The sequence below is a fragment of the Sphingomonas sp. PAMC 26617 genome (assembly GCF_000242835.1).
Lineage (GTDB): Bacteria > Pseudomonadota > Alphaproteobacteria > Sphingomonadales > Sphingomonadaceae > Sphingomonas.
The window spans coordinates 1,528,520-1,583,340 of the sequence record NZ_JH594425.1; the positions used below are offsets into that span (position 1 = coordinate 1,528,520).

Genomic DNA, 54,821 nt, shown 5'->3' on the forward strand with positions numbered 1-54,821 from the left:
CAGCGTCGCCGCCGGGCCTCAAAAGTTACGGGATCAGTTACAACACAAATCGCCGGGTGGTGTGAAGGGGGCGAGACGCTCTCGATCGACCATTAGTTTCCCGCCAAAGCGTCACGCTCCGCACTGAGCCAACTTTTCCTCGCCCATCCTTCAATTCCGACAAGCCGGAAGTCGAGCCTGCAGAAACACCGTCAACCCCGGCTGTCATTTTCAGCGCTAGCCTCATGCTAGTGCATGACGCCTATCACCCGATCGTTGATAGATCGACCTTGTAGAATTTTTCGTCTTTTCCTAAAAAGGCGGTAGTTTTTTCACCTAAATAACGACTTCTTGTTTGGGCCCTTGCTTGGGTTCAACGCCCTTATCAAATCCTCTGTCCGATCAATGGTACCCGTAGCTTCATGCGTCTTCTGGATGAGGTGCGAGAGGTCATGTCGAAGTATGTTTATCTTGTGATCTATACTTTCGAGCACCTGACGTTGACTATTCTCAGGGTTTATCGGAGATGTCTTCAGTGCTACCGGTGTGAAAGCAGGCTCAGCAATCTTCTCGAGAATGGCAAGAAACTCGCCTTCATCACTAATAACATCTACCAAACTAACGCCAATGATACCACTGTCTTCTACTTTCTTGAATACGCGAGCAAAAGAATCTGATGTCCAGACGGTACAATGAACATCTATGTACGGCCGATCATTATACAGCGCCGTCCCCGTATTTATCATGTCAGCAAAAGAATAATGTAAAGGCAAGCTCGCCGTATGCTCGGGGTCATTCCATTTAACAATCGTATCATGCGTCAAGGAAAGACCATGGCTCATGAAGTCGAGGACTTGCCCTATGGTCGGTGAACTGGGCTGCTCGATCCACCACTGTATGAGTTGTCCGAAACTGCTTTCGTTCCTCAAATAATCTGAAGTGAATCTTCGGTCCGGTAGAAAGAGAGCTATCCTGCCGCCAATATTAAGGGCTGATAACAATTCTCGTAACCATCCGAGCGGATTGGCGACGTGTTCCATTACATGTGATGCAACGATGTATTCGAACTTCTGGTCGGAGTGCATGCACTGCAACAGACGTCTTTCGGGTTCCCAAACAAAGTCGACAAGCGGTACAATCTTGCCGTTAAGTTCCGGATTTTCCAGCGCCTTTGCTTGAATTGCATCATTGCCGAGATAGTCGGTATAGACAACATTATGCGATGATTTAGAAATGCAGGGCTCATAATATGGGGATACCTCAAGACCATATCCGCTCATATCGATAATATCATTAAGGCTTTTCAAAATGCCTTGGCTATGTTGAACCATTTATTATCCTCGCTGGATTTACTACATACGTAGAGACACGTTACATTTTGCCAAGCTATTTTGTGTAAATCCTACCCCACGGTCCTTGGCGTAGCCGTTGGTATCAGGTCTTTTTTGACCGGTACGCTGGCGGCAAAAATGCTTTTTCCGATGGCAAAACGATTAACGGTTGCTGGTGTGCCGTAACGATGGTTCGCAAGAAGATTTACGTAGTCGCCAAAGCAACATGCGGTGCAACTTGGCCCTGCATGTTTGATGACCTACCCCGGCAATTTACGTCATTTATACGATAGCGTGGAGATCAAGTCGAGCGATGCGGCAATGCCGAATGCCCGGAGCGCAGAGCATTAAAGTGTCTCAACCGCGTTGCCGCCAACGATTGGTGCATTTGAAAACATGCTACGCACGTTGAGTCCACGGGCATGCGGGTAAGGTATATGAGTTCGATTGTCGTTAACGCGTCCGTATCCCGCGTGCAGAAGGTGTGGAGAGCAGCAGACTCGTCGCTTCAATTTTCGCGACGATTCCGCTGGTCAGCTTATCCAGCGCTTCCTCGGAAAAGAATCCGCCCGGGACGAGGCACCGTTCGATCAACACGCGCCGAAACGCGTCGAACGTCGCGGCGTCGGGCTTGCCGGGGTTCGCCCAGAAATCGTTCAGGCGGCCCTGGAAAGTGATGTCCTCGATATCGTAGACCGCCTGTCCGAGCGCGATCACCGGAATGCCCTGCGCCAGCGCGAGCGTGCCGCTGGTGCTGTTGATCGTCACCATCCCGCGAGAGCGGAGCGATATCGGCACGATATCCCCGCCCTCCAGATAATCGATCCGGTCGGTCACGCCGTGGAGCGCTGCCAGCGTCATCGTTTCCAGTCGCCAGTCGCGCACGCCATTGTCGAGCGGATGTTCCTTGATCACTAGCCGAAGCTCGGGCGGGGCGTGCGCGGCGAAGGAGGTGATCACCATCCGCAACGCGTCCGCGATCCCCGCGAAAGAGGAGTGAAGCCGGATCTGCGCGTCCGAATCGAGCTGGAGGGGGAACAGCACGTACGGGTCGTCGCGGTGCGCGAGCGTCGCCTGGACCGCCTCGGCGCGCGCGGCCGCGGCCTTGCGCCGGTTGAGCCGCCGCACCCACCCCATGCCCTCGACCAGCGGATGCCACGGCCGGTGGTTTTCCCAATGCGGATAGTGCGAGCGGGTCAGCACGTCGGCCGTGTTATAGATCAGCGCCTCGATCGCGCGGCGGCGAAAGGAGGATGGGACCGGCAGATGTTCCGGTGCCGGCGGCAGCACCGCCGCCTGCGCGCGGTACCACGCGGGGTCGCGCGGCAAGGTCGAATGGCCGTTGACCCCGCCAAGCTCGAGCGTCACCCAGTCGGGCCGGATATAGCCTTCCTCGAACACATGGACCGGAACGTGCAGGTCGCGGCACACCGCGATCGCGGCCATGTGGATCGGCCGGCAATCGCCGAACAGCAGCACGTCGGTGATCGCACGCTCTGCGATCAGTTTGCGGAGCGTGGCGGGCCAGTCCTCGAGCCTGCCGCGATAATCGATCCCGTTGGGCAATCGCCAGAACAGCCGGTCACCGCCATTGAAATTGACCTTGTGCACGCCGTAGCCGTCGCGCCGCAGCACCTGTCCGAGCCGCCGGAACAACGGGCCCATCAGCCCTTGCAACAACAGGATGTTGCGGGTTGCGAGCGGTTGCGGGACTTCGGGCACTGCGATTGTCGATAGCGGGACGGATTTCTCGGAACGCTGATCCGACATCCGTTGAGTTCCTTCTGATTTCCTGAAAGCGCCTGACAAAAGACACCATGGATTGTCTTTACCATAGAGCCGGCGCGGCAGTTTTCCAAGGGGTTGCGCGGGGTGGCCGGGCCGTGACAGCCTGTCGACGCGCCGCTATAGACGGTCGCGCTTCTCTCTTGCGGTGCCAAATGCAGCGCTCCGGCGCGGCAGGGACGCGACCTCTTCTGTGGCGGATGGTGTGATCCCTTTTCTGACAATGCTGTTCCTTTCGCTGTTGCTCGACGCGATCGCCCGACCGCGCCCGACGCGACTGCGGCACTGGCGCGGGATGCTGTTGCACGGGCTGATGATGACTGCGCTGTTCGGGGTGTTGCTTGCCGGATCGGGCAATGTCGTGGTCTCCGCCGTCGTCGGCGTTGCGCTGGTCGGGCTGTTCGTGGTCGCCTCCAACGCGAAGAACCGGATGCTTGGCGAGCCCATCGTGTTCTCGGATCTGGCGCTGCTGGCGGGAATCGTGCGGCACCCGCGGTTCTATTTCACGGCGATCACGCTGGGCCAGCGGTGGATGCTCGGGATCGGCGCGGGGGGCGCGGTGATCGCGCTTGCGCTGTTGTTCTCGGGGCAGGCGCAGCCCCATCTCATCGGAGCCGCCGTGGCACTGGCGGCGGGCGGGGTGCTGGCCCTCTTGCTTCGCGGGCTGGCGTATGACGGGGTCGCGACACGGCCGGATCTCGCGGGGGATTTCGCGCGGTACGGCATGCTGGCGACGTTGCTGCTGTACTGGTGGCGCTGGCGTGGGTCGACGGATCCCGCCGGGTGCGCGCCGATCGAGATCCGGCCGAATCCGACGGGCGCGCCGTTGCCCGAACTGATCGTCGTGGTGCAGTGCGAATCCTTTTGCGATCCGCTCGACATCACCGACGACCCGGCCAATGCTTTGCCCGGGCTTGCCGCGGCGCGGGCGGCGGCATGGCAATGGGGTACGCTCGATGTCAGCGGCTTCGGCGCCTATACGATGCGGACCGAATATGGCGTCCTGTTCGGCCGGGCCGAAAGTGCGCTGGGGTTCCGGCGCTACGATCCGTTCCTGACCGCGGCGGGCGAGGCATCCTATGCGCTGTCCGCGCGGCTGAAGCTGGCCGGCTATCGCAGCCTGTTCGTCCATCCGCATGATTTGCGATTTTACAACCGCGACCGGCTGATGCCGGCGGTCGGTTTCGATGCGATGATCGGAGAGGATGCGCTGGCACCGCGGGCCGGACCCGGCACGGGCGGGCGCTATGTCGACGATCGCGCGCTCGGCGGGTCGCTGATCGACCTGATCGACCGCAATGGCGGCCCGACGCTGCTGTACACCGTCACCATGGAGAATCACGGGCCGTGGGACAGCGACACCGCGCGCGATGCGGCGGGGCGGCGCGAGGCGTATCTCCGGCACCTTCGCAACAGTGACGCGATGCTGCGGGATTTGACCGACCATCTCGCGCGCAGCGGCCGTCCGGCGCTGCTGGTCTTCTTCGGCGATCATCGCCCCAGTATCCCGGGCGTGACCGCACCGGGTGGCGCGCGCCATACGCCCTACGTCATGCTCCGGTTCGATTCGGCCGGAGCGATCCTTCCGGGGGCAGCGGACCCGGTCGATCTCTCCCCCGCAGCGTTGCACCACCGCATCCTCGACTGCCTTGCGCCGCAGCGCGAATCGGCCAGGGTCACCCCGACGGCGGTGTAAGCGCCCGCAGCAGTCGATCGCGCAGGGGCGCGGGCAGAAGCCGGTCGACCCAGCGCAATACCGCGAACGGCCAGGGGAAGATGACATGCCCCCGTCCCCCTGTCGCTGCCCGGGCGATTCGCGCGGCGGCGTCGTCCGGCTGCAGCAGGAACGGGCGCGGGCCGGCGTTGGCGCGGGCTGCGGCGGTATCGATGAAACCCGGCGAAACGACGGTGACCTGCACGCCATGCTGCGCGACTCCCAGCCGGAGGGCCTCGGCGAAGCGCAGCAGCCCCGCCTTCGACCCGGCATAGCCTGCTGCAAAGGGCAGCGCATGGAACGCCGCGGCGGACCCGACCAGCACGATTCCGCCTCGCCCCCGCGCCGCCATCCGTGCCGCCAGCGCCGCCGCCATCGCGCTGGGTGCGACAAAGTTGACGAGGCCCAGCCGCGCGATCTGCGCGGCATCCTCGACCTGATCCCCCGATGCGCGAATGTCGCCCGATCCCGCGACCAGCAGCGCAAGGGTGATCGCCCCCGCCGCATCGTCCGCCTCCACCGCCGCGATCGCTGCCGCGCTGTCGGACAGGTCGAGCGACCGTATCGTGACGGTGGCACCGGCACGGCGGCACTCGTCCGCAACCGCTTCCAGCCGGTCGTGATTCCGACCCCACAACAGGATCGAACGGTTGTGCGCGGCATAATATCGTGCGAGGGCGGCCCCTAAGCCTCCGGAAGCGCCCGTGATAAGAATACGGTTGGTTGATGAAACATTCATATATGCGGTTCTATCGGAACTTGGGTGAATTACGACGCCTCCCTGCATCAGCCCTCAGGGCGACGCCACTCTGCCGCTTTGCGGGTTGACAGAGGGTGCCTCGTTCTGACCATACCGACAGCCATGATTACGCATCGGACCGAGAATTGCGAGGCCTGCCTATGAAGAATGACAGGTCGACCGCGCCGCGTATCCGGCTCTTCCGCAGTGATTTACTTGAGCGTTTCACGTTGATTTCGCCTGCTGCCTTCGCTGTGACATGGACGGTCTTCCTGTCCTGCGCGGTGTATGCAAGCTGGGGTGCGACCAGCCTTGGCCTGTCGATCGCGCTGGTCGCGGCGGGGCTGCTGATCTGGACGCTGTTCGAATATGCGATGCATCGCTTCATCTTCCATCTCAAGATGGACTCCGTGTGGTGGAAGCGCCTGATCTTCGTGACCCATGGCAATCACCACGCGATGCCGGGGGATCGCTATCGCAATATCATGCCGCCGATCGTCAGCGTGGTGATTTCCGGGATGATCTGGATCGCCTTCTACCTGATGTTCGGTGCGCCCGGCTCGGTACTCTTCCTGGGATTCGGGATCGGCTATGTCGTCTACGACGTGATCCACTATGCGTGTCATCAGCTGCCGATGCGCGGGCCGCTGCTGCGCAAGCTGCGGCAGCATCACAACCGGCATCATTACGCCAAGCAGGAAGGCAATTTCGCGATCACCGCGATCGTCTGGGACCGCGTGTTCGGGACCTATATTCCGCACAAGAAGCGCTAAGCGACCGGGGCCGGATGGTCCCGGTTTCGCGCATCCCGGTCATCGCTGCAGGGCGGCGATGGCGTCCATCACGATATCGATATGCGCTGCCCATGTCGGCGCGCGGTAGGCCGGGATCCGGGCCAGCTGCGCCGCCCGCATCGGGCCATCCGCGAAATGATCGAGGATCCCCGCCCGCCAGCCCGGCCCGTCGAGCGGATCGATGAAATCGGGGCCATCGCTCCCCGCCTCGCGCAGCGCGGGCAGATCGCTGCACAGCACCGGAGTCCCGACCGCGAGCGCCTCGGCCACCGGCATGCCATAGCCTTCCGCGAACGACGGCAGCAGCAGCGCGCGCGCGCCGCGCAGCAGCGCGTCGAGATGCTGGTCCGAACAGCCGTTGCGCTCCTCGACATGCCCGCGCAGCGCCGGGCAGCGTTCGAGCATGTCGATGACCTGTTCGTTTTCCCAGCCGCGCCGACCGACGATGATCAGCCGCGGGATCGCGTCCTGCGGCAGCGTCTCGGCGAAGCTGCGCCACAGGTTGAGCAGCAGGAGATGATTCTTGCGCGGCTCGATCGTCCCCACGCAAAGGAAATACGGCACGTCCGGCAGCGCGACGGGGCTGGCGCTGGGCGGCATCACTTGCGTGCCGAGCAACGCGACATGTGTTGCGACGCACCGCCCGGTACGGTCGATCCACGGTCGCATCGAATCGCCGGTCGCAGCGGAATTGACGATCACGCCATCCGCCAGCGCGGCGATCGTCTCGATCCTGCGCTGGTGGAGCGCGGCGCCATCGGGGCGCGCATATTCGGGATATTCGATCGGGATCAGGTCGTGGACCAGACACAGGAACCGCGCCTGCTCGCGCGCCAGGATCCGGCGCACCAGCGCGGGGCGCGTGAGGTGATGCGGCGAGGCCTGGACATATACCGCTCCGGGCAGCGCGGGCGCGCGCGTCGGCCGCAGCGTCATCAGCAACGGCACCGTTTGTGCAAGCGAACGCTGCTCCTGCCCGCCGCCTTCCGCTTCCCAGCGACGCTCGAGCAGGTCGAGATAGCGCACTGCGGTCGCCTTCGACAGGCGGCCATAGCCGAAGACGGGATGGACCGCGGTGAAGTGCAGCCGGTCGCCCAGCCGGTCGGCGAGCCCGCGCGCATAGGCCATCTCGACCCGGTCGACGCCCGATGGGGTATGATGCCGCGCGCGCGACACCAGCCGCGAGAGATCGAGCAGGACGGCATTGGTCACGCGGTTCTGGCTCCGATGAGGCGACCCTGGAGCTGACGCAACCGTGTCACCCACCCGAGGCGGTTGTGCGCGGCACCTTCGCCCATTCGCGCGATCAGCACTTCGGGTGCGCACGGAAGCGCGGTGACGGGGTCGAGATAGCGCGGATATTGGATCAGTACGCCCGCCAGCAGTTGCAGGACCGTGAGCTGCCGCCCGCGCCGGTCGGGTACGCTGCCGAGATCGCGCGTGACCCCCCAGCCCGCGTAGAACGGCGTGCCGTGGCACGTCACGTCACGCCCGCGCAGCAACGCCTCGAACCCGGTAAGCGACGTCAGCACATGGACGCCGTCGACGAGATCGAGCAGCGGTGCCATCCCGCCGCCGGTGACGACCCGGTCGGCATGGCGCAGCGCCTCCGCCTCCGCCACCGCGCCCTTGCGATGCCCGGCGGTGACGTCGGGATGCGGGCGGAACCAGAGTTCGGCATCGGGCTCGAGCGCGCGCGCCCGGCGCAGCAGTTCGAGGTTGCTCGCGAGGCCACCGCCACCGAGCTTGACCGACATGTCGTCCTCGACCTGTCCGGGGACGAGTACGAGCCGCCGCCCGGTTTCGCGCTTTGGGAAGGTATGCGCGGTGTCGCTGCCGTATTTGCTGATCCCGCCCTTGAGGATCGTATCGCGCAGCCGCGCCGCGCGGGCGAGCAGCGCAGGCGGGAAATCCGCGGTGGCGAGCAGCACCTCGAGATCGCTCGGGCGGGTCGGATCATAGTGGATCCCGCGCCAGTCGACCGCGACCGACGAGGGCGGCACGAGATTGCTGCCCAGACCGACCGAGCGGACGAACCCGTCCTCGACCCGGACGAGCGGGATATTGCGTTCGGCCGCCTGCGCGACCAGCCGCGCCGACACGCGCGACGGCCAGATCGCGATCGCGCCACCCCGTCGCGCGGCCAGCGCGAGCGCGCGGCGTTCGGCGCGGAAGAAGCGGAGCGGGTGCGCGGGTGTGTACAGGAACCGGGCGATCTCGCGGCGTTTCCACCAGCTGAACCCGCATCCGGCGACGATGTCGTGGTTGCCCGCGAACACGCGCCGCCAGTCGCCGAGCACCGCGATCGTCGCGTCGAGATCGGTGGGTCCGCCGGTGAACGGGTCGCGATAGCGCGTCCGTGCCAGATCGCGCGCGACCGTCTCGCGCAGCGTCGCGGCATCGTCCCCCGGCGCGCCGAACCGGCCCGGCGTCAGAAGGTGGACGCGAACACCCGCGATCACGCCGAGCGCGACCCATTCGTCCTCGCCATGCGCGACCAGCGTCGTCAGGTCAGGGAGCAGCGACCAGGGATCGACCGGCGCTTTCGCCGAGGGGGCGATCCATTGCGCGGCCGTGCGGTCCGCCTCCGGCAGCAATGCCAACGCGGCGCTGGCTTCGGTGCGTGTTCGGGCGCGATGGATCACCCGCGGCGTTGGCGCAGGCATGGCACGGCCCCAGAAACAGCCGCCGACCTGGGTCCCCCGGATCGCCTCGAACAGCTGGTCGACTGCGGCAGGGGTGGGAGTAACCCCGGTTCCGGGACCCGAGGCGGTGATCGAAACATCGCCCCCCGGAAAAGGTGGAGCGCGCAGGATGGGGAGATGGCTGGTCACGGTCGCCGGTCCCATGCGGCGAGCCGCAGGCCATCCGTGCCGCGCTCGATCACCGCATAGGCACCGGTCCGCAGCTTGAGCGAGGGCAACGCCGAAGCCTGCTCTTGCAGGGCAGGGACCGCGAGCAGCGCAAAGCGCGCCGCGCCGTTGCTCGTTACGATCAGGATGCGCCCTTGAGCGGTGCCGAACAGGCCGCGCCACCCTGCGATCCGGCGCTCCGGATCGACGACCCAGCCTTCGGGGGCGAGCGCTTCCGTGTCCCACCGCGCGAGTGCGTCCGCGCCGATCCGGTCGACCACCGCGCTTTCGATCTGCGCCTCGTCCGGACCGTGATCGATCTCGGTCAGCCAGTCGGCGGGTTCGACCGGAGGCGCGTCGGTCTGGTGTGCGAGAATCCCCGCGATCGTCGTGCGGGTCCGCAGCAGCGGTGCCGCCAGCGCGCGGTCGAACCGCCACCCGTCTCGCGCGAACGCGACGCCAAGTGCCTCGGCCTGCGCGACTCCGCTGTCGACCAAGGGGAGGTCGGTCCGCGCGCCGATCCGGCGGGCGGGCTCGCCCGCGGCAAAGGTGTTGCCGTGGCGCACGATGACGACGCTCAGCGCCATGTCGTGTTCGGTTCGCCATGTTCGGCGATCAGCCGCTCGGCCATCGCGACATCCGCCTGCGTGTCGATTCCCGACATGGTGTGCGGGGAGGCGGCGGTCTCCACGGTCAGAATGTCCTCGCCGGTTTCGAGGAAGCGCAGTTGCTCGAGCCCCTCGAGCGTCTCGTACGGCGTCGGGGCAGTGGCTTCGAACCGCTGCAACGCGGCGAACCGATAGGCGTAGAGCCCGATATGCCGGAACACCGGCGACAGCGCGTCGGCCTCGCGCAACCGCGCCTCGTCGCGGATCGCTGGGATCACCGCCTTGGAGAACCACAGGGCGCGTCCGTCCGCGCGCCGCGCGCAGGTCGTCCCGCTGAACGGCGATGTCGCCTTGTGCGCGCGCAAGGCATCGAGCGCGGGCCATGGCAGCGGGACGACCGGAGTCGCCACCGCGCAGCGCGATTCGCGGAGCGCCGCCAGCAGCGTCGCGATCAGCCCGGGCTGAACGAACGGTGCGTCCCCCTGCAGATTGACGACGATCGACGGCGCGACGGCACGGTCGCGCGCGACCGCCCAGGCGCGGCCAGAGCCGGAGGAGATTGCCGGATCGGTCATCACCGCGTCACAGCCGAGGCTGCGCGCATGGTCGAATATCCGCTGGTCGTCGGTCGCGACGACCACCGCGACATTCCCTGCGCGTCGCGCGCCCTCGGTGGCGATGGCGACGACGCGCGCGAGCAGCGTCTGTCCCGCAATCGCGATCAGCGGCTTGCCGGGCAGACGACTTGACCCGTAACGGGCCGGAACCACGATCAGGTCGGGCGCGTCGATCTCAGGCAACGCCCGCCCGCAGGATGTCGTGCAGGTGGATGACACCGACGAGCCGGGTGTTCTCGCACACGAACAATACCGACACCGCATTTTCGTTGAGGATGCGCAGCGCATCCGAGGTCAGCGTGTCGGGGCTCACCGTGATCGGGGTCGCGTTCATATAGTCGCTGATCCGGTCGCCGAGCCGTTCGCTGGCGAAGCTGCGACGCAGATCGCCATCGGTGAAGACGCCGACCAGCGTATCGTGATCGTCGACCACCGCGGTGCAGCCATAGCGCTTGCGGCTCATCTCGACCGTCGCGTCGAGCAGCGTCGCGCCGGTCCGCACCATCGGGACGTCGGCTTCGCTCGCCATTAGTTCGGCGATCGTGGTGAGCTGCGCGCCGAGCCGTCCGCCCGGATGGAAGGTGAAGAAATCCTGCCGCGAGAAGCCGCGCTGTTCGGTCAACGCCACCGCGATCGCATCGCCGAGGACCGCCTGGACCGTGCTCGACGAGGTCGGGGCGAGCTCGTTGGGGCAGGCTTCGCGGACTTGCGGGAGCGCGAGGCAGATGTCGGCGGCGCGGCCGGCAGTGCTTTGCGGGTTCGCGGTCGCGACGATCAGGCGGACGCCGAAGCGGCGGCAATAGGCGATGATCGCCCCGAGTTCGGTCGTCTCACCCGACCAGCTCAGCGCGAACACGATGTCGCCGGTGCTGATCATGCCGAGGTCGCCGTGGCTCGCCTCGCTCGAATGCAGGAACAGCGCGGGTGTGCCGGTCGACGACAGCGTCGCCGCGATCTTGCGCCCGACCAGCCCGCTCTTGCCCATCCCGGTCACGATCAGCCGACCCGTCAGTGCCCGGATTTCGGCCACGGTCTGGAGAAAACTCTGGCGCAGCGATGTCGTGCGCAGCGCGTCGGACAGCGCGTGGAGCGCATCGATTTCGGTCCGCGTCGTCCGCAGCGCGGAAAGCAACCCAGCTTCGTCTGATACTTTCGCGGCGATTGCCTGCATAAATTCTCTCGAGGTTGCTTTGAACGACCGGTTGGCCTGCACCTAAAGTGTTATCGCGTTGACTTCCAGCAAAACGGCGGCACAGGTCGGCGCTCGACCGGGCCGGGCGTTTATCCCGATCCGGGCGCAAGCACGATGAGGGAAATACGATAATGCGTCTGTGTGGGCGAGACATCGGTCCAGCCGAGCCGATCTTCTTCATCGTCGGTCCGTGCGTCATCGAAAGCGAAGCGTTCGCGCTCTCCACCGCGACGCAGTTGCGCGCGATCGCCGACCGGCTCGGCGTGCTGCTGATCTACAAGAGCTCGTTCGACAAGGCGAACCGCAGCTCGGGCGCGTCGTTCCGCGGTCCCGGGATCGACGAGGGGCTGCGCATCCTCGAAAAGGTCCGCGCCGAAACCGGCCTGCCGATCCTGACCGACATTCACAGCGAGGATCAGGTCAAGGCGGTCGCCGAAGTGGTCGACGTGTTGCAGACCCCGGCGTTCCTTGCACGACAGACCGATTTCATCGCGGCGGTCGCGGCATCGGGCAAGCCCGTGAACATCAAGAAGGGCCAGTTCCTCGCGCCGGGCGACATGCGGCATGTCGCGGACAAGGCGCGCGCGGCGGCGGCGGCGGCGGGGGTGCCGACCGACAATTTCATGATGTGCGAACGCGGCGCGAGCTTCGGGTACAACAATCTCGTGTCCGACATGCGCAGTCTTGCGATCATGCGCGATACCGGGTGCCCGGTGGTGTATGACGCGACGCATTCGGTCCAGTTGCCCGGCGGGCAGGGCGACCGCTCGGGCGGGCAGCGCGAGTTCGTCCCCGTGCTGGCGCGTGCGGCAGTCGCGGCGGGAGTGTCGGGGCTGTTCATCGAATCGCATCCCGACCCCGAGCAGGCACTGTCGGATGGTCCCAACAGCTGGCCGCTCGACCAGCTCGAAGCCTTGCTCGAGCAGCTGATCGGGATCGATTCGCTGGTCAAGCGCGCGGGGCTCGAACCGTTCGGCTGACGCAACCGCGCAAACGCGACAGGCGTTGAGACGAGATGTTTGCGCATGTTCCCGTATCGATCGGCGTTCAGCTGGCGTGCTGGGCGATCGGTCGCGCGCTTGGCGCACCGACTCGCGCGTCGGTGTGGATCGGCGCTTTCGCCGGGAGTGCGGTGTGCGTCATGCGCGAGATTACGCAGCGCGAATATCAGTGGATCGAGCAGTTCGGTGCCGGGCGGCGCGCGAACATGCCGGGCTATGCCGGGCTCGAGGTGTGGCAGTGGAACACCCATTCGCTCGCCGAGACCGCAGTCGCGATTGCGGCGTCGGTCGTGCTGGCGGCGGCGGTGACGGTTCGACCGAAGCCGTAAGACCACCGCCGTTCATCTCCCCGCAAGGTAGCGGTCGCCACGCAGGCAAGCGCGTGGCGGGAGCGTCAGGGCCGAATCGTCCCGGGAGACGATGACTCGGCCTTGATACTTTATCTCATCACATGTACGGGGCCGCCATCGCACCCGACCAAGCTGTTCTAAAAAGGCCGTCTCCCGCATGATCCGATCCTTTCTGCTGTCCAGCGTTGCTGCGTCCTTCGCCTTGCCCGTCGCTGCTTTCGCCGCCGAGCCCGCGCAGCAGGTCGATCCCGCCCCCGCGACGACGACCGCCGCGTTGCCCGCCGCCTCGCCCACCGACGCCGCCGCCAGCAAGGGCGCGGGCCCCGACATCGTCGTCACCGGCCGCCTCGATGCGGCGCGCGCGTCGATCCAGCCGAGCCTCGGTGCGACGACCTATTCGATCACCGCGACGCAGATCAAGGCGCTCCCCGGCGGCGACAATCTCCAGCTCAATCAAATCCTTCTGCAATTGCCCGGCGTGGTGCAGGACGGCGGCGGCCAGTTCCACGTGCGCGACGACCACAACAACCTGCAATATCGCATCAACGGGACGATCCTGCCCGAAGGCGTCTCGGTATTCGGCCAGACGCTCAGCCCGCGGATCGTCGAGCGGTTCGACCTGCGCACCGGCGCGCTCCCCGCGCAATATGGCCTGCGCACGGCGGGCATCATCGACATCACCACCAAGAGCCATTTCGACAATAGCGGCACCGCGCAGATCTATGGCGGGACCAACGACACGATCCAGCCGAGCATCGAATATGGCGGCTCGACCGGGCAGACGAACTACTTCGTCACCGGCAGCTACAAGCACAGCAACAACGGGATCGACCCGGTCGATTCGGGGCGCACCCCGCTCCACGACAGGACCGACCAGTATCAGGGCTTCGTCTATCTCGACCACACGCTGGATGCGAACAACCGCGTCTCGCTGATCGGCGGCTATGCCGACCAGCGCTACCAGATCCCCAACCCGCGCGGGCTGCGCCCCGACAGCGGCTACAGCGTCGGCGGCGTCAGCGATGTCCTGAGCGACGACCTCGACGAGCGGCAGCACGAGCAGACCGCCTTCGCGCTGGCCAGCCTGTTGCACGACGCGGGCCCGCTGACGTTGCAGGCGTCGCTGTTCGCCCGCTATTCGGCGTTGCGCTACACCCCCGACGTGCTCGGCGAACTGCTGTTCAACGGGCTGGCGCAGAATGCGTACAAGCGCGACTTCACCTTCGGCGGGCAGATCGAGGGCGCGTATCGGCTGGGCGCGGCGCACACGCTGCGCGGTGGCGTGATCATCTCGCGCGACCGCAACAACAGCCGCACCTCGACCCAGGTGTTCCAGGTCGACGATGCGGGCGCGCAGCTTGGCGAGCCGGTAACGGTGATCGACAATGGCGCCCGGACCGAGATGACCTACAGCGTCTATCTCCAGGACGAATGGAAGATCGCCGAGCCGCTGATCGTCAATTTCGGCGGCCGGTTCGATCACTATAACGGCTATCGCGCCGAGAGCGCCTTCTCGCCGCGCGTCAACGCGGTGCTGACCCCGCTCGAGGGGCTCGCGCTCCACGCCGGTTACTCGCGCTATTTCTCGCCGCCGCCGTTCAGTAACGTGGCGACCACCAGCGTGCTCAAGTTCCGCGGCACCAGCGCGCAGGCACCCGGCGACGACGGCGTCACCACCCCGCTCGCGGACACGCCCTATGCCGAGAAGCAGGACTATTTCGACGTCGGCGGGCAGTGGAAGCTGTCGCCCACGGTGACGGTCGGGCTCGATGGCTATTATCGCAAGTCGTACAACCTGCTCGACGAAGGCCAGTTCGGCGCGCCGATCATCCTGACGCCGTTCAACTATGCGCGCGGGACGATCAAGGGCGTCGAGGGCAACATCAGCTACGCCGCGAACGGCCTGTCGCTGTACGGCAACCTTGCCTATGCCAAGGCGCAGGGGACCAACATCGTCTCCTCGCAGTTCAATTTCGCGCCCGCCGACCTCGCGACGATCGCGCGCCAGTCGATCTATCTCGACCATGACCAGACGTGGACCGCCTCGGCGGGCGCGTCCTACCGGATCGAGCAGGGCTTCCTGCGCGATACGCGGGTCGGCGCGTCGATGCTGTACGGCTCCGGGCTGCGCCGCGACGGCGACGTTCCGAACGGTGGCAAGCTCCCGCCCTATGCGGTGGTCAACCTGACCGCGAGCCACAATTTCGCCGGGCCGGGGATCGAGATCCGCGCGGACATCATCAACGTCGGCGACCATGTCTACGAGATCCGCGACGGCTCGGGCGTCGGGGTCGGCGCGCCGCAGTTCGGCGCGCGGCGCGGGTTCCTGTTCGGGATCAGCAAGACGATCTGAGGGGCGTCTTTCTCTTCCGCTTCCCCGGCGAAGGCCGGGGTCCAGGAGCGATGGCCGACGTCATCGGGCGCGACACCCGCCATCAACCGCTTGCTGCCAGGCCCCGGTTTTCGCGAGACCTTTGCGGAAAGGCAATCGTAGGTTTTATCGTCACCCCCGGCCCCAAAAGCTGCCGTCATGCTGAACTTGTTTCAGCATCCACCGCGCAGCAGGCATCGTCCGGACTCGCGGGGGGCTGGATCCTGAAACAAGTTCAGGATGACGGATGGTTTCGCAGAGGCCATGTCTTCGACGGGGGAGAGGCAGCCAAGGACGCGGTAACGCTGCCTACTCCCGCTCGCCCAACTTGCGCTCCCACGCCAGCGCGTCGCGCACGATCAGGTCGAGGTCGGCGCGCTGCGGCGTCCAGTCGAGCGTTTCGAGGATCGCGCGATTGTCCGCGACCAGTTCCCCCGCATCGCCCGCGCGGCGTCCCTCGATCACGCGTTCGAGCTTGCGATTGGTCACGCGGTCGACTGCGTCGAGCACTTCGAGCACCGAGAATCCCTTGCCGTACCCCGCGTTGAGCGTGTGGCTGCGGGTCGGCTCGGCGATCAGCACGTCGAGTGCTGCGACATGCGCCGCCGCCAGATCGCTGACATGGATATAGTCGCGCACGCCCGTGCCATCGGGGGTCGCATAATCGGTGCCATAGACGCGGACGGTCGCGCGCTTGCCCAGCGCCGCCTCGACCGCGATCTTGATGAGATGCGTCGCACCGATCGTCGACTGCCCGCTGCGCCCGGCCGGATCAGCGCCCGCGACGTTGAAATAGCGCAGCGCCGCATAATTCATCGGATGCGCCGCCGCGACGTCGCGCAGCATCGCCTCGGTCATCAGCTTGGAGGTGCCGTACGGGTTGATCGGCACGGTCGGGTCGCCCTCCGCGACCGGGACCTTTTCGGGCGTGCCATAGGTCGCGGCGGTGGACGAGAAGATGAAGTGTCTCACCCCCGACACTACCGCACTCTCGATCAGCGCGCGGCTCGCAGCGGTGTTGTTGCGATAATATTTGAGCGGGTTGCTCACCGATTCGGGGACGATGATCGACCCGGCGAAATGCAGGATCGCCCGCACTTCATGATCGCGCAGCGTCGCGCGGACCAGATCATCATCCTCGATCTCGCCGCGCACCAGCGTCGCGCGCGGGTCGACCAGCCAGTCGAATCCGGTGGTCAGATTGTCATAGACGACGACCCTGTGCCCGGCATCGAGCAACGCGAGCACCGCATGGCTCCCGATATAGCCCGCGCCGCCCGTCACCAGCACCGATCCGTCCAGCATCGCCGTCCCCCTTTTGTCGCTTCCCGCCGTACCTATCTTAAAGACCTAAACAAGGAGCGTATCATGGCAAGCGAAGTCGCAACGCTGGCGGGCGGGTGTTTCTGGTGCACCGAAGCGGTGTTCAAGGATGTGATCGGCGTCGAAAGCGTCGAGAGCGGGTATATCGGCGGGAGCGTCCCCAACCCGACCTACAAGCAGGTCTGCGGTGGCGACACCGGGCATGCCGAGGCGATCCGCGTCACCTTCGACAGCGATCAGGTGCGCTATGGCGACATCCTCGACATGTTCTTCGCGACGCACGACCCGACGACGCTCAACCGTCAGGGCAATGACGTCGGCACGCAATATCGCTCGGCGATCTTCCCGCATTCGGAGGAGCAGGCGACCGAAGCGCGTGCGGCGATGGAACGGGCGGCATCGGGCTGGCCCGCGCCGATCGTCACGACGATCGAGCCGCTGACCGACTGGTATTCCGCGGAGGACTATCACCAGGATTATTGGGACAGCGAAGGCCAGCGCAATCCCTATTGCATGGCGGTGATCCCGCCCAAGCTGGCGAAGCTGCGCAAGAGCTTTGCGGAGCGGTCGAAGACGGTCTCGGCGTAACGTAGCGCGGGCGGGGGCAGGACGCTCCCGCCGGCTTGGCGTGTGGCGAAGGTGAGAAGTGCTCGCCGCGCCCCCTTCTTTTCTCGCTTCCCCGGCGAAGGCCGGGGCCCAGGAGCGGGCCGTTTGGAAGAGAGCGCAGCCCCCGCTTGCAGATCGCCCTCTCCTGGGCCCCGGCCTTCGCCGGGGAAGCGCACGGAGGTATTGCGGCACGTCCCCCCAAACCGGCCTGCAACGGGCGACGGCTAGTCCCGATGCGCCGCGCGACGCAGGCGATCGTTGATCGCCGTGCCAATCCCGTCGAGCGGGATCGCAGCAATCGCGATCCGCGCACGCTCAGAACCATCGGCAAGGTGCAACGCATCGAACAGCTTTGCAGCCGCCTCGGTCAAATCGCCCCGCGCCGATAGCGACGTGTCGCCGCCAATCGCGCCGAATCCGATGAGATATTCGTCGGCCTCGGCTTCGGTCGCGTTCAACCGGAGCGGCTTGTTCGGCGCATAATGGCTCGCAAGCTGGCCCGGTGCGGTGATGATTGCCGCCTCCCCCTCTTTTCCTTGCTTCCCCGGCGAAGGCCGGGGCCCAGTAGCGAGAAACGCGGAAGAGAGCGCATCCCCTGCTGGCAGATCGCCCTCGACTGGGCCCCGGCCTTCGCCGGGGAAGCGGGACGGGTGGGAAGCGGGGGTGTCCCCGAACCGCGCAAGATCCTCCGCCGTCACCGGCCCCGGCCGCAACACCTGCAACCCCGCAACGATCGTCGACTCCACCCCCGCGTCGGTCGCGCCATCATCCACCACCAGCGCAATCCGCCCGCCGAGCGACGCCACAACATGCCCCGCGCGCGTCGGGCTGATCGCACCGCTCGCATTGGCGGAGGGCGCAGCAAGCGGCACGCCGGCGGCGGCGATCAGCGCGCGCATCGCGCGGTGCGCAGGGACACGGATCGCGATCGTGTCCAGCCCCGCCGTCACCAGCGATGCGATCCCCGCATCGCCCCGCACCGGCAACACCAACGTCAGCGGCCCCGGCCAGAACGCCGCCGCCAAGGCCCGCGCGGTCGCATCGAACACCGCGATCCGTTCCGCTGACGCAAGGTCGAGCACATGGACGATCAGCGGGTTGAAGCTTGGCCGCCCCTTGGCCGCATAGATTCGCGCGACCGCGCCCGAGTCGGTCGCGTCGGCGGCGAGTCCGTAGACCGTCTCGCTCGGGATCGCGACCGGCTGCCCGGCGCGAATCAGCGCAGCGGCCTCTGCGATCGCTACGGCACCGTAGGGTAAGGTTCGCGTCTGCATCGGCGGGTTTGGCGCGGTCATCATGCGGCGCTATAGCCGCCACAAACCTGCGCGATAAGAGGATGCCGCCCGTGTTCACTCCAGCCACCGCCGACCAGCGTTTCGTGCTCGACCATATCGTCGGGATTGCCGATCTCGCCGCGACCGAACGGTTCGCCGCCGCCAGCGACGACGTCGTCGATGCGGTGCTCGAAGGCGTCGGGCAACTCGCGGTCGGCGAATGGGCGCCATTGCTGCGCACCGGCGACACGGTCGGCGCGAAATGGACTCCGGAAGGCGTCGTCATGCCCGACGGCTTCATCAAGGCGTATCACGATTACGTCGAAGGCGGCTGGGGCACGATCGGCGTGCCCGAGGAATTCGGCGGGCAGGGGCTCCCCTTCGCGATCCAGACCGCGGTGCTCGATACGCTGGGGGCGGCGAACATGGGCTTCGCGCTCGCGCCGACGCTGACGGTCGGCGCGATCGAGGCGCTCGCGCATCACGGCAGCCCTGAGCAGCAGGCGCTGTACCTCCCGCACCTCGCGACCGGCGAGTGGACCGGCACGATGAACCTGACCGAACCGCAGGCCGGCTCCGACGTGGGGGCCTTGCGCACTACGGCGACCCCGCGTGGCGACGGCACGTTCCTGATCAAGGGCACCAAGATCTACATCTCGTTCGGCGATCACGACTTGGCGCCCAACATCGTCCACCTCGTCCTCGCGCGCACCCCCGGCGCACCCGCCGGGACCAAGGGAATTTCGCTGTTCCTGGTCCCCAAATACCGCCTCGACACGGACGGAAACCCTGGCGAATTCAACGACGTCCGCGTCGTCTCGATCGAGCACAAGATGGGCCTCCACGCCTCCCCGACCTGCGTTCTCAGCTTCGGCGACCAGGACGATTGCGTCGGCGAGCTGATCGGTGCGGAATTCGGTGGTATCCGCGCGATGTTCACGATGATGAATAACGCGCGCCTCAACGTCGGGCTCCAGGGCGTCCAGGTCGCCGAGGCAGCGACGCAGGCGGCGGTCGGCTATGCGCTCGACCGCGTCCAGTCCGCGCGTGCCGGTTCGGGCAACGCCGCGCCCGTCCGCATCGTCGAGCATCCCGATGTCCGCCGCATGCTGCTCCGCATGAAGGCGCAGACCCAGGCGGCGCGTGCGTTGGTCTATTACGCCGCGTCGCAGGTCGATCGCGCGACGCTTGGCGAAGTGGGCGGGCAGGAGCGGCTCGATATCCTGACTCCGCTCGCCAAGGCGCATGGCACCGATCTCGGCAATGAGGTCGCGAGCCTCGGCATCCAGATCCACGGCGGCATGGGCTATGTCGAGGAAACCGGCGCGGCGCAGTTCTTCCGCGATGCGCGCATCACGCCGATCTACGAGGGCACCAACGGGATCCAGGCCGCCGATCTGGTCGGGCGCAAGCTCTCGATGGACAATGGCGGCGTCTTCGCCCGCCTGATCGCCGACATGCGCGCCGAAGCGCAGGACAGCGGGCTGGTCGCGCTGATCGACGCGTGCGACGAAGTCGGGCGGCGGCTCGCGACGCTCGACGCGGACGACAAGCTCGCCGCGAGCTACCCGTTCCTGACGATGCTGTCGGTCGCGGTGTGTGGCTGGCTGATGGAGCGGCAGGGCCGGATCGCGGCGGACGCCGAGGGCGACCGTGATTTCCTGAGCATGAAGGTCGCCGCCGCGCGCTTCTACGTCGCGCAGATCGTCCCCGAGGCGATGGGGCTGAAAGCCGCCGCGATGGCGGATGCAAGCGTGCTCTATTCGATCGCGCCAGAGGCGTTTGCCGCATGAGCGACGCCGCGTTCGACCTCGACGCCTATTTCGCGCGTGTTCACCTCCCCGCGCGGCCTTCGGTCGATCATCTCGGGCTGGGCGTCCTGCAACGCGCGCACCGGCTCGCGATCCCGTTCGAGAATCTCGACGTGCTGCTCGGCCGCGGGATCGCGATCGACAGTGCGAGCGTGTTCGCCAAGCTCGTCACCGCGGGGCGGGGCGGCTATTGCTTCGAGCATAACCGGCTGTTCCTCGATGCGCTGCGCGCGCTCGGGTTCGACGCGCGACCGCTGCTTGCGCGCGTCTGGATCGCCGCGAGTGACGTGCCGCCGCTGACGCACACGTTCAGCCTGGTGACGCTCGGCGAGGAGCAGTGGATCGCCGATACGGGCTTCGGTGGCAGCTATACCCCGCCGATGCCGCTGATCGACGGCGCACAGGCGACCGCGCCCGATGGCGCGCTGTTCCGGCTCGACCGGGCGGGCGAGCATGGCTGGATGCTGCTGCGCGACGGCGATCTGGCGACGACCGACGGGCGCGGGACGGGTACGGGGTTCCAGCCGCAGTACAGCTTCGACACGCGTCCGGTATTCGAGGCCGATCTCGCGCTCAGCAACCACTGGACGTCGACCGCACCGGCCAGCCGGTTCCTGCACACCAGGATCGTCAGCATCGTTCTGCCCAACGGCTTCGCCTCCTTGACCGATTCGGCGTACAAGCGGCGCGCGGGCAACGACGAGACGAGCGCGGTGATCATCGATCCGCGCGTGTACCGGTTGCGGCTGAGCATGATGTTCGGGATCACGTTGCCGGTGGAAGAGGTTGCAGCGCTGGGGGTGGTTGCGGGGTAGGTAGAGGGGGACCCCCTTCCTCCCTTACTTCTTCCCCGGCGAAGGTCGGGGCCCAGGAGCGATGGCGGATGTAACTGCGCGCAGTCGCCAGCAATCGGTCGTTCCTCGACTGGGCCCCGGCCTTCGCCGGGGAAGCGTCTTGTATAAGACGGGCCTTTACGCCTTCTCGCGCTCCAGCAGATCCGCGACATCCAGCCCGAGCAAGTCGATATGCGCCGCGATGCGCGGCCAGCTCGTCTCCAGGAAATGCGACCGTTCGGCAGCGCGCAGTTTCTCCGCGGCGCCCGGCAGGACGAACATCCCGACCCCGCGCCGGACCTCGACATAGCCGTCGTCCTGGAAACTCTGATACGCCTTGGCCACGGTAAGCGGATTTGCGCCATGTTCGGCGGCGAGCGCGCGGACCGACGGCAGCTGGTCGCCCGCCCGAAACTCCCCGCGCAGGATCGCGGCGGAGATCGTCCCGCGCAGCTTGATGTAAACGGGCGAGTCTTCGCTGTTCAGGGCTGTCATGCTGCTTTAATACACCACTGGTGCGAAATGTCCAGTCTCTCAACCGCCCCAATTTGTAACAATGTTTTGCCGATCGGGACGTGGACGCTCGTCTAATTGCCGAGACGGCGTCCCGAGGAACATGAACCCGGCGATCCGTTCGGGATCCGCGCCGAACGCATCGCGCACCGCGGTCGAATAGCTCGGCCAGCCGGTGAGCCACCCGCCGGCATAGCCAAGCGCATGCGTCGCGTGGAGCAGGTTCATGCACGCGGCACCTGCCGACAATTCCTGTTCCCACAAAGGAATATGGCTTTCGGTCTTGGGCGACGACAGCACGACGACCAGAGTGGGCGCCTGTTCCGCGAATTGCACCAGCGCCGCGATCTCGGTCGCGCCGGCCTGCGGGCGTTCCGCCCGATAGGCGGTGGTGATGACCTCGGCCAGCGCGGCGCGCCGTTCGGGCGCGACCACGACGAAGCGCCACGGTGCCAGTTTCCCATGATCGGGCGTGCGTGCCGCGATCGTCAGGATCGTCTCGAGCTCGGCGGCGTCGGGGCCCGGCGCGACCAGGTCGCGTGGCTTGCCCGAGCGGCGCGTGGCGAGGAGCGAGAGCGGGGTTGTGCGGTCATTGAACATGGATTGCCCTTTAGCGGGACACGGCGGATATTTACACACCCGCGATTGGCGTTAGTCTCGCCCGCAACCAACCGCGCCGCATCCGTCGGCGCCCCGACCGTTTTCAGGAGTTTGTACATGGTGGACACCCCGACCGCGGATACTCCGCGCGAGCCGGATATCACGCATGTCAATCCGGCGGCGGGCGAAACGTGGTTCGGCCACCCGCGCCAGCTCGCGCGGCTGTTCACCACCGAGATGTGGGAGCGCTTTGGCTATTACGGCATGCGTGCGTTGCTCACGCTGTATCTCACCAAGCATTTCGTGTTCGGCGATCGCGCCGCAACGGGGCTCTACGGCGGGTTCACCGCGCTGGTGTATCTGACCCCGCTGGTCGGCGGGTATCTCGCCGACCAGTATCTCGGCTCCAAGCGCTCGGTGAAGTTCGGCGCGATCATGATGGCGGTCGGCTATTTCACGCTCTGCTTCGGCGGGCAGACCGCGGTGCCGTTCGCGACGATCGACGGGCAGCGCTACACGGTCACGGTCGAATCAAAGGCCGGGACCGAGCAGCGCTTCATCACCGACCAGGGCAAGCGCCTGCAGGTGAAGGGCAATGACGACGGCACCGTCTCGCTGCTCAGCGCCGACGGCAGCACCGCGCGGACGATCGCCAAGGACGGCTTCAAGTCGGATGCCGAGCGCAGCCCGCTGTTCGTCACGATCATGCTGATCGCGCTCAGCCTCGTCTCGGTCGGCAACGGCTTCTTCAAGCCGAATATCTCGACGATGGTCGGCGAACTCTACGCGCAGGGCGACCGACGCCGCGATTCCGGCTTCACCATCTTCTACATGGGAATCAACCTCGGGTCTTTGGGCTCGCAGATCCTGTGCCCGATCCTCGCCGAGACGGTCGGCTGGTGGGCGGGCTTCGGCCTTGCCGCAATCGGCATGCTAATCTCGTTCACGCTGATCCAGTTCGATGGCGGCAAGCTCAATGGGTATGGCGAGCCCCCGGTCCGCAGCGGGCCGGACCGCACGATCCCGATCTTCATCGGCGCACTGATCGCGGTGCCGGTGCTGTACTTCCTGTTCGTCAATCTGATGAACTCGGTGCCGCCGGTGCCGGGGTCGGGCTTCGTCGGCTATCTCGCGTCGCTCTCGCTGATGGGCAAGCTGCTGTTCGGTACGTTCCTCATCGCGATCCCGGGCATCCTGATCTGGTCGTTCGTGATCGGCGACAAGCGCGAGTTCCAGATGATGCTCGCGGCGATGGTGCTGATCGTCTTCAACGTCGTGTTCTGGACGCTGTTCGAGCAGGCGGGCTCGTCGCTGACGCTGTTCGCGGATCGCAACACCGACCTGCGCCTGTTCGGCAATTTCGCGATCTCCGCGCCGCAGACGCAGTTCTTCAACGCCTTCTTCATCGTGACGCTCGCGCCGATCATGAGCATCCTGTGGACCGGTCTCGCCAAGCGCGGGCTCGAGCCGTCGATCCCGGTCAAGTTCGGGATCGCGCTGATCGGCGTCGGGGCGGGCTTCCTGTTCCTCGTCCTGGGTGCTGGCTTTGCCGGGCCGGGCTTCCAGGTCGGCATCTGGTGGCTCGCGGGGCTGTACCTGATCCACTCGCTGGCTGAGCTGTGCATTTCGCCGGTCGGGCTGTCGATGATCACCAAGCTGTCGATCGCGCGGATCGTCGGGCTGATGATGGGCGTGTGGTTCCTCTCGATCTCCTGCGCGCAATATGTCGCTGGGATCGTCGCGCAGTTCGCCAGCGTCGACACGGTCGGCGGGCAGGTCACCAACCTCAAGGTCAGCCTCGATACCTATACCGGCACGTTCACGACGATTGCGCAGGTCGCGATCGCGCTTGGCGTGCTATTGCTGGTCCTGTCCTGGCCGCTCAAGAAGTGGATGCACGGGGTCAAATAACCGGGGGTACGGGATGGACGGCACGCAATTGGTTCTCGCGAGCGCGGCGGCGTTCGTCGGTTCGCACTTCCTGCTGTCGCATCCGCTCCGCGCGCCGATCGTGCGCGCGGTCGGTGCGAACGGGTTCCTCGGAATCTATTCGCTCGTCGCCTTCGCGACGCTCGGCTGGCTCGCGCACAGCTACCAGACCGCGCCCGCTACCGCGCCGTGGTGGGCGGTGGGCGAGGGGATCTGGGGTCCGGTCACGCTCGTCATGCTGGTCGCGAGCATCCTGCTGATGGGGTCGCTCCTCGGGAATCCCGCGCTCCCCGGCAAACCCGCCACCGCGGCGCCAGCCACGGCGCGCGGGGTATTCGCCATCACGCGCCATCCGATGATGTGGGCGTTCGCCTTGTGGGGGCTGTGCCATATCGCGGTTTATCCGATCGCGGCGAACATCATCGTCGCGGTCGCGATCATCGTCCTCGCGCTGGTCGGTGCGGCGCTGCAGGACCGCAAGAAGGAATCGCTCCAGCCCGAGCTGTGGCGCGACTGGGAGCGCAAGACGAGCTACTGGCCGTTCGTCGCGATCGCGCAGCGGCGCGCGAAGTTCGGCGGGTTTCGCCCGCATGACATCGCAGGCGGCGTGGTGATCTGGCTGGTCGCGACCTGGGCGCATCTGCCGCTGGCGGGGATCGCGGCGGGGGTGTGGCACTGGGTGTATCGGTAGTCTCGAGTTCAGGGTGCATGAACCCCTCCCGTTCGCCCTGAGCGTAGTCGAAGGGCGGCTTGCAGAGCTGACCGAGGTTTGCGGTGCAAGGGGGCTTCGACTTCGCTCAGCCCGAACGGTGGTATTGGGTCAGGCCGAGTCAGAACACATCCGGTTGCCCGCTCAACCCGCCCCCTCGTGCAACAGCGCATCCGCGCTGTCCGTCGCCACCGGCGCACTCCGCGCGCCGACCGTCAGCGTCACCGCGAGATCCATCACGACATTCCCCATCGTGCGGAAGATGTCCGGGATCGTCTCGACCGCTACCAGCAACCCGAGCGGCGCGATCGGCACGCCCAGCGTCACCGCGATCGGCGAAATCGCGCCGATGAAGCTGATCTGCCCGGGCAGGCTGACCGAGCCGAGCGAGGTCAGCACCGCCACCGCCGTCCCGGCGCACAGCGTCGCGAAGCTCATCGGCACGCCGAACCAGTTGGCGACATAGATCGCGACCGCGAGGTTCATCGCCGGCCCGGTCGCGCGCAGCATCGCCACCGCAATTGGCAGGACGACGCCCGAGGTCGCGACGGGGACGCCCATCTCCTCCGAACTGCGCAGCATCGCGGGCAGGCTGGCGAGCGACGACTGTGTGCTCATCGCCACCGCCAGAACGGGCGCGGCCCCGCGCACGAACCGCAGCAGCGCAACGCGCCCGCCGAGAACGGCGAGCGGGAAGGCGAACAGCGAGACGATAACCCCGACGCTCGACACCGTCACGATGTAGTGGAGCAGCGCGCCGACCGCGGCGGTCCCGGTCTTGGCGGCGACCGTCACCGCGAGCGCGAACACGCCGATCGGCGCGATCCAGATGATCCAGCCGATCACCACCAGCATCGTGTCGCGGATCGCGGCGAAGAAGCTGGTCAGCAGCGCGCGTTGCTCGGGCGCGATCCGCGCGAGCGCGAAGGCGAAGACGAGCGCGAACAGGATCAGCGACAGGAACCCGCCGTTCGCCGCCGCCGCGACGACGTTGCTCGGCACCATGCCCGCAAGGAATTCCCCGAGCGGGGGCACCGCCCCGGCGGGTGCTGCCCCCGCGAGCGCGGCGCGTAGCGCCGTACCCGAAGCGGTCGGCATCGGTGCGATCTGCAGGAACACGGGGGTGAGGATCGCCGCCATCACCGCGCTGAACACCATGACGCACAGGATCAGCGCGATCGCGCGCGCCGCCACCGCGCCGCTCCGCGCCGCCTCTGCGGTCGCGGCGATCCCGGTGACGAGCAGCGAGAAGACCAGCGGCAGCACCGTCATCTGTAACGCATTGAGCCACGCGGTCCCGATCGGCCCGGCCACCGCGACCGTCACCGGCACCGCCCCGGGCGCCCAGCCCGCCAGCATGGCGCCGACGGCAAGCCCGAGGACGAGCGACAACAGGATACGGCTGGATTGCGACATGCAGGCCCTTTTGCAGATGCGCGGCCCGTTTTGGCCGCTTATGAGTGCAACGCACATAACCGAACGGATGCGCGCGTAATGGCAAGAAAATATTTCGGTACCGACGGGATTCGCGGCCTCACCAACACCGCGCCGATGACGGCTGCGATGGCGATGCAGGTCGGCATGGCGGCGGGCGCGCACTTCCGGCGCGGCGACCACCGCCACCGCGTGGTGATCGGCAAGGATACCCGCCTGTCGGGCTATATGCTGGAATCCGCGATGGTTGCGGGCTTCACCAGCGTGGGCATGGACGTCGTGCTGCTCGGCCCGATGCCGACGCCCGCGGTCGCAATGCTGACGCAATCGATGCGCGCGGATCTGGGCGTGATGATCTCGGCCAGCCACAATCCGTATTTCGACAATGGTATCAAATTGTTCGGTCCGGACGGCTACAAGCTGTCCGACGATGACGAGGCCGCGATCGAGGCGTTGATCGACGGGGACATCGCGCTCAGCCCCGCGACCGAAATCGGGCGCGCGCGGCGAGTCGACGATGCGCAGGGCCGCTACATCCATTTCGCCAAGTCGACCTTCCCCGAGAACCTGCGGCTCGACGGGATGAAGATCGTGGTCGATTGCGCGAATGGTGCTGCCTACCGCGTCGCGCCGACTGCCTTGTGGGAACTCGGTGCGGACGTCGTGTCGATCGGGGTCACCCCCAACGGCAAGAACATCAACGACGGCGTCGGATCGACCGCGCCCAAGGCGCTGTGCGAGACGGTGGTCGAGACCGGCGCGCAGCTCGGCATCGCGCTGGATGGCGATGCGGACCGGCTGATCGTGGTCGACGAAAAGGGCCATGTCGTCGATGGCGACCAGCTGATGGCGACGATCGCGAGCGGCTGGGCGCGCGCGGGGCGGCTGAAAGGTGGCGGACTGGTCGCGACGGTCATGTCCAACCTCGGCCTCGAGCGGCATCTCGCGACACAGGGAATCGGGCTGATCCGCACCAAGGTCGGCGACCGCCACGTGCTGGAAGCGATGCGCGCGCAGGGGTATAACGTCGGTGGAGAGCAGTCGGGGCACATCATCCTGTCCGATTATGCGACGACCGGGGACGGGCTGGTCGCAGCACTCCAGATCCTCGCGGAGCTGGCGCGCTCGGGGGTTCCGGCGAGCGAATTGCTCCACCGCTTCGAACCGCTGCCGCAATTGCTCAAGAACGTCCGGTTCGCGGGCGGCAAGCCGCTCGAAGCGGAGTCGGTCCAGGCGGTGATCGCCGATGCGGAAGCCGAGCTGAAGGGCAAGGGCCGGCTCGTCATCCGCCCCTCGGGGACCGAACCCGTCATCCGCGTGATGGCCGAGGGCGACGATGCGGCGCAGGTCGAGGCTGTGGTCGATCGAATTTGCGATGCGGTGCGCGCGGCGGCGGGGTAAACGCGGGCAGGCATTTCTGCTATATCCCCCCGTGCCCGGACTCGTCCGTGAGTCCCGGCGCGGCGGGGGCGAGCATGAGCATAGTCGAACGCGAACTGGCGAACCCACAGGTTGAGGCGGCGGCTGTCGGTCATCCCGATATCGCGGCGGTACTCGGTGCGTCCGACGCGGCCGACCAGACGCTCGTAAGCGGCGACAAGGCGGCATTTCTCGCGGTGCTGGCGCCGGACTGCACGGTCAACACGCCCGGCAACCGGGTCGCCGGCCACGCCCAGATCGCGGCGTTCTTCGACCAGGGGCTGATCCACTATCGGCGGTATCACAAGCGGATCGAGCATCTCGCGCGGTACGGCGACGCCCACGTCGTGATGATGGGCGAGGAAACCTATGTCCCGCACGACGGCACCGCGACTCCGCCGACAGTGTCGCGGCGCTTCACCGACCTGTGGCGTCGCGACGGCGACCGCTGGGTGATCGCGCTCCGCCAGGCGACGATCTACAAGATTGCGTCCACGGACAATCCCTGACCGTCACCCCGGCGCAGGCCGGGGCCGTCACGTTGCAAAGGCGAAACCGCCGTCGCGCGACCAACCGAACGGCCCCGGCCTGCGCCGGGGTGACGGAGGAGGAAACCAGCGTTAAACCGCGCCATGCTTGAAATGCGCCCTGACTGCGAACGCTGCGGTACCGATCTCCCCGCCGACGAGGCGGGAGCGTTCATCTGTTCGTTTGAATGCACGTTTTGCGCGCCTTGTGCCGAGGCGCTCGACGACCGTTGCCCCAATTGCGGCGGCGAACTGATGGACCGCCCCGCACGCGTCGACGAGGCGCTCGCGCGGCATCCGGCCTCGACCGTGCGGTGGTTCAAGCCGCGCGCATGACGCCGCGGATCCTGATCATCGCTGGCTCGGACTCGGGCGGCGGCGCGGGGATCCAGGCGGATATCAAGACCGTCACGATGCTCGGCGGCCACGCGATGACCGCGATCACCGCGATCACCGCGCAGAACACGCTCGGCGTGCAGGCGGTGCTGCCCGTGCCGACCGAAATGGTGCTCGCGCAGATCGACTCGTGCCTGTCCGACATCGGTGTGGATGCAGTGAAGATCGGGATGATCGGTTCGGCCGAGACCGCGCACGCCGTCGCCGACCGGCTCGAGCCGCTCGATGTGCCGATCGTGTTCGATCCCGTGATGATCGCGACCAGCGGTGCGACGCTTGCCGACCCGGCGACGATCGCGGCGTTTGCGCGGCTGATGCGGATCGCGTCGGTGACGACCCCCAACCTGCCCGAACTCGCGGCGCTCGGCGGCGAGGAAGCGATGCGCGCGCATGGCTGCCATCTCCTGGTCAAGGGCGGGCATGGCGCTGGCCGAATCGTCATCGACCGGCTGATCGCCCCCGGCGGCGCGGAGGTGCGCCGGCTCGAGGGTAAGCGGATCGAGACCGATTCGACGCACGGCACCGGCTGCACGCTTGCCAGCGCGCTCGCGACCGGGCTCGCGGCGGGGATGCCGGTCGGGGCTGCGTTCGATCAGGCAGTGCGCTTCGTGCGGCTTTCGCTGCTGTCCGCGCCCGGGCTCGGGCAGGGGCACGGGCCGATGGGTCAGGGGCTGATCGGCGCGGGTGTGACCGCGTTCGCCGCGCTGCTGGGGGAAGACTGATGGCGGCCACGCGCCCCTCGCTGAAGCACGAAAAGCTCTGCCTCGCGCCCGTCGCCGGGGTGGACGAAGCCGGTCGCGGTCCGCTCGCGGGGCCGGTCGTCGCCGCCGCGGTGATCCTGCCGGCCAAGGGCATCCCCCGCGGGATCAACGATTCGAAGAAGCTCTCCGCCGCCGAGCGGTTACGCCTCCATGACCGGCTCCGCGATTGCGCGACGGTCGGGATCGGGATCGTCGAGGCGGACGAGATCGACGTGCTCAACATCTACTGGGCGACGATGAAGGCGATGACGCTCGCGGTCGAGGCGCTGGGTGTCGCGCCCGGGCATGTGCTGGTCGACGGCAACCGCCTGCCGCGCTGGACGCACGCCGCCACGCCGCTGGTTTCAGGCGATGCGATCAGCACGTCGATCGCCGCTGCCTCGATCATTGCCAAGCACACCCGCGACACGATCATGCTCGCGCATGCCGAATCGCATCCGCACTACGGCTGGGCCTCGAACAAGGGCTATGGCTGCGCCGCGCATCTGGCGGCTTTGCGCGAACATGGGCCGACCCCGCTCCACCGGAGAAGTTTTCGGCCGGTCGCCGATGCGTATCTTCTGCTCTGAGTCTTTTGCGTCACACACCATCGCTTGAGTCCGCCGATCGATGCGGACTCAACATCTAGAGAGCTTCCGGAAATGTTCCGCATGGCTAACGAATCGACGGCGAATCCGGTTAACGCATCGCCCCTTGACGAGAGTCCCCAGATTCGCAGGGATGCGCGCGACAGCGAACAGGGGCGGCAATGATGGGCGTTTTGGAAAAGATCAAAGCGGGGGGCAAGACGACTCTCCCGCCGATGGCGGAGCTTCCCCTCGACCAGATCCTGCGCTCGGATTGCATCGCCGCGATGCGGGCGTTGCCGGCCAAGTCGGTCGACATGATCTTCGCGGATCCGCCCTACAACCTCCAGCTCGGCGGCGACCTCGCGCGGCCCGACGGCAGCCATGTCGATGCGGTGACCGACGCGTGGGACAAGTTCGACAGCCTCGACGCCTATGACGCGTTTACCCGCGCGTGGCTGGCGGAGGCCAAGCGGATCCTCAAGGACAATGGCGCGATCTGGGTGATCGGCAGCTATCACAACATCTTCAAGGTCGGCGCCGCGATCCAGGATCTGGGCTACTGGATCCTCAACGACATCGTGTGGCGCAAGTCGAACCCGATGCCCAATTTCAAGGGCACGCGCTTCACCAACGCGCACGAGACGCTGATCTGGGCGTCGATGGGCGAGAAGGCGCGCTACACGTTCAACTATCGCAGCATGAAGACGCTCAACGACGAGCTTCAGATGCGCAGCGACTGGGAATTCCCGGTCTGCGGCGGGCAGGAGCGGCTGAAGAAGGACGGGATCAAGGTCCATCCGACGCAGAAGCCCGAGGCGCTGCTGTACCGCATCCTGCTCGCGTGCACCAAGCCGGGCGACGTGGTGCTCGACCCGTTCTTCGGGACGGGGACGACGGGTGCGGTCGCCAAGCGGCTCGGGCGACGCTGGATCGGGATCGAGCGCGAGCCTGACTATATCGCTGCCGCCGAGGAGCGGATCGCAGCGGCACTGCCGCTCGATGAAAGCCTGCTCAAGACGATGCAGAGCCCCAAGGCCGCGCCCAAGGTTGCGTTCGGCGTGCTGGTCGAGAACGGGTTCCTCACCCCCGGCCGGTTCGTGGTCGACGCCAAGCGCAAGCACCGCGCGCTGGTCCGCGCCGACGGCAGCCTCGAGAGCCAGTGCGGCGCGACCGGGTCGATCCACAAGCTCGGCGCGACGCTGCAGAACGCGCCGTCGTGCAATGGCTGGACCTACTGGCATTTCGAGACGGGCGAGGGGCTCAAGCCGATCGATTCGCTGCGGCAGGAATATCTGCTCGCGACGCAGCCGTAAGGCGCGACGGAGCACCGCCATCGGCTTTGCGAGGTTGAACGATTTCATGGTTGATCCCCTCCACCTCCGGCCGGTCCAGTTCGTCGACACGCCCGTCGGTCGCGACGGCGAAGTCGCGCGGCTGGCGGGGGGGATGCTGTGGTTCGCCGCCTATGAGGTGATCGAGGCGGGGGAGCGTCGCACGGTGCCCGTCACCGCGCTCGACAGGCTGATGCAGGACGATCGCGCCGCGCGGCTCCACGCGCGCATTACCGCGCCGCGCCCCGCGCTGACGCTCGGCGCGCGCACGCTGCGGTTCGACCAGCCCTCGGTCGCAGCGATCCTCAACGTGACGCCCGACAGCTTCTCGGATGGCGGGACGCATGCCGACGACCCCGCCACCGCCGCCTCGGCGGGGGTCGCGATGGCGGCGGCGGGCGCTGCGCTGATCGACGTCGGCGGGGAATCGACGCGCCCCGGCGCACCGGTCGTCTGGGAAGGCGACGAGCTCGCGCGCGTCGTCCCCGTCGTCGAGCGGCTCGCGCGGAGCGGGACGCTGGTCTCGGTCGACACGCGCAAGGCAGGCGTCATGGAGGCCGCCCTCGCGGCGGGCGCGGCAATCATCAACGATGTCGCCGCGTTGCTGTGGGATGACCGCGCGCTCGACGTGGTCGCGCGGGCGGGGTGCCCGGTGGTGCTGATGCATTCGCCCGATCCGGCGGCGGGCGGGCATGGCGGTTCGGGTTATGGCAACGTGCTGACCGACGTGTTCGACTGGCTCGAGACGCGAATCGACGCGGTCGTCGCGGGCGGTGTTGCGCGCTACCGGATCATCGTCGATCCCGGCATCGGCTTCGGCAAGAGCCTGTCGGACAATCTTGCGCTGCTCAACGGGCTGACGCTCTTCCACGGGCTCGGCTGCCCGATTCTGCTGGGTGCGAGCCGCAAGCGGATGATCGGCGCGCTGTCGAACGAGGCCCCCGCCGATGCGCGGCTCGGCGGGTCGCTCGCGCTCGCGCTCAAGGGGATCGAGGCGGGGGTGCAATTGCTGCGCGTCCATGACGTGGCGGAGACGGTGCAGGCGGTGCGTGTCTGGCGCGGGTTGCGCGATCAGGCGCTGGTGGGGCGCTGAAGCGGTCCCTGCACGAGACCCTGTTTGCTTCCCCGGCGAAGGCCGGGGCCCAGGAGAGGAACGGAAGAAAGCGGAGGCCTGCGCTTAAGACCCTTGGCCATCTCGACTGGGCCCCGGCCTTCGCCGGGGAAGTGCTTAGGGACGGAGCGCGCGCCCTAGCGCACCACCCGGATCGTGCGCTCGCTCGGGTCGATCGGATCGAGGAAGAACGCGCCCGCGTCGCGGTTCGCGATCAGCCACGCGACGTGCGCCGCCTCGATCCGCTGCCCGGGAACGAGCCGCGGCACGCCCGGCGGGGCTGGCGCGATCACCTCGGCGGCGATCCGGCCTGCCGCGTCCGCGATCGGGACGTGATCGACATCGCCGAAGAACGCTTCCTCGGGGTCCGCCGCTATCGTCACCGACAGCGTCGAAAGCCCCGGAAACGCGCCGGCGGGGGGCAGGTCGGCAGTGCCGGCGGCGACCTGCTTCGCCAGATCCTTGAGCCCGCCGACCAGCGCGCGAATATCCGCCGCGGTCGTCCCGATCGACACCACCGCGAGCACATGCCGCGCATCCGACAGCCCGACGCTGACGCGGTGATGCTTCACCAGCCAGTCGTCCACCGCATACCCCGTCACGCCGAGCGCGGAGAGGTCGATCAGCACCTTGGTCGTATCGAGCTGCGTCGCCGCGGGGAGGTGTTCCTCGCCGAACACGCGCAGCCCCGGAATCCGCGCCAGACGACGGCGAAGCTTGGCCGCGCGGTCGAGCACCCCGCGCCAGATCCGCTCGCCGTCCAGTGCATGGTCGCGCCGGGTCGCATCGAGGCTGGCGAGGATCGGGACCGACGGGCTGGTCGTCTCGAACAGTTCGAACGCCATCCACAGCCGTTGCTGGTCGACCAGCGTCCCCTTGGCGAGCAGCGCCGACCCTTGCGCGAGCGACCCCATCGTCTTGTGGAGGCTGTACACCGCGATATCCGCGCCCTTGGTGAGCGCATCGTCGGGCAGCCGCTCGCAAAAGGCGAACGCCCCGCCCCAGGCGGCGTCGCAGATCAGCGGGATGCCTTGGTCGTGACAGATGGTGGAGAGCGCGCTGATGTCACTCGTCACGCCGTAATAGGTCGGGCTGACCACGACGAACGCCTTGGCGTCCGGATGCGCGGCCAGCGCCGCCGACAGCGCGGCGGGGGTGACGCCGTGGTCGATATCCCACGCGTCGTCGATCAGCACCGGCACGAGCACCGCATCGAGCCCGGTCGCGAGCGCATGCGAGCGTTCGGCCTTGTGGACGTTGGTGGCGAACAGCACGGTGTCACCGGGGCCTGCGACCGCCGCGAGCGCGGTATGGAGGCTTTGCGTCGACCCGCCGGTGACAAATCGGCAGAAGTCCGCCTGCCACGCTTCCGCGGCGAGCTCGTGCGCGCGCTGGACGACGTGCCCGCCCTCGGTCCGGTCGTCGAGGCCCTTGGGGGTCAGCAGGTCGGCGGCAAAGATCCGTTTGCCGAGCAGGCGGCGCAGGTCGGCGGGAATCGCGGCACCCTGGTTGTGGCCGGGCGCGCCGAAGCCATGGATCGGTCGCCGCTCCACTTGCGCCAAGGCTTCGACGATGGGCGCGTGTTTCTGATCCATATCGGATCAAGCCTCCTGCGGCCTCGTCCGTTCCCGGTGGAGAAAAATAACATAATTGTCATTCGCGCGACACGCGGGCTGGGGTAACGGACGTTGCCCGCGCGATCGGCGGGCGTCGTGCCGGAGGTCTCGCCTCTGGACCGAACCGCGCGCATCCGTATCGCGCACCCTGTAGAGTATCCGGAGGAAGTTCATGATCATCGATGCAGTGCCGCGCTACCGGCAGATCGCCGCCGAGGTATGGCGGCCCCTGCTGGTGCTGTTCGTCTGGGACGTGATCGTCACGGTCACTTATTACGTCCTGCCGTTCAAGGCGCCCTCGCTGCCGCTGACGCTGTTCGGCTCCGCGCTTGCGCTGTTTCTCGGGTTCCGCAGCACCTCGGCGTACGAACGCTGGTGGGAAGGACGCGGCCTGTGGGGGTTGATGATCAACGCCTCGCGCAGCCTGTCGCGCGCGGCGCGAAGCTTCCTCCCCGACGAGGAAGCGCGCGATCTCCAGCGCGCGATCATTCTGCGGCAGATCACCTACGTCAACGTCCTGCGCTGCCAGTTGCGCAAGCAGGATCCGCGCGCGGAAGCCTTGCGCTATCTGTCCCCCGACGAGGCCGCGCCATCGCTGGAGCGGCTCAACGTGGCGAACGGTATTCTCGACGGGACCGGGCGGCGCGTCGACCAGGCACGGCAGGCAGGGTGGATCGACACCATCCAGCAGGCGTCGATCGAGCGCGTGCTGATCGATATCGCCAACGCGCAGGGCGGGATGGAGCGGTTGAAGAACACCCCGCTCCCCAACCAGTACCGGTTCTTCCCCGAGTTCTTCGCGCGGCTGTTCTGCATCCTGCTCCCGATCGGGCTCGTCGAGACGCTGGGGTTCGCGACGCCGATCGGGTCGACCGTCGCGGGGCTGATGTTCCTCGCGGTACTCAAGATCGGCGACGATCTGGTCGATCCGTTCGCCAACACCGTCCACGACGTGCCGCTGACCGCGATGTGCCGTACGGTCGAGATCGACCTGTTGCAGGCGCTCGGCGAAGAGGCCCCCGAGCCGGTCAAGCCCGAGAAGGGAATCCTCTGGTAAGATTTCGCCGCGCGACCGGGCGTCAGGCGGCCGCGTTGTCGATCCCGAGTTCGCCGAGCTTGCGGTACAACGTCGAGCGCCCGATCCCGAGCCGGCGGGCGACCTCGGTCATCCGTCCGCGATAATGGCCGATCGCGAGGCGGATGACATCCGCCTCGATCTCCTCGAGCGCGCGCAGATTGCCATCGGCGTGGAACAACGTGACCCCGCCCGAGGTGGCCATCGGCACCGGCGTCACGGTCGTCTGGCGTTTGCCGCCGAGCGCCGCGATTTGCGGGAAATCCGCCTGGGTCAGCGCCGCGCCGTCGCATAGCACGGCCGCGCGGAACAACGCGTTCTGCAACTGGCGGACGTTCCCCGGCCAGTCGTAGCGCCCGAGCAGCGCGAGCGCGTCGTCGGTGATGCCGAGCTGGCGCAGGCCCGGCTGCTGTGCGATCCGGGCCATCAGGTGACGCGCGAGCGCGGGGATATCGCCGGTGCGTTCGCGCAAGGGCGGGATCGTCACCTGGACGACGTTGAGCCGGTAATAGAGATCCTCCCGGAAGCGCCCCGCCTCGACTTCCTCGCTCAGCCGCTTGTTGGTCGCGGCGATGACGCGGACGTCGACCTCGCGCATGTGGCGCGCGCCGAGCGGCTGGATCTCGCCCGATTGCAGCACGCGGAGCAGCTTGACCTGCGCTTCCAGCGGCATCTCGCCGATCTCGTCGAGGAACAGCGTGCCGCCGTCCGCCTCCTGGAAGCGCCCGGTCTTGCGCTCGAACGCGCCGGTGAACGCGCCCTTTTCGTGCCCGAACAATTCGCTCTCGACGAGGTTCGCCGGGATCGCGCCGCAATTGACCGCGATCATCGGCTTCTTGCCGCGCGGCGACGCCGCGTGAATCGCTTCCGCGACCACTTCCTTGCCGACTCCGCTTTCGCCCTCGAGCAGCACCGGCACGCGCGCGCGCGCGGCCTTGGCGGCGATCGCGAGCGCGGCGCGGAAATCGGGCGCGGAGCCGACGATCTCGTCGAACGCTAGGAGGGCGGGGATCTTCTCGGTCAGCGGACGCAGTTCGCCCGCGGTCTTCTGCGCGACCGCGGCGTCCAGCGCGGCGAGCAGGCGTTCGGGCGCGAGCGGCTTGACCAGGAAATCGGTCGCGCCCGTGCGCATCGCGGCGACGGCCTGCGCGACCGATCCGTTCGCGGTCAGCAGCAGGAGCGGCAACGCGGGGCGGCGGGTGCGGATCTCCGCGATCAGCGCGGTCGAATCCGCCTCGGGCGACCATTGATCGAGCAGGATCGCGTCGAGCTGCATCCCGTCCTGCGAGCCGAGCATCGCGATTGCCATCTCACCATCGTTGGCGAAGATCGCGCGCCAGCCACGCCGCGCGGCGATCGCTGCGATCAGCCGGCGCTGCGCGGGTTCGTCGTCGATCAGCATTAGCAGGCGTTGCCCGTTACGCGTCATGCTCTTCCCCGAGTCTCGTTGTTCGCGATGAACGCATAAAGACAAGGTGTGAAAGCAGCCTTAAACGCCCCGCGACGGGACGGCCGGGACATCGCCGGGACGATATCGCCGGGGGTTGAGGGGTTGCGTGCCGCGGTCTAAGCAGGACGCAACGATATGACGAGGACCGAACCGATGGCGACCGAAAGTGATCTGCAAGTCCACCAGGCAACCTATGGCAAGGTCATCGGCGTGCTGAAATACGGTGCGATCGCGTGCTTCGTCATCGCGTTCGCGGTGGTGTGGCTGATCTCGGGCAAATAGGATAAAGATCGCCGTCCTGCGCGAGACCGCCGAGGGCGAGCGTCGCGTCGCCGCGACCGCCGAGACGGTCAAGAAATTCATCGCCCTGGGGGCGAGCGTCGCGGTGGAAGCGGGCGCTGGCGCCACTGCCTCGATCGCGGATGCCGACTATGCCGCGGCCGGCGCGACTGTCGCGGATCGCGCGGCGACGCTGGCGGGCGCGGCGATCGTGCTCGGGGTGCAGGGACCGTCCGCCGATACGCTGGCCGGGGCCGCGCCGGGAGCATGGCTGGTCGCCGCGCTCAACCCGTTCGCGGATCGCGCGCGGATCGACGGTTATGCGTCGGCGGGGATAGAGGCGCTCGCGATGGAATTCATGCCGCGCATCACGCGCGCGCAATCGATGGATATCCTGTCGTCGCAGTCGAACCTCGCGGGGTACAAGTCGGTGCTCGATGCGGCGGCGGCTTACGGTCGCGCGTTTCCGATGATGATGACCGCGGCGGGCACGGTGTCCGCCGCACGCGTGTTCGTGATGGGGGTCGGCGTCGCAGGCCTTCAGGCGATCGCCACCGCGCGGCGGCTCGGCGCGCAGGTGTCCGCGACCGACGTCCGCTCGGCCACGCGCGAGCAGATCCAGAGCCTCGGCGCAAAACCGATCTTCGTCGAGAATGTCGCGGGGATCGAGGGCGAGGGCTCGGGTGGCTATGCCGGCGAGATGAGTGCCGAATATCAGGCGGCGCAGGCCGAGCTGGTTTCCGGCCATATCGCCAAGCAGGACATCGTCATCACCACCGCGCTGATCCCGGGGCGCCCCGCGCCACGGCTGATCTCGGCGGCACAGGTCGCGAGCATGCGGCCCGGGTCGGTGATCGTCGATCTCGCGGTCGAGAGCGGCGGCAATGTCGAGGGTTCGGTCGCGGGCGAAACGGTCGTCGTGTCGGGCGTGACGATCGTCGGCCATCGCAACGTCGCCTCCCGGCTGGCGGCGGATGCGTCGGCGCTGTTCTCGCGCAACCTGTTCAATTTCCTGAGCGCCTTCTGGGACAAGGAGCAGGGCAAGCCGGTGCTCGACGACGAGATCGGCGACGCGATCCGGCTGACGCGGGACGGCAAGGTGGTGAACGCGCGGTTGTTGGGCTAGCGGTTGGCCTCCGCCGAGACCCTGCTCGAGCGGATGCGTGTCAATCCACGCGACTGGCGGATCGGGGATGTCGTAGCTTTATGCAATGGGTTCGACATCGCTTGCACACCGCCGCGCAAGGGATCACATTTCAAGGTGAAGCATATCGATATGGCCGAGATCCTGACCATCCCCGCGCACCGGCCGATCAAGCCTGTGTATATCCGGGCGTTGGTACGGTTCGTCGATGCCGTTCGGGAAGGGGCATCATGAATCCGTTCGATTACGAAGTCGACATCCTGCCGCTGTCGGTGGAAGACGGCGGGGGGTTCACGGCTGTGGCCCCCGAACTGCCGGGGTGTCGTTCCGATGGCGATACGCCGCAGGAAGCGCTCGACAATATTTACGATGCCATCGGGTGCTGGATCGAGGCGGCGCAGGAAATGGGGCGTCCAGTTCCGCAACCCCGCCGCGCCGCGGCCTGAACGGGAGACACGTACGTCATGGACTTCATCTCGATCCTGTCGATCTTCGTCATGGCCTGCTTTGTCGGCTATTACGTCGTCTGGTCGGTCACGCCTGCGCTTCACACGCCGCTGATGGCGGTGACCAACGCGATCTCCTCGGTCATCATCGTCGGCGCGCTGATCGCCTCGGCGGCGGAAGGGTCGGTCTTGTCGAAATGGCTCGGGCTGCTCGCGGTGGTGCTCGCGAGCGTCAACATCTTCGGCGGCTTCGCGGTGACGCAGCGGATGCTCGCGATGTACAAGAAAAAAGAGCGGCCGGTCGCGAAGTGATGCGGCATGGACGGCATATCGGGCGGGTAGGGGCTTAAGCGATGGAACATACGGCACCAGTCAATCCCTGGGTCGCGCTCGCGTATCTCGTCGCGGGGGTGTGCTTCATCCTCGCGCTGCGCGGCTTGTCGTCGCCCGCGACCGCGCAGCGCGGAAACCGGCTCGGCATGATCGGGATGGCGCTCGCGGTCGGGACGACGCTGTTCGCGCATCATCTCGCCTCGCCATTCGAGATCGGGATCGCGATGGCGATCGGCGCCGCGATCGGGATCGTCACCGCACGCAGAATCGCGATGACCGACATGCCGCAGCTCGTCGCGGCGTTCCATTCGCTCGTCGGCATGGCGGCGGTGCTGGTCGCGGCGGCAGCGTATCTCAACCCCGGCGCGTTCGGCATTCTGGGCGAGGACGGGCAGATCCTGACCGTTTCGCGGATCGAGATGGGGCTCGGCATCGCGATCGGCGCGATCACCTTCTCAGGGTCCGTGATCGCGTTCCTCAAGCTCAACGGCAACATGTCGGGCAAGCCGATCCTGCTGCCCGGACGCCACGTCATCAACATCGCGGTGCTGGTCGCGATCCTCGGCCTCGTCGGCTATTTCACGCAGGACCAGAGCGCGTGGGTGTTCTGGACGATCACGGCGCTCAGCTTCGTCATCGGCTTCCTGCTGATCGTGCCGATCGGCGGCGCGGACATGCCGGTCGTCGTGTCGATGCTCAACAGCTATTCGGGCTGGGCCGCCGCGGCGATGGGATTCACGCTCCACAACAGCGCGATGATCATCACCGGCGCGCTGGTCGGATCGTCCGGCGCGATCCTCAGCTACATCATGTGCAAGGCGATGAACCGCAGCTTCATCAGCGTCATCGCGGGCGGCTTCGGCGGCGATGCGGCAGCAGCAGGTGGCGAAGCGAAGGAACAGCGCCCGTGGAAGCGTGGTTCGGCCGACGACGCGGCGTTCCTGCTCGGCCAGGCGGAACAGGTCATCATCGTCCCCGGCTACGGCATGGCGGTCAGCCAGGCGCAGCACGCGCTGCGCGAAATGGGCGACAAGCTCAAGGAACACGGCGTCCGCGTGAAATATGCGATCCATCCGGTGGCGGGGCGCATGCCGGGGCATATGAACGTGCTGCTCGCGGAAGCGAACGTGCCGTATGACGACGTGTTCGAGCTGGAGGACATTAACAGCGAGTTCGCGCAGACCGACATTGCCTTCGTCATCGGCGCGAACGACGTGACCAACCCCGCCGCCAAGACCGACAAGACCTCGCCGATCTACGGCATGCCGGTGCTCGACGTCGAAAAGGCGAAGACGGTACTGTTCATCAAGCGCTCGATGGGCGGGGTCGGCTATGCCGGCGTCGACAACGATGTGTTCTACATGGACAATACGATGATGCTGCTGGGCGATGCCAAAAAGATGGTCGAGGAAATCGTCAAGTCGCTCGACTGAGCAAGATGGCCCGGAGATCCTTGGTCCAGAGTTGGCATGCATCGCTCCGAACTGGAGGGAAGCGGCGGCGTCTTTTCGTAAATTGACTGTGCATGCCACCATAATGGTGCAATCATGACTGTCGGTCCTCCCAATATTGCGTAATTTACACATAAATCGGCTGGACAATACCGCATCTGGGGGGAGCGGGGATGATGCAGGCGCTTACCGCACTCGAAGCTTCCGCCGATGCAGGCGCAGATCCTCTGCGCAGGAGCGACCCGTCGATCCTGCTGATCGCGGATGCGGACGGGGGTGCCGATGGCCGCGCCGCCGCGATTGCGACCGGTGCCCGTTGGCTCGGCGAGGTTGCGTGGGCGGATATGCGCGCGCGGCTCGAGCAGCAGGGGCTGGTCAGCGTCGTGCTGGCCGAGACTCAGGGCGTGTCGGACGACCTGCTCGAACAGATGCTTCCGGCCTTGCTCGCCTTTGCGGAAAGCGGGGAGACCAGGCTGGTCATCGTGCTCGAGCCAGCGCAGATCGATCTGGTCAGCGCAATGCTCGGAATGGCCCCGGTCGACCTGTTGTGCGCCGCATCGATCGGCGACCGGATCGCCGCTCTTTCGATCGCGCTTCATCAGGCGCTGCCGCGGCTGCACGATGTCGGCGGGACGAGCGAAACCGCCCGCCTGCTGCGGCTGAACGAGGAAATCGCGCGCATCGCCGAGACGCTGACGCGCCTGATCCGTGGCGACGATGACGTCGGCGTTCGCGGCGTGGGCGAACCGGGTTCGAGCTATCGAGCCGCGAGCACCCCCGCCCGCGCCGAAATCCGCGTGCGCGACGTGCGCGACGCGATCCGGGCGCGGCGGTTGCGGGACCAGGTGTTCGGCACCGGTCTGTTCGAGGATCCGGCGTGGGACATGCTGCTCGACCTGTTCGCGGCGGAGCTCGAGCGGGTTCAGGTGTCGGTGTCGAGCCTGTGCATCGCCGCAGCCGTCGCGCCGACCACCGCGCTGCGCTGGATCGCGCGGATGACCGAGGCGGGTCTGTTCGAGCGCCGCCCCGACCCGTTCGACCGCCGACGCGCGTTCATGGCGCTGTCCGCACGGGCTAGCGCGGGCATGCGCTCTTATGTGGAGGCCGTGCGCCAGGCGGGGACCGGAATCGCGTGATCCGCTGATCTTCCGCCCGACCATCGCAGGACAATGGCGTAATCGCGGCTGATGGGGGTGGTACCGAGTACGCTACGGCACCGCGGTTGCGCAAATCGACCCTATCAGAACGACAGCGCCAACTGCGGAAACGATGCCCAGAGCTGCGCCCAACCGGTCATTGCCTGATACAAGGCTACTGGCCGCAGCAGCAATAACGATCACGGCGAAAGCCATTGCCGGGACTACCCATATTAGAGTTTCAGCGCCCACTTCTGTTTCTCCCCCACTTGGATACTTATCACGAAGTTGCTGTCTGAAGAGCGATTTTACAGTGCCGTTACGGACCGCGGTGGGACAGGGAATTTCGATGCGATCATCTCGCCCCCCGCCTCGACCGCCAGTGGACCATGCGCGTCGCGTTTGCCGCGGAATGAAGCGAGTTCTTTTATTTGCGTTGAGAGCCGCTCTGGCGAAGCACCTGAGAGTCGCCCCGATGGACTTCGGCCACGCCGTGCCGAGCGTTACGCCGTGCTCGACAACCGGTGATTGCAGCGTCCCGAGCCTCTGGTCGGGCGGGCCTGGTTCATCACCCCATAAGTACTGGTAAAACTAACGGGCCCGGTCACGCTACGGCATCGCCTCCGCTGTGACCATTACGGGGTTCGGGAACAGCTCGGGACTGCTATCTCCGCACTCCTCCGTTCGTTTCCGTTTCGATCCTGGCCGTTTGCAGAATCGCAAGCTTGCTCGCAGCGAAAAGCGCGCTATTACGCGGGTTCCCTGTCCGGGGGGCGATTAGCTCAGTTGGTAGAGCGTCTCGTTTACACCGAGAATGTCGGCGGTTCGAGCCCGTCATCGCCCACCACCCCCTGAACATATGCTCGATCTTCTGCCCTTGGCGGCGCGCGTTGCCCGCTCATGGCGCATATGCAATATGAGCGCATGCTGCTGTCCGACATTCCGTTTCTTGGTGCGCTCCATGCGACGCGGCGGCGTCGGCGGGAGGAGCATTGGGCACAGGCGCTGCTGGCGGTGCCGATGGGAACCGCGATCCCGCGAATCGTGCACCAGACCTACGCCACGGATGCCTTGCCCGAGGCGATCCGGGTCGGGCGGGAAGACGCGATCGCGCAAAACCCGGACTGGGATTTCCGGCTCTATTCGGACGACGCGATCGAGACCTTCATCGGGTCTACTTACGGCGCACAGGTTCTGTCGGTCTATCGCCTGCTGCGCCCCGAATATGGCGCGGCGCGCGCGGATCTGTTCCGCTATCTCCTGATTTATGCGCTGGGCGGCGCATATCTTGACATCAAGAGCCGTTTCACCGGACCGATCAACGCCGCGATCCGGGGCAATGAATCCTTCATCCTCGCGCAATGGCGCAACGGGCCGGGCGAGCTCCATTTCAACATGGGGTTGCTGGACGATATTGCCGACATCCCCGGTGGCGAATATCAGCAATGGCATGTCATCGGCGTGGCGGGCCATCCGTATCTGCGCGCGGTGATCGCCGCGGTGCTCGCCAATATCGAGACCTACAGCCCGTGGATGACCAATGTCGGGCGGATCGGCGTGCTGCGGCTGACCGGGCCGATCGCCTATACCCGCGCGATCCATCCGATCCGCGACGCCTATCCCCACGTCCTGGCGAAGAACGAGACGCAATTCTCGCTGGAATATAGCGGATACAAGCGCGCGACGGTGTTTGCGGCGGCGCATTATTCGACGCTGACAACGCCGATCGTCCGGCGCGGCCTGGCCTCGGCGGTGTCCGGCTGGGTGTTCCGGCAGACCTTGCGGCTGACCGGTCGCACCCCCGACGGCGGGGTCGCCTGGCAATAAGCCCCGCGCTACCGATCCTGGTCGAGGATCGTTTCCATCGCGACGAAGGTCGAGGTGCTCGCGACATGCGGCAGGCTCGAGATCTTCTCGCCCAGGACGTAGCGATAGCGGCGGATGTCGGTGGTGCGGACCTTGAGCAGATAATCGAAGCTGCTTGCGATCAGATGGCATTCCTCGACCTCCGGAATCCGCCGGACCGCCGCGTTGAAATCGCGGAGCGCGGCTTCGCGCGTGTCGGACAGTTTGACCTCGGTGAAGGCGACATGGTCGAGCCCCAGCTTGGCGCGGTTGGTCACCGCGCGGAAGCCGAGGATATAGCCGTCGTCGATCAGCCGCTTCAGCCGAACCTGCGTCGGCGTCTTCGACAGACCGATCCGCGCGGCGAGATCGGTAACGGTCATTCGGCCGTCCTGCGCCAACAGGTCGATGATGGCGGTGTCGAACCGGTCAAGATCACTCTTATGAGCGCCAGTTGCAGACGTATCGTCTTTCATGAGGCGATAATGCGGGTGATATGCGATCTTTATCAAGCCCTTTAAGCCAGACTTCCCATACGCTCGGCTGGTATGACGGCGTATCCAGCCCGAGGATCGCCATGACCACCGACCAGCCGACGCCCTTCGCCCGTTTCGCGCCGATGATCCGGACCCCCGACCCGCTCCGCACCGCGATCACCGCGGCCATTCGCACGCCCGAGCCGGTCTGCGTCCCCCCACTGGTCGAAGCTGCGACCGTCTCCGACACGGTCCGCCGCGCCTCGGCCGGGACTGCCCGCGCGCTGATCGAGGGGTTGCGCGGATCGAAGGCGCGCGGCGGCGTGCAGGCGCTGGTCCAGGAATATGCGCTGTCGAGCCAGGAAGGCGTCGCCTTGATGTGTCTCGCGGAGGCGCTGCTCCGCATCCCCGACACCGCGACGCGCGATGCGCTGATCCGCGACAAGATCGGTGGGGGGGACTGGGCATCGCATATCGGCGACGGGCGCTCGCTGTTCGTCAACGCCGCGACCTGGGGACTGGTCGTCACGGGCAAGCTGACCGCGAGTGCGGACGACCGGGGCCTCGCGACCGCGCTGACGCGGCTGGTCGCGCGCGTCGGCGAACCGGTGATCCGCCGCGGCGTCGATCTCGCGATGCGGATGATGGGCGAGCAGTTCGTCACTGGCCAGACGATCGACGAGGCGCTGCGGCATGCAAAGGGTCGCGAGGCGCGCGGCTACGGCTTCTCCTACGACATGCTCGGCGAGGCGGCGACGACCGCGGCAGACGCGGCGCGCTATCTGCGCGATTACGAACAGGCGATCCACGCGATCGGCACGGCGTCGGCAGGGCGCGGAGTCTATGGTGGGCCGGGGATCTCGATCAAGCTGTCCGCGCTCCACCCGCGCTACAGCCGCGCGCAGGCGGGCCGCGTGATCAGCGAATTGCTGCCGATCGTGCGCGGGCTCGCCTTGCTCGCCAAGGGCTACGACATTGGCTTCAACATCGATGCCGAGGAATCGGACCGGCTCGAACTGTCGCTCGACCTGCTCGAGGCGCTCGCCGAGGATCCCGCGCTCGACGGGTGGAAGGGGTTGGGCTTCGTCGTCCAGGCGTATGGCAAGCGCTGCCCGCTGGTGATCGACTTCGTCATCGCGCTCGCGCGGCGGACCGGGCGGCGGATCATGATCCGGCTGGTCAAGGGCGCCTATTGGGATGCCGAGATCAAGCGCGCTCAGGTCGACGGCCTCTCGGGCTATCCGGTCTATACGCGCAAGATCTACACCGACGTCGCGTACATCGCGTGCGCGCGCAAACTGCTGGCGGCGCGCGACGCGGTGTTCCCGCAATTCGCGACTCACAATGCGCAGACGCTGTCGACGATCTACCAGCTTGCGGGCGAGGACTTCGTCGTCGGCGATTACGAGTTCCAGTGCCTCCATGGGATGGGCGAGCCGCTCTATGACCAGGTCGTCGGCGCGAATGGCCTCGCGCGCCCGTGCCGGGTCTATGCCCCGGTGGGCACGCACGAGACGCTGCTCGCGTATCTCGTCCGCCGCCTGCTCGAGAACGGCGCGAACTCGTCGTTCGTCAACCGGATCGGCGATCCTGCGGTGCCGATCGAGGACCTGATCGCCGATCCGGTCGAGATCGTCCGCGCGATGCCGGTGCCCGGCGCGCCGCATGACGAGATCGCGCTGCCCGCGGACATTTACGGCGCGCGCTGCAATTCCGCCGGGCTCGACTTGAGCGACGAGGCGAGCCTGCTCGCGCTTGGCCGCGCGCTGGTTGCGAGCGCGCAGCAGGACTGGCGCGCGGGCGTCGACGACGGTCGCGCGCCGGTGCTCGTCCGCAACCCTGCCGACCACCGGGATATCGTCGGCCGCGTGTTCGAGCATAGCGATGCCGAGGCGACCGCCGCGGTGGAGCGTGCGGCCGGTGCCGCGGCATTGTGGGCCGCGACCCCGGTCGGCGACCGTGCCGCCTGCCTCGATCGCGCGGCGGACCAACTCGAACAGACCATGCCAACGCTGATGGGGCTGATCATGCGCGAGGCGGGCAAATCCGCCGCCAACGCGATCGCTGAGGTGCGCGAAGCGGTCGATTTCCTGCGCTATTATGCGATGCAGGCGCGGGAGACACTGGGTGGTGCGACCCCGCTCGGGCCGATCGCGTGCATCAGCCCGTGGAACTTCCCGCTCGCGATCTTCACCGGGCAGATCGCCGCCGCGCTGGTCGCGGGCAACCCGGTCGTCGCCAAGCCCGCGCAGCCGACTCCGCTGATCGCTGCCGAAGCCGTGCGGATCCTCCATGCGGCGGGGGTGCCCGAAGCGGTCGTCCAGCTCGTGCTCGGCGATGGCGCAGTCGGCGCCGCGCTGGTCGGCGCGCCCGTCACCGCGGGGGTGATCTTCACCGGATCGACCGGGGTCGCGCGGACGATCCAGCGCCAGCTCGCCGGGCGGCTCACCGCGCAGGGCACGCCAATCCCGCTGATCGCCGAGACCGGCGGGCAGAATGCGATGATCGTCGATTCGTCCGCGCTGGCGGAGCAGGTCGTCGGCGACGTGCTTGCGTCCGCGTTCGACAGCGCGGGGCAGCGCTGTTCGGCGCTGCGCGTGCTATGCCTGCAGGAGGAGGTCGCGGATCGGACGCTGTCGATGCTGCGCGGCGCGGTGGCGGAGCTGGAGATCGGCAAGACCGACCGGCTCGCGGTCGACATCGGCCCGGTCATCACCGCACAGGCGCGCGACGGGATCGAGGATCACATCGCGCGGATGAAGCACGCGGGGCACCGCGTCGAGCAGGCGCGGCTTGCGCCCGAGACCGAACTCGGCACCTTCGTCGCGCCGACGATCATCGAGATCGACGATATCGCGCAGATCGGGCGCGAGGTGTTCGGGCCGGTGCTCCATGTGCTGCGCTATCGTAGCGGCGGGCTGGACGCGTTGATCGATTCGATCAACGCGACCGGCTACGGGCTGACCTTCGGGCTCCACACCCGGCTCGACGCGACGATCGAGCACGTGACGCGACGGATCGGCGCGGGGAACCTTTACGTCAACCGCAACACGATCGGCGCAGTGGTCGGGGTTCAGCCGTTCGGCGGGCGCGGGCTTTCCGGGACCGGGCCGAAGGCAGGCGGACCGATGTACCTCACGCGCCTGGTGCAGGCGTCCGCAGCTGCCACGCCGTCGGAGGCAGGCACGGGCGATCCCGTCGCGCAGGTGCTGTCGACCTGGCTCGGGACGCAAGGCGAGCCCGACATGGCGGCGGCGGTCGGCGCAATCGCGGATCGCTCACGGCTTGGCTATGCCGTCGAGCTGGCCGGTCCAGTCGGAGAGACCAACCGCTACGCGCTCCACCCGCGCGGGCGGATCGCGGTCATCGCGCGGACCGCTCACGGGCTCTGGCGGCAGATCGGCGCGGTGCTTGCGACCGGGAACCATGCGGTGGTGATCCCGGGCGGACCGCTCGCGGTGGCCCCGGCGGGCCTGCCTGCGGCAGTGGCGGCGCGGATCAGCTGGCCGACGCAGGGGCTTGCCGAGGTCGATGCGCTGGCAGGCGCGCTGGTCGAGGGGGATGCGGCGGACGTCGCCACCGCGTCGCATGCGCTGGCTGCACGCGACGGCGCGATCGTTTCGCTTCAGGCGGCGTCGAGCGAGACGCTCGTGACGCGGGCGGACGCGTATCGGCTCGACTGGCTGTGCGAGGAAGTGTCGGTTTCGATCAACACCACCGCGGCCGGCGGGAATGCGAGCCTGATGACGCTTGCCTGACGGGGCAGGCGTAGTGGGCGAGAGGGGGAGCGCAGCATTCGTCGCCGAATGCACTCCCCCGGCCACGGCCTGCGTCAACAGATAGCCAATAGCCCTGAATTGAAGCGCTGGCGGCTATCGCGCCGCTGGTGGCTGCAGCAGGTCCTTATACTGGCGCGGCTGCGAGCGGAGATACTGGTTGGGCGCGACAACCGTGCCGCCGAGCGCGGCGGCGGCGTGCCATGGCCAGTGCGGATCGTATAGGATCGTGCGCGCCAGCGCGATGAGGTCGGCGTCGCCGGTCCCGACGATCGCCTCGGCCTGTTCGGGCTCGGTGATCAGTCCGACCGCGACGACCGGAATCTCGACCGCCTGCTTGACGGCGCGGGCTAGCGGGACCTGATAGTTCGGCCCGACCGGGATCTGTTGTCCTGCATCGAGCCCGCCGCTCGACACGTGGATCGCCGAACACCCGCGTGCCTCCAAGGCCTGGGAGAAGGCGACGGTTTCCGCGATATCCCAGCCGCCAGCGACCCAGTCGGTGCCGGAGACGCGCATCGTCACTGGCTTGCCCGCCGGGAATGCCGCGCGAACGGCATCGAACACCTCGAGCGGGAAGCGCATCCGGTTTTCGAGGCTGCCGCCATAGGCGTCGTCGCGCCTGTTCGAGAGAGGCGAGAGGAATTGATGCAAAAGGTAGCCATGCGCGCCGTGGAGCTGCACGAGATCGAGCTCGAGATCGGCGGCGCGCTTCGTCGCGGCGACGAACGCGTCGCGCACCCGCACCATTCCGTCGCGGTCGAGCGCGACCGGGGCGGTATCGTCCGTCCCGAAACCAAGCCCCGAGGGGGCGACCGTCTGCCAGCCATTGGCCAAATTCGGTGCGATCTGCGCGCCGCTTCGCCACGGTAGGTCGGTCGATGCCTTGCGCCCGGCGTGTGCGAGCTGGATCCCGACCGGCATGTCCGAATGCCGGCGGACGCTGTCCAACGTTCGCCCGATCGCCGCCTGCGTCGCGTCGTCGTACAGACCCACGTCGCCGTAGGTGATCCGTCCTTCCGGGACCACCGCCGCCGCCTCGATCGTCAGGAGACCCGCCCCGGACAGCGCAAGCTGCCCAAGGTGAATCAGATGCCAGTCAGTCATGCAGCCGTCGACCGCCGAATATTGGCACATCGGCGCGATCACGATCCGGTTGGCGAGCGTCAGCCCGTCGATCGTGAGCGGTTCGAACAGACGCGGTCCCGGCATGGCTCAGTCCTCTACTTGGCGACTGCGACCGCGTCGGTCCGCGACGCCATCAGATAACCGCCACAGACGAACACCAGCCCGCCGATCGCATTGCCGAGCGATACGATTGCAAGGTTGCGCGCCATTCCTGAGATGCTGATCGACGGATGGTCGACGAGCAGGCCAAGCGTAAGGCCGGTCATGTTGGCGACCGAATGCTCGAACCCGGCCGCGACGAAGGCGAGCAGGATCCACGCCATCGCGATACACTTGGCGGCATCGCCCTGCATCCGCGCTGCGGTCCAGATCGCGAGGCAGACGAGCCAGTTGCACAGGATTGCGCGGCACAGCAGCGCAAGCGCGCTCGCCTCGACCTTGTGCGCCACATAGGCGTGGAACATCGTATCGGCATTGGCGAAAATGGCACCGCCGCCGCCGGCCGCAAAGAGGACCGACAGGATGATGCCGCCGACCAGATTGCCGATCCACACCACGACGATCATCTGCACGGCTTCCCACAGCGTGATCGTACGATGCGCGAGCCCGAAGCCGAGATACATGACGTAGCCGGTGAACAACTCGGCCCCGGCAAAGACCGTCAGGATCAGGCCGATCCCGAAGGTCGCGCCCATGACCAGCGGCCTGACCCCGGCGGGAAGCCCCGCGCCAGTGCTGAGCGCAAGGATCATCGCGATCCCGATATACGTCCCCGCGAGCATTGCGCCCGCGAAGAAGCCGAGCGGGGAGCGCCGCAACGCCACGGCCTTTGCCGCGGCAAGTTTTGCGTACGCTTCGATCGTGTTGGCGTAGCCGCTCATGCCGGCACGCGCTTCGTCTTACCGACGACGCCCGCACGGGCGACACCGATTTCGGAACCGAGATCGGCGCCGGCCGGGCGGACCGTTACCGGGATCGACTTGTACGATGGGGTAAAGCTTTGCGGATCATGGTCTTCGAGCGCGATCAAGGGCTGGGTCTCCGGATAATAGGATGCACAGCACCCTTTAGGGAGCGCGTAACGCACCACCATCAATTTCTGCACCACGCGATCTTCGCGGGCGAATTCGAGCGCGGTCGCGATGTCGACGATGTCGCCCTCGGCGAGGCCAAGCCGCGCCATGTCGGTCTCGTTCATGAACAGCACGTCGCGCCGGCCGAACACCCCGCGATAGCGATCATCGAGACTGTAGACCGTGGTGTTATACTGGTCATGCGCGCGGATCGTGGTGAGCCGCAGGAGATCCGGGTCGCCGTTGGTCGAATCATCCTCGAGCGTCGGGGTGGGGATGAAGTTCGCCTTCTTGTTCTCGGTGTTCCAGATCCGCAGCGCGGCCGAATTGGTCAAGTGGAACCCGCCGGGCATACGCACGCGGCGGTTGTAGTCGACGAAATCGGGGAAGACCGCCTCGATCTTGTCGCGGATCAGGTCGTAATTGCCGACATACGCGTCCCAATCGATCCCGCCCCTGCCCTTGAGCGTCGCCTTGGCGATCTGCCCGACGATCCAGATCTCGGACTTCACATTCTCGCCCGGCGGCCGCAGGAACCCGCGCGAGGCGTGGACCATCGACATCGAATCCTCGACCGTCACCGATTGCGGGCCATCCGCCTGCTCGTCGAGCTCGGTCCGCCCGAGGCACGGCAGGATGTAGGTCGCCTTCGCCATCAGCAGATGCGTACGGTTGAGCTTTGTCGTGATGTGGACCGCGAGATCCATGTTGCGGAACCCCTCGGCGCACGCCTGCGGGTCCGACGAAGCGATCGCGAGATTGCCGCCGAGGCAGACGATCGCCTTGGCCTTGCCGTCGCGCATCGCGGCGATGCTCTCGACCACCGAATGGCCGTCGTTCCGCGGCGGCTCGAAGCCGAACACGTCGCGCATCCGGTCGAGGAAGGCGGGCTTTGGGCGCTCGGTGATGCCGACGGTGCGGTCGCCCTGGACGTTGCTGTGGCCGCGCAAGGGGCAGATCCCTGCGCCCGCGCGACCCATGTTGCCGCGCATCAGCAGCAGGTTGGCGATCTGCTGGACGTTGCTGGTGCCGGTGCGCTGCTGCGTGATCCCCATGCCGTAGCAGCAGATCGTCGCCTTGGAAGCGGCGTAGATGTCCGCCACGCCCTCGAGCTCGGCGCGGGTCAGCCCGCTGCCACGCTCGATCGCCTCCCAGGTCGTTTCGCGCAGGTCGGCGATATAGGCGTCGATCCCGGCGGTATGTTCGGCGATGAAGACATGGTCGAGCACCGGCTCAGTGCCTTCGGTCGCTGCCGCCGCGTCATCGAGCGCGACCAGCGCCTTGGCGATTCCCTTGATCGCGGCTGCATCGCCGCCGATCTTGACCTGCAGATAGGTGCTCGCGATCGGGGTCGACCCGCCGGTCGCCATCTCGACCACCGACTGCGGCGATTCGAAGCGTTCGAGCGAGCGTTCCTTGAGCGGGTTTAAGACGACGATCTTTCCCCCGCGCTTCGACACTTCGCGCAGCGTCGCCATCATCCGCGGGTGGTTGGTGCCCGGGTTGTGGCCGAACGACAGGATCAGATCGGCGTGATCGAAATCCTCGAGGCTGACCGTGCCCTTGCCGATCCCGATCGACTTGGGGAGGCCGACCGACGTTGCCTCGTGACACATGTTCGAGCAATCGGGGAAATTGTTGGTGCCGTACAGCCGGACGAACAACTGGAGCAGGAACGCCGCTTCGTTCGAGCAGCGGCCCGAGGTGTAGAATTCGGCCTGGTCGGGATGTGGCACCGCCGCGAGCCCTGCGCCGATCTCGGAAAGTGCGTCGTCCCAGCTGACGACTTCATAATGGTCGGTCGCGGCATTGTAGCGCAGCGGTTCTGTGACGCGGCCCTGATCCTCGATCCAGTGATCGCTCTGCTTCCAGATGTCCTCCACCGCATGTTCGGCGAAGAAGTCCGCGCCGATCCGTTTGGCGGTCGATTCCCAAGCGACGGCTTTCGCGCCATTCTCGCAGAATTCGAACGAGGAGGTGTGCTTGGGGTCGGGCCACGCGCAGCTCGGGCAGTCGAAGCCATGCGGCTGGTTCGACTTGAGCAGCGTCTGCGCACCGCTGGTGACGATCTGCTGCGCCTTGAGCGAGATCGCGACCGCCTTGAGCGCACCCCAACCGCCGGCAGGGCCGGTATAATCCTTGATACCTTCGGGACGCTTGGTTGCCACGGTAAATCTCCGGCGCGCACGAGCGGCGCGGCTGTCAGGGGCGGGCGCTGCATTCGGGCCCTTACAGGCAGCGCGATATGCAAGCTACGCGCTTGGGGAAAGACAAGAATTCCTCAAACGGTGATCGGGTTAATTCGTGGAACGGTTCCGTGGTCGCCGTCGCGTGCGAACGGGCAACCCAACGATACACGACGACAACGAGCGTGTTACAAAGTGATCGGTTCAGTCAACCATCGCCGTCCCGTTTGTTTCCATCGGCATCGTCACGCGCCGCCCGCGGATGCGCGCCGGAAATTCTCGCTGAAGGCTACCGAGATTGCGCTGCGGCCGTTCGCCGCAGATGTTCCCCCGCCGCGCTGCGATCCCCCCGAAGGGAGATCGCGCGACGACGATAGGAGAAACTGGTGCTGCCGGTGAGGATTGAACTCACGACCTCAGCCTTACCAACGATCGAAACCCGTCTTTCCGTGCATCGCCGATTATGCGCTTGTCCTTATTTTATAACTCTATAACAGGCACTAAGCTAAATCGAACCTACTCATTTGCAACCGACGCTATCCAGCAACCCTCTTACGCCCTTATTACTTTTCATAGCGCTCTGACTGACGTAATATCGCTTTCAGAGGTTGAGCGTTATGCCCGGTAAATTGACTACGCACATGATCGAAAGTGCAAAGGTGCCCAGGGAGGGGCAGGCCTTTTTGTGGGATGGCGAACTCAAGGGGTTCGGCGTGCGGGTCGGTCCCACCGGCGTGAAATCGTACGTCCTCCAATATCGGAACCCGGACGGGCGGCTGCGTCGCAGCGTCTATGCGCGATTTCCGGTCTTCAGTGTCGATCAAGCCCGCAAAGAGGCGATCAGAATGCTCGCGGATATCACGCGCGGCCTCGATCCGGCTGACGAGAAAGAGGCGAAGCGTGCGGCGCCGACCATCGGGGATGTCTGCGACTGGTATCTTGAGGAAGCCGAGGCCGGTCGTCTGCTCGGGCGCCGACGCCTGCCTATCAAGGCTTCGACCGTCCGGATGGAGCGCAGCCGGATCGATCGGCATATCCGCCCGCTGATCGGCCACCGAAAGGTGACTGGGTTGAAGCCGGCCGACATTGAGTCGATGCAAGCCGATATTGCTGCCGGAAAGAGCGCTGCCGACAAGGGCAAGGGGCGTGGCCGGTCGACGACGGGCGGTAGTGGCGCGGCCTCGCGCGTGATTTCGACGCTGCACTCTATGTGCGAGCACGCGGTCCGCCTGGGCATCATCGGCAGCAATCCCGCAAAGGGCGCCCGCCGGATGGCCAGCAGCCGCCGAACGCGGCGATTGAGCGCGATTGAACTCGGGAAGCTCGGCGCCGTGATGCAACTCGCGTCCACGCGTGACGAGAAAGCGACGGGCCTCGCTGCCGTGCGACTGATCGCGCTCACCGGCTTCCGGTTGTCCGAGGCCCAAGAGCTCGAACGCTCCTGGGTCGACCCCGAAGGTAGTGCCGTCCACTTCCCGGATACGAAGTCCGGTGCACAGGATCGCCCGGTGGGGAAGGCGGCGCTAGCAGTGCTCGAAGCGCAGCCTGAGTTGGCCGGGTGCCCGTTCGTCTTTCCCTCCGACTATGGAGACAGCCACTACAAGCAGGTGCCCGACGTGCTGCAGCGCCTCTGCATCGCCGCCCGTATCGAGGGCGTCACAGCCCATACGCTGCGCCACACGTTCAGCAGCGTCGCCGGTGACATGGGCTATTCGGAGCTGACGATCGCGGCGCTGCTTGGACACGGGAAGCGTGGCGTCACCCAAGGGTACATTCACATCGAAGAGGGCTTGCGCGAAGCCGCTGACAGGGTCTCCGTGAAAATCGCCGATTTGCTTGACGGCCGCGCCAGCAGTGTTCGGGACGAGTGCGAAGCCAAAATCGAACAGGCGCTCGCTGCATGATCGCCAAGCCGCGCAATGGCCGTCTTCCCCCGGCAAGCGTTCCAAGCACTGGAAAAATCTATATCGGCGACGCCATCATTCATGGCTCCGAGCGCGTCCTTGTATCGCGCTTGGTCGAGATGCTGGAAAACGAGCGTGAGGCCTATGTGCTGATCGCCAATTGCCAGTTTGGCGGTCGGCAGATCGATTGCATCGTTGCCACGGCGCATCGGGTGGTGGTCTTTGAGGTCAAGGCATCGCGTTGGCCCGTTCGGGGCGGTATCAACGGCCAGTGGAAGCGGCGTCAGCCGGATGGCGGCGAGACTAACTACGCCAACGCCTACGCCCAGGCGCTCCACGCCAAGAATTCGTTGCGCGATGCCATGTCGATCGGAGGCTCGCTCGGCGCGTGGTATCCCCATGCTCGCGTTGTGTTCACGACGGGCATTCCAGCGGGGTCAGCGCTTACAGCCGGCGACCACAAGGTGGGAATCGTCGCGATGGACGCGCTCAATCTTCAGGCGACCGCGACCGGCACTCCTTGGGCGCTTGAGCGGTGGCATGCCTTTGCTCGCCACCACCAGCTGATACCTGCATCGCTGGCAGAAACGGTGGCGCCGCCGGATCTCAACGAGTCCTTTGCGCTTCTGGCCAGCTTCCGGGACGCCGTGGAGACCGAATACTCGCGCGACGGAAAGCGCTGGCTAGCCGAGACCGATGCTGAGTCGGAGACGTTGATCGCCTCCGTCCTTGCTGGCCCAGGCGCTTTCGTTTCCGGACCGTCAGGGTGCGGCAAGACCTTGCTCGCACGCAGGGCCGCTGCCCAACTCGCGGCTGACGGCACGACCGTACTGTTTCTCTCGGCAAGGCTCTATGGCGGGTCATGGCAAGCGATGGTCCGGCGCGAAGTATCGCTGCTCTCCGGTAGCACTCCGGATCGCGTCTATCGCGCGGCGCGCCGCGCCGGCATGCCGGTCGCGATCTTGTTGGATGGTTTGAATGAGTTGCCAGACGCCGATGACGCGCTTCGCGGTCTGCGCGCCTT

The 54,821-nt window shown here is 66.5% G+C and carries 48 protein-coding genes and 1 tRNA gene; 30 read left to right on the forward strand and 19 right to left on the reverse strand.

The window, feature by feature from the left end; genetic code table 11:
* Positions 1-311: 311 nt before the first annotated feature.
* Both RH91_RS21545 and RH91_RS06660 read right to left on the reverse strand, forming a co-directional pair.
* The gene (locus RH91_RS21545) at positions 312-1,310 is read right to left on the reverse strand and encodes a methyltransferase domain-containing protein (protein ID WP_081469513.1); all 999 of its coding nucleotides are present in this window, start codon (positions 1,308-1,310) and stop codon (positions 312-314) included.
* A 453-nt stretch (positions 1,311-1,763) separates the two neighbouring features.
* Complete coding sequence (locus RH91_RS06660; protein WP_037478602.1) at positions 1,764-3,080, reverse strand: capsular biosynthesis protein; 1,317 nt, start codon at positions 3,078-3,080, stop codon at positions 1,764-1,766.
* A 238-nt stretch (positions 3,081-3,318) separates the two neighbouring features.
* On the opposite strand from RH91_RS06660, the gene RH91_RS06665 reads away from it, so the two are divergent.
* Positions 3,319-4,791, forward strand: coding sequence for an LTA synthase family protein (locus RH91_RS06665; RefSeq protein WP_010161848.1), 1,473 nt, complete (start codon positions 3,319-3,321; stop codon positions 4,789-4,791).
* Here the strand turns inward: RH91_RS06665 and RH91_RS06670 are convergent.
* The gene (locus RH91_RS06670; RefSeq protein WP_442852541.1) at positions 4,772-5,596 is read right to left on the reverse strand and encodes an SDR family NAD(P)-dependent oxidoreductase; all 825 of its coding nucleotides are present in this window, start codon (positions 5,594-5,596) and stop codon (positions 4,772-4,774) included. The genes RH91_RS06665 and RH91_RS06670 overlap by 20 nt on opposite strands.
* 206 nt (positions 5,597-5,802) lie before the next feature.
* Here RH91_RS06670 and RH91_RS06675 point away from each other — a divergent pair, with 206 nt between their 5' ends.
* A complete protein-coding gene (locus RH91_RS06675) occupies positions 5,803-6,321 on the forward strand; it encodes a sterol desaturase family protein (RefSeq protein ID WP_232283425.1) in 519 nt (172 codons plus the stop codon).
* Between the two features lie 39 nt (positions 6,322-6,360).
* Here RH91_RS06675 and RH91_RS06680 read toward each other — a convergent pair whose 3' ends face one another.
* From RH91_RS06680 to RH91_RS06700, 5 genes are read right to left on the reverse strand one after another with little or no spacing between them, the layout of a single operon-like run.
* On the reverse strand, positions 6,361-7,554 hold the full coding sequence (locus RH91_RS06680) for a glycosyltransferase family 4 protein (RefSeq protein WP_010161851.1): 1,194 nt from the start codon (positions 7,552-7,554) through the stop codon (positions 6,361-6,363).
* A complete protein-coding gene (locus RH91_RS06685; protein WP_232283426.1) occupies positions 7,551-9,176 on the reverse strand; it encodes a capsular polysaccharide export protein, LipB/KpsS family in 1,626 nt (541 codons plus the stop codon). The genes RH91_RS06680 and RH91_RS06685 overlap by 4 nt, the downstream gene beginning before the upstream one ends.
* Entirely contained in the window at positions 9,173-9,781 is a 609-nt protein-coding gene (locus RH91_RS06690; RefSeq protein ID WP_010161853.1) for a histidine phosphatase family protein, read from the reverse strand. The genes RH91_RS06685 and RH91_RS06690 overlap by 4 nt, the downstream gene beginning before the upstream one ends.
* A complete protein-coding gene (locus RH91_RS06695; protein ID WP_010161854.1) occupies positions 9,772-10,602 on the reverse strand; it encodes a 3-deoxy-manno-octulosonate cytidylyltransferase in 831 nt (276 codons plus the stop codon). The genes RH91_RS06690 and RH91_RS06695 overlap by 10 nt, the downstream gene beginning before the upstream one ends.
* Entirely contained in the window at positions 10,595-11,590 is a 996-nt protein-coding gene (locus RH91_RS06700) for a KpsF/GutQ family sugar-phosphate isomerase (protein ID WP_010161855.1), read from the reverse strand. Before RH91_RS06700 ends, RH91_RS06695 begins: the two co-directional genes overlap by 8 nt.
* A 152-nt stretch (positions 11,591-11,742) precedes the next feature.
* Between RH91_RS06700 and kdsA the strand changes: the two genes are divergently transcribed.
* The 3 genes from kdsA to RH91_RS06715 all read left to right on the forward strand — a co-directional run bounded on the left by kdsA (position 11,743) and on the right by RH91_RS06715 (position 15,315).
* Positions 11,743-12,591, forward strand: coding sequence for a 3-deoxy-8-phosphooctulonate synthase (gene kdsA / locus RH91_RS06705; RefSeq protein ID WP_010161856.1), 849 nt, complete (start codon positions 11,743-11,745; stop codon positions 12,589-12,591).
* Positions 12,592-12,626: 35 nt separating this feature from the next.
* Positions 12,627-12,941, forward strand: a complete 315-nt coding sequence (locus tag RH91_RS06710; protein ID WP_010161857.1) for a hypothetical protein — start codon at positions 12,627-12,629, stop codon at positions 12,939-12,941.
* Positions 12,942-13,119: 178 nt separating this feature from the next.
* Entirely contained in the window at positions 13,120-15,315 is a 2,196-nt protein-coding gene (locus RH91_RS06715; RefSeq protein ID WP_010161858.1) for a TonB-dependent receptor, read from the forward strand.
* 327 nt (positions 15,316-15,642) lie between these two features.
* On the opposite strand, the gene galE is transcribed toward RH91_RS06715, so the two are convergent.
* The gene (gene galE / locus RH91_RS06720) at positions 15,643-16,638 is read right to left on the reverse strand and encodes a UDP-glucose 4-epimerase GalE (RefSeq protein WP_010161859.1); all 996 of its coding nucleotides are present in this window, start codon (positions 16,636-16,638) and stop codon (positions 15,643-15,645) included.
* Positions 16,639-16,701: 63 nt separating this feature from the next.
* Between galE and msrA the strand changes: the two genes are divergently transcribed.
* Positions 16,702-17,244, forward strand: a complete 543-nt coding sequence (msrA, locus tag RH91_RS06725; RefSeq protein WP_010161860.1) for a peptide-methionine (S)-S-oxide reductase MsrA — start codon at positions 16,702-16,704, stop codon at positions 17,242-17,244.
* A 242-nt stretch (positions 17,245-17,486) separates the two neighbouring features.
* Here the strand turns inward: msrA and RH91_RS06730 are convergent, their stop codons facing one another.
* Complete coding sequence (locus RH91_RS06730) at positions 17,487-18,560, reverse strand: L-threonylcarbamoyladenylate synthase (protein WP_010161861.1); 1,074 nt, start codon at positions 18,558-18,560, stop codon at positions 17,487-17,489.
* A 38-nt stretch (positions 18,561-18,598) separates the two neighbouring features.
* On the opposite strand from RH91_RS06730, the gene RH91_RS06735 reads away from it, so the two are divergent.
* Both RH91_RS06735 and RH91_RS06740 read left to right on the forward strand, forming a co-directional pair.
* Positions 18,599-20,329, forward strand: coding sequence for an acyl-CoA dehydrogenase (locus RH91_RS06735; RefSeq protein WP_010161862.1), 1,731 nt, complete (start codon positions 18,599-18,601; stop codon positions 20,327-20,329).
* Complete coding sequence (locus tag RH91_RS06740) at positions 20,326-21,162, forward strand: arylamine N-acetyltransferase family protein (RefSeq protein ID WP_010161863.1); 837 nt, start codon at positions 20,326-20,328, stop codon at positions 21,160-21,162. Before RH91_RS06735 ends, RH91_RS06740 begins: the two co-directional genes overlap by 4 nt.
* Before the next feature lie 156 nt (positions 21,163-21,318).
* Here the strand turns inward: RH91_RS06740 and RH91_RS06745 are convergent, their stop codons facing one another.
* Complete coding sequence (locus RH91_RS06745) at positions 21,319-21,675, reverse strand: GntR family transcriptional regulator (protein ID WP_010161864.1); 357 nt, start codon at positions 21,673-21,675, stop codon at positions 21,319-21,321.
* A gap of 39 nt (positions 21,676-21,714) precedes the next feature.
* Positions 21,715-22,293: a nitroreductase family protein gene (locus RH91_RS06750; RefSeq protein WP_010161865.1), complete on the reverse strand. Its 579-nt coding sequence runs from the start codon at positions 22,291-22,293 to the stop codon at positions 21,715-21,717.
* Between the two features lie 117 nt (positions 22,294-22,410).
* Between RH91_RS06750 and RH91_RS06755 the strand changes: the two genes are divergently transcribed.
* On the forward strand, positions 22,411-24,204 hold the full coding sequence (locus tag RH91_RS06755) for a peptide MFS transporter (protein WP_010161866.1): 1,794 nt from the start codon (positions 22,411-22,413) through the stop codon (positions 24,202-24,204).
* 13 nt (positions 24,205-24,217) lie between these two features.
* Positions 24,218-24,913, forward strand: a complete 696-nt coding sequence (locus RH91_RS06760; RefSeq protein ID WP_010161867.1) for an NnrU family protein — start codon at positions 24,218-24,220, stop codon at positions 24,911-24,913.
* Positions 24,914-25,075: 162 nt separating this feature from the next.
* Here RH91_RS06760 and RH91_RS06765 read toward each other — a convergent pair whose 3' ends face one another.
* Complete coding sequence (locus RH91_RS06765; protein WP_010161868.1) at positions 25,076-26,347, reverse strand: dicarboxylate/amino acid:cation symporter; 1,272 nt, start codon at positions 26,345-26,347, stop codon at positions 25,076-25,078.
* A 78-nt stretch (positions 26,348-26,425) separates the two neighbouring features.
* Here RH91_RS06765 and glmM point away from each other — a divergent pair, with 78 nt between their 5' ends.
* From glmM to folP, 7 genes are all read left to right on the forward strand, one after another.
* Positions 26,426-27,766 (forward strand): phosphoglucosamine mutase, encoded by a 1,341-nt coding sequence (gene glmM / locus RH91_RS06770; RefSeq protein WP_010161869.1) that lies wholly within the window; start codon positions 26,426-26,428, stop codon positions 27,764-27,766.
* A 74-nt stretch (positions 27,767-27,840) separates the two neighbouring features.
* On the forward strand, positions 27,841-28,293 hold the full coding sequence (locus RH91_RS06775; protein WP_010161870.1) for a nuclear transport factor 2 family protein: 453 nt from the start codon (positions 27,841-27,843) through the stop codon (positions 28,291-28,293).
* 123 nt (positions 28,294-28,416) lie between these two features.
* Entirely contained in the window at positions 28,417-28,647 is a 231-nt protein-coding gene (locus RH91_RS06780; protein WP_010161871.1) for a DUF1272 domain-containing protein, read from the forward strand.
* The gene (gene thiD / locus RH91_RS06785; RefSeq protein ID WP_010161872.1) at positions 28,644-29,429 is read left to right on the forward strand and encodes a bifunctional hydroxymethylpyrimidine kinase/phosphomethylpyrimidine kinase; all 786 of its coding nucleotides are present in this window, start codon (positions 28,644-28,646) and stop codon (positions 29,427-29,429) included. Before RH91_RS06780 ends, thiD begins: the two co-directional genes overlap by 4 nt.
* Positions 29,429-30,037, forward strand: coding sequence for a ribonuclease HII (locus RH91_RS06790; RefSeq protein WP_010161873.1), 609 nt, complete (start codon positions 29,429-29,431; stop codon positions 30,035-30,037). The genes thiD and RH91_RS06790 overlap by 1 nt, the downstream gene beginning before the upstream one ends.
* A 182-nt stretch (positions 30,038-30,219) precedes the next feature.
* Complete coding sequence (locus tag RH91_RS06795) at positions 30,220-31,350, forward strand: site-specific DNA-methyltransferase (protein WP_026046836.1); 1,131 nt, start codon at positions 30,220-30,222, stop codon at positions 31,348-31,350.
* Between the two features lie 46 nt (positions 31,351-31,396).
* A complete protein-coding gene (gene folP, locus RH91_RS06800) occupies positions 31,397-32,461 on the forward strand; it encodes a dihydropteroate synthase (RefSeq protein WP_010161876.1) in 1,065 nt (354 codons plus the stop codon).
* 155 nt (positions 32,462-32,616) lie between these two features.
* Here the strand turns inward: folP and RH91_RS06805 are convergent, their stop codons facing one another.
* The gene (locus RH91_RS06805) at positions 32,617-34,074 is read right to left on the reverse strand and encodes an aminotransferase class I/II-fold pyridoxal phosphate-dependent enzyme (protein ID WP_010161877.1); all 1,458 of its coding nucleotides are present in this window, start codon (positions 34,072-34,074) and stop codon (positions 32,617-32,619) included.
* A gap of 193 nt (positions 34,075-34,267) precedes the next feature.
* On the opposite strand from RH91_RS06805, the gene RH91_RS06810 reads away from it, so the two are divergent.
* Complete coding sequence (locus RH91_RS06810) at positions 34,268-35,152, forward strand: bestrophin family protein (RefSeq protein WP_010161878.1); 885 nt, start codon at positions 34,268-34,270, stop codon at positions 35,150-35,152.
* 22 nt (positions 35,153-35,174) lie between these two features.
* Here the strand turns inward: RH91_RS06810 and RH91_RS06815 are convergent, their stop codons facing one another.
* On the reverse strand, positions 35,175-36,599 hold the full coding sequence (locus RH91_RS06815; protein ID WP_010161879.1) for a sigma-54-dependent transcriptional regulator: 1,425 nt from the start codon (positions 36,597-36,599) through the stop codon (positions 35,175-35,177).
* A gap of 156 nt (positions 36,600-36,755) precedes the next feature.
* On the opposite strand from RH91_RS06815, the gene RH91_RS22085 reads away from it, so the two are divergent.
* The 9 genes from RH91_RS22085 (at position 36,756) to RH91_RS06855 (ending at position 43,236) form a co-directional block, all read left to right on the forward strand.
* On the forward strand, positions 36,756-36,902 hold the full coding sequence (locus RH91_RS22085) for an aa3-type cytochrome c oxidase subunit IV (RefSeq protein WP_086010154.1): 147 nt from the start codon (positions 36,756-36,758) through the stop codon (positions 36,900-36,902).
* Between the two features lies 1 nt (position 36,903).
* The gene (locus RH91_RS06820; RefSeq protein WP_029623669.1) at positions 36,904-38,025 is read left to right on the forward strand and encodes an NAD(P) transhydrogenase subunit alpha; all 1,122 of its coding nucleotides are present in this window, start codon (positions 36,904-36,906) and stop codon (positions 38,023-38,025) included.
* 3 nt (positions 38,026-38,028) lie between these two features.
* A complete protein-coding gene (locus tag RH91_RS06825) occupies positions 38,029-38,277 on the forward strand; it encodes a type II toxin-antitoxin system HicA family toxin (RefSeq protein WP_010161881.1) in 249 nt (82 codons plus the stop codon).
* Positions 38,274-38,489 carry a type II toxin-antitoxin system HicB family antitoxin gene (locus RH91_RS06830; protein ID WP_010161882.1) on the forward strand — a complete coding sequence of 72 codons (216 nt, stop codon included), beginning with the start codon at positions 38,274-38,276 and terminating at the stop codon, positions 38,487-38,489. The genes RH91_RS06825 and RH91_RS06830 overlap by 4 nt, the downstream gene beginning before the upstream one ends.
* An 18-nt stretch (positions 38,490-38,507) precedes the next feature.
* On the forward strand, positions 38,508-38,801 hold the full coding sequence (locus RH91_RS06835; protein ID WP_010161883.1) for an NAD(P) transhydrogenase subunit alpha: 294 nt from the start codon (positions 38,508-38,510) through the stop codon (positions 38,799-38,801).
* A 41-nt stretch (positions 38,802-38,842) separates the two neighbouring features.
* Complete coding sequence (locus RH91_RS06840) at positions 38,843-40,255, forward strand: NAD(P)(+) transhydrogenase (Re/Si-specific) subunit beta (RefSeq protein ID WP_010161884.1); 1,413 nt, start codon at positions 38,843-38,845, stop codon at positions 40,253-40,255.
* A gap of 191 nt (positions 40,256-40,446) precedes the next feature.
* On the forward strand, positions 40,447-41,409 hold the full coding sequence (locus RH91_RS06845; RefSeq protein ID WP_010161885.1) for a hypothetical protein: 963 nt from the start codon (positions 40,447-40,449) through the stop codon (positions 41,407-41,409).
* A gap of 771 nt (positions 41,410-42,180) precedes the next feature.
* Positions 42,181-42,256, forward strand: a tRNA-Val gene (locus tag RH91_RS06850).
* A gap of 53 nt (positions 42,257-42,309) precedes the next feature.
* Positions 42,310-43,236 (forward strand): glycosyltransferase family 32 protein, encoded by a 927-nt coding sequence (locus RH91_RS06855; protein ID WP_010161886.1) that lies wholly within the window; start codon positions 42,310-42,312, stop codon positions 43,234-43,236.
* An 8-nt stretch (positions 43,237-43,244) separates the two neighbouring features.
* On the opposite strand, the gene RH91_RS06860 is transcribed toward RH91_RS06855, so the two are convergent.
* Positions 43,245-43,730 (reverse strand): Lrp/AsnC family transcriptional regulator, encoded by a 486-nt coding sequence (locus tag RH91_RS06860; RefSeq protein WP_010161887.1) that lies wholly within the window; start codon positions 43,728-43,730, stop codon positions 43,245-43,247.
* Between the two features lie 101 nt (positions 43,731-43,831).
* On the opposite strand from RH91_RS06860, the gene putA reads away from it, so the two are divergent.
* The gene (putA, locus tag RH91_RS06865; RefSeq protein WP_010161889.1) at positions 43,832-47,488 is read left to right on the forward strand and encodes a trifunctional transcriptional regulator/proline dehydrogenase/L-glutamate gamma-semialdehyde dehydrogenase; all 3,657 of its coding nucleotides are present in this window, start codon (positions 43,832-43,834) and stop codon (positions 47,486-47,488) included.
* Between the two features lie 114 nt (positions 47,489-47,602).
* Here the strand turns inward: putA and RH91_RS06870 are convergent, their stop codons facing one another.
* The 3 genes from RH91_RS06870 to RH91_RS06880 are packed head-to-tail and all read right to left on the reverse strand — an operon-like array spanning position 47,603 to position 51,875.
* Positions 47,603-48,718, reverse strand: coding sequence for an NADH:flavin oxidoreductase/NADH oxidase (locus tag RH91_RS06870; RefSeq protein ID WP_010161890.1), 1,116 nt, complete (start codon positions 48,716-48,718; stop codon positions 47,603-47,605).
* An 11-nt stretch (positions 48,719-48,729) separates the two neighbouring features.
* On the reverse strand, positions 48,730-49,515 hold the full coding sequence (locus tag RH91_RS06875; RefSeq protein WP_010161891.1) for a formate/nitrite transporter family protein: 786 nt from the start codon (positions 49,513-49,515) through the stop codon (positions 48,730-48,732).
* Positions 49,512-51,875: an FdhF/YdeP family oxidoreductase gene (locus tag RH91_RS06880; RefSeq protein ID WP_010161892.1), complete on the reverse strand. Its 2,364-nt coding sequence runs from the start codon at positions 51,873-51,875 to the stop codon at positions 49,512-49,514. The genes RH91_RS06875 and RH91_RS06880 overlap by 4 nt, the downstream gene beginning before the upstream one ends.
* 659 nt (positions 51,876-52,534) lie before the next feature.
* Between RH91_RS06880 and RH91_RS06885 the strand changes: the two genes are divergently transcribed.
* Both RH91_RS06885 and RH91_RS06890 read left to right on the forward strand, forming a co-directional pair.
* Complete coding sequence (locus tag RH91_RS06885) at positions 52,535-53,797, forward strand: tyrosine-type recombinase/integrase (protein WP_232283427.1); 1,263 nt, start codon at positions 52,535-52,537, stop codon at positions 53,795-53,797.
* The coding region (locus RH91_RS06890; RefSeq protein ID WP_010161894.1) for a nuclease-related domain-containing protein at positions 53,794-54,821 on the forward strand (1,028 nt) is incomplete at its 3' end. The genes RH91_RS06885 and RH91_RS06890, both read left to right, overlap by 4 nt.

Coding starts and splice junctions, on each gene's coding strand:
- RH91_RS21545 (WP_081469513.1), bottom strand. CDS start 1,310: ATGGTTCAACATAGCCAAGGCATTTTGAAAAGCCTTAATGATATTATC.
- RH91_RS06660 (WP_037478602.1), bottom strand. CDS start 3,080: ATGTCGGATCAGCGTTCCGAGAAATCCGTCCCGCTATCGACAATCGCA.
- RH91_RS06665 (WP_010161848.1), top strand. CDS start 3,319: ATGCTGTTCCTTTCGCTGTTGCTCGACGCGATCGCCCGACCGCGCCCG.
- RH91_RS06670 (WP_442852541.1), bottom strand. CDS start 5,596: ATGCAGGGAGGCGTCGTAATTCACCCAAGTTCCGATAGAACCGCATAT.
- RH91_RS06690 (WP_010161853.1), bottom strand. CDS start 9,781: ATGGCGCTGAGCGTCGTCATCGTGCGCCACGGCAACACCTTTGCCGCG.
- RH91_RS06700 (WP_010161855.1), bottom strand. CDS start 11,590: ATGCAGGCAATCGCCGCGAAAGTATCAGACGAAGCTGGGTTGCTTTCC.
- kdsA (WP_010161856.1), top strand. CDS start 11,743: ATGCGTCTGTGTGGGCGAGACATCGGTCCAGCCGAGCCGATCTTCTTC.
- RH91_RS06710 (WP_010161857.1), top strand. CDS start 12,627: ATGTTTGCGCATGTTCCCGTATCGATCGGCGTTCAGCTGGCGTGCTGG.
- RH91_RS06715 (WP_010161858.1), top strand. CDS start 13,120: ATGATCCGATCCTTTCTGCTGTCCAGCGTTGCTGCGTCCTTCGCCTTG.
- galE (WP_010161859.1), bottom strand. CDS start 16,638: ATGCTGGACGGATCGGTGCTGGTGACGGGCGGCGCGGGCTATATCGGG.
- msrA (WP_010161860.1), top strand. CDS start 16,702: ATGGCAAGCGAAGTCGCAACGCTGGCGGGCGGGTGTTTCTGGTGCACC.
- RH91_RS06730 (WP_010161861.1), bottom strand. CDS start 18,560: ATGATGACCGCGCCAAACCCGCCGATGCAGACGCGAACCTTACCCTAC.
- RH91_RS06735 (WP_010161862.1), top strand. CDS start 18,599: ATGCCGCCCGTGTTCACTCCAGCCACCGCCGACCAGCGTTTCGTGCTC.
- RH91_RS06740 (WP_010161863.1), top strand. CDS start 20,326: ATGAGCGACGCCGCGTTCGACCTCGACGCCTATTTCGCGCGTGTTCAC.
- RH91_RS06745 (WP_010161864.1), bottom strand. CDS start 21,675: ATGACAGCCCTGAACAGCGAAGACTCGCCCGTTTACATCAAGCTGCGC.
- RH91_RS06750 (WP_010161865.1), bottom strand. CDS start 22,293: ATGTTCAATGACCGCACAACCCCGCTCTCGCTCCTCGCCACGCGCCGC.
- RH91_RS06755 (WP_010161866.1), top strand. CDS start 22,411: ATGGTGGACACCCCGACCGCGGATACTCCGCGCGAGCCGGATATCACG.
- RH91_RS06760 (WP_010161867.1), top strand. CDS start 24,218: ATGGACGGCACGCAATTGGTTCTCGCGAGCGCGGCGGCGTTCGTCGGT.
- RH91_RS06765 (WP_010161868.1), bottom strand. CDS start 26,347: ATGTCGCAATCCAGCCGTATCCTGTTGTCGCTCGTCCTCGGGCTTGCC.
- glmM (WP_010161869.1), top strand. CDS start 26,426: ATGGCAAGAAAATATTTCGGTACCGACGGGATTCGCGGCCTCACCAAC.
- RH91_RS06775 (WP_010161870.1), top strand. CDS start 27,841: ATGAGCATAGTCGAACGCGAACTGGCGAACCCACAGGTTGAGGCGGCG.
- RH91_RS06780 (WP_010161871.1), top strand. CDS start 28,417: ATGCTTGAAATGCGCCCTGACTGCGAACGCTGCGGTACCGATCTCCCC.
- thiD (WP_010161872.1), top strand. CDS start 28,644: ATGACGCCGCGGATCCTGATCATCGCTGGCTCGGACTCGGGCGGCGGC.
- RH91_RS06790 (WP_010161873.1), top strand. CDS start 29,429: ATGGCGGCCACGCGCCCCTCGCTGAAGCACGAAAAGCTCTGCCTCGCG.
- RH91_RS06795 (WP_026046836.1), top strand. CDS start 30,220: ATGGGCGTTTTGGAAAAGATCAAAGCGGGGGGCAAGACGACTCTCCCG.
- folP (WP_010161876.1), top strand. CDS start 31,397: ATGGTTGATCCCCTCCACCTCCGGCCGGTCCAGTTCGTCGACACGCCC.
- RH91_RS06805 (WP_010161877.1), bottom strand. CDS start 34,074: ATGGATCAGAAACACGCGCCCATCGTCGAAGCCTTGGCGCAAGTGGAG.
- RH91_RS06810 (WP_010161878.1), top strand. CDS start 34,268: ATGATCATCGATGCAGTGCCGCGCTACCGGCAGATCGCCGCCGAGGTA.
- RH91_RS06815 (WP_010161879.1), bottom strand. CDS start 36,599: ATGACGCGTAACGGGCAACGCCTGCTAATGCTGATCGACGACGAACCC.
- RH91_RS22085 (WP_086010154.1), top strand. CDS start 36,756: ATGACGAGGACCGAACCGATGGCGACCGAAAGTGATCTGCAAGTCCAC.
- RH91_RS06830 (WP_010161882.1), top strand. CDS start 38,274: ATGAATCCGTTCGATTACGAAGTCGACATCCTGCCGCTGTCGGTGGAA.
- RH91_RS06835 (WP_010161883.1), top strand. CDS start 38,508: ATGGACTTCATCTCGATCCTGTCGATCTTCGTCATGGCCTGCTTTGTC.
- RH91_RS06840 (WP_010161884.1), top strand. CDS start 38,843: ATGGAACATACGGCACCAGTCAATCCCTGGGTCGCGCTCGCGTATCTC.
- RH91_RS06845 (WP_010161885.1), top strand. CDS start 40,447: ATGATGCAGGCGCTTACCGCACTCGAAGCTTCCGCCGATGCAGGCGCA.
- RH91_RS06855 (WP_010161886.1), top strand. CDS start 42,310: ATGGCGCATATGCAATATGAGCGCATGCTGCTGTCCGACATTCCGTTT.
- RH91_RS06860 (WP_010161887.1), bottom strand. CDS start 43,730: ATGAAAGACGATACGTCTGCAACTGGCGCTCATAAGAGTGATCTTGAC.
- putA (WP_010161889.1), top strand. CDS start 43,832: ATGACCACCGACCAGCCGACGCCCTTCGCCCGTTTCGCGCCGATGATC.
- RH91_RS06870 (WP_010161890.1), bottom strand. CDS start 48,718: ATGCCGGGACCGCGTCTGTTCGAACCGCTCACGATCGACGGGCTGACG.
- RH91_RS06875 (WP_010161891.1), bottom strand. CDS start 49,515: ATGAGCGGCTACGCCAACACGATCGAAGCGTACGCAAAACTTGCCGCG.
- RH91_RS06885 (WP_232283427.1), top strand. CDS start 52,535: ATGATCGAAAGTGCAAAGGTGCCCAGGGAGGGGCAGGCCTTTTTGTGG.